This is a genomic window from Pedobacter rhizosphaerae, assembly GCF_900111155.1.
Lineage (GTDB): Bacteria > Bacteroidota > Bacteroidia > Sphingobacteriales > Sphingobacteriaceae > Pedobacter > Pedobacter rhizosphaerae.
Map to the genome: position 1 here is coordinate 1 of NZ_FOGG01000009.1, position 47394 is coordinate 47394.

Below are 47394 nucleotides of genomic sequence, written 5' to 3' on the forward strand. Positions count from 1 at the left end.
CCATCTCACCAGCTTACCCCCCTAAACCGCTCTTCCAGGATATTGTTGCAAGGCAATCTCTAAACAATCCATAGCAGCATTTAAATCAGCTACATTTAAAACGTAAGCCATACGGACTTCATTTTTTCCAGAACCTGGTGTAGAATAAAACCCTGTAGCAGGAGCCATCATAACTGTTTGATTATGGCGTTCAAACGATTCGAGTATCCACTGGCAAAATTTGTCTGCATCATCAATTGGAAATTTAGCCACTACATAAAATGCACCTCCCGGATTTGGACAAAATACACCCTCAATGTTATTTAAACGATTCACTAAGGTGTCGCGACGTAAAGTATATTCGGTATTTACCTGCTCAAAGTAGCTGTCAGGAGTGTCTACGGCAGCAGCCCCGGCAATTTGTTCAACCATTCCTGGGCTCAGTCTGGCTTGTGCAAACTTCAATCCGGAGGCAATAACTTCCTTATTTTTGGTAATTAAACAGCCTAAACGAGCACCACACGCACTGTAGCGTTTAGAAACCGTATCCATGATAATTACGTTTTCATCCAGGCCATCTAAATGCATAGGCGAAATAAACTCGCGTCCATCGTAGCAGAACTCACGGTAAGCCTCATCAGAGAAAAGGAATAAATCATACTTTAAGCACAATAATTTTAAGGCCTCTAACTCTTCTCTCGAATATAAATATCCGGTTGGATTATTGGGGTTACAAATGATAATAGCTTTCGTTTTATCAGTAATCAGTTTTTCGAACTCCGCAATAGGAGGTAGGGCAAAACCATTTTCGATATAAGAGAGAATGGGTTTAACTACCACATTGCTCATGCAGGCAAAACCGTTATAGTTGGCGTAAAAAGGCTCAGGGATAATAATTTCATCACCTTCATTTACACAGGTTTGCATAGCAATCGTGATGGCTTCCGAGCCACCAACAGTTACAAGAATGTTTTCTGGTGTAATGTTATACCCAAGCTTATTATAATACTCGGTTAGTTTCTGGCGATATGCTAGTGTACCTTCAGAGGGTGTGTAGGCCCAAACATTAAAATCAATGTTTTTAATGGCATTCAACATCCCTTCGGGAGTTTCTATATCGGGCTGACCAATATTGAGATGGAAAACTTTTTTACCATCTTTTTTGGCCTGGTCGGCAAATGGGGTTAATTTTCTGATTGGCGATGCAGGCATCTGCAATCCCTTTTGTGAAATTTTTGGCATGGTACAAAAATAAAAAAGTCCCGATCAAAATCGGGACTTTTCATTATTATAGAAAAAAAATTACTTTGATGCTGGAGCAGTTACTGTTTCGCCTTTAATGTAAAGCACTTTAACAGGTGTTTTAGCATTTGAACTAACGGTTATTGTTTTAGAAAATGGCGATGGGCCAGCTGCTGCATTAAAAGTTACTGAAATAACACCGGTTTCACCTTTTTTCAATGGTGTAGAAGTGTACTTAGGAACTGTGCAACCACAACTTCCTTCTGCTTTAGTGATGATTAATGGTTGTTCACCTACGTTTGTATATTTAAACTCATAAGTAACAGGCTTGCCCATAGGGATTTTTCCGAAATCGTGAGTTTCAGCTTCAAATTTAAATTCGGCAGGTTTAGCTTGTGCATTTGCAGCAATACCAAAACCCAAAACAAAAGCGAATAATACTAAGATCTTTTTCATGTTATAGTTTTGAAAATTGTTTTAAACTTTTATAAAAACAAATTTATACGTTTATTCAATAAAACAAAAACTATTCCAATTATAAATTCTTAATCCATATATAATTTTACATAGCAGGATAAAGGCAAACTTTTTATTTTGCATATATTTGCCACAACCAATATTTGATTATATGCAGAATGAAAAACTTATAACCAACGCTATTGATACTTCCGAATTGAGTTTTAACGACTTTAAGTCAATTGTGATAAACGATTACAAGATTGCTTGTGAAAGCAGGCAGGCCAGCATTTTAGGCCGTAGAGAGGTGTTAACAGGCAAGGCTAAGTTTGGCATTTTTGGTGATGGAAAAGAAATTCCCCAAATCGCAATGGCTAAAGCCTTTAAAAATGGCGATTGGAGATCGGGGTATTATCGCGATCAAACCTTCGCTTTTGCGACAGGAATATCGACCCTCAAAGCTTTTTTTGCTCAATTATATGCAAATCCAACGGCAGGAGCAGATCCTTTTTCGAGTGGCCGACAAATGAACAGCCATTTTGCTACCAAATCCATCAATAATGACGGTAGCTGGAATGATTTAACTCAAATTAAAAATACTTCTTCTGATATTTCGCCTACTGGCGGACAAATGGCCAGACTTGTCGGCTTAGCGTATGCATCAAAGCTTTACAGGCAAAATAAAGAATTAGAATATCTTAAAAACTTCTCCGTAAAAGGAAATGAAGTAGCTTTTGGTACAATAGGCAATGCATCCACTTCTGAAGGTGTATTTTTTGAATCCATAAATGCAGCCGGTGTGCTCCAGATACCAATGGCCATTTCTATTTGGGACGATGCTTATGGGATTTCTGTGCCTGCAAAGTATCAAACCACTAAGGAAGACATTTCTGAGGTGCTGAAAGGCTTCCAGCGTGATGCCAAAGTTGCAGGATATGAAATTTATAAAGTAAAGGGATGGGATTATCCGGCTTTATGTGAAGTTTACGAAAAAGCCATACAGGTTTGCAGAGATGAGCATGTTCCTGTGTTAATTCATGTAACCGAGCTTACCCAGCCTCAGGGACATTCCTCTTCTGGTTCTCATGAGCGCTATAAATCTAAAGAAAGACTACAATGGGAAAATGATCACGACTGTATTAAAAAAATGCGGGAATGGATGTTGGAGTCGGCAATAGCAACAGAAGATGAAATTCTTGAAATAGAAAAAGGGGCAAAAACTGTCGTTCGCGAAGCACAAAAAGAAGCCTGGTACGAATTTTTAGAAGGGATTAAGCCTGAACAAAAGCAAGCCATAGATCACATTACTGCGTTAGCAAAATATCAACCAGAATTGGCGAAAATCGCTGGTCAACTGGCTTCCATTGCAGATGCCCAACGTAGAGAGGTATATTCTGCAGTTAGAAAGGCTTTAAGGCTTTCTGCCAAATTTGAATCTGAAGAGCGCAACGCCTTTTTGAGCTGGTATAAAAAACAACAGGATTTAAATTTCGAACGTTACAGTGCCAAACTTCATTCAGATACCATGGAAAGTCCTGATATGATTGAAGTTGTCCCTGCACATTACGATGATTTATCGAAGATGGTAGATGGGCGTGAGGTATTAAATGCTTGCTTTAACGAAAATTTTGCCAGAGATCAGCGTTTAGTTGCTTTTGGTGAGGATTTAGGGAATATAGGTGACGTAAATCAGGGTTTTGCTGGCTTACAGGCAAAATATGGTGAATTGCGTGTTACAGATACCGGAATTCGCGAGATGACCATCATGGGCCAGGGAATCGGTTTGGCACTTCGGGGCCTTAAACCCATTGCTGAAATCCAGTATCTCGATTATCTAATTTTCGCCCTAAATGTACTTAGTGATGATTTAGCCTCATTATCTTACCGCACAAACGGGATTCAAAAGGCACCGATGATTGTACGAACCAGAGGCCACAGATTGGAGGGGATATGGCATTCAGGATCGCCTATCAGTATGCTTTTAGGCTCTTTAAGAGGAATGCATCTTTGTGTTCCCCGAAATATGACCCAGGCTGCCGGAATGTATAATACCCTTTTTAGGGCGGATGAACCTGCATTGGTAATTGAATGCCTGAATGGTTATCGCCTCAAAGAAAAATTACCAACAAATGTTGGCGACTTTACCGTTCCACTGGGCAAAGCAGAGGTTTTGGAGGAAGGATCAGACCTCACAGTAGTCTCTTATGGATCGACATTAAGAATCGTTCAGGAAGCCGCCGAAGAGTTGGCCGCCTTTGGCATATCTGTAGAGATTATCGATCCGCAAACTTTGTTGCCTTTTGATACCGGCCACATTTGTGTGAATTCCTTAAAGAAAACCAACAAGCTCCTGGTGGTAGATGAAGATGTACCAGGTGGCGCTTCAGCTTATATTTTGCAAAAGGTACTAGAAGAACAAAAGGGTTATTTTCATCTGGATGCACAACCTAAAACACTATCTGCAAAAGCGCATCGCCCACCTTTTGGTTCTGATGGAGATTATTTTAGTAAACCATCAGTTGACGATGTAGTGGAAGTGATTTACCAAATGATGCACGAGGCTAATCCTCAGAGATTTCCAGCTTTATTTTAGCCGATAATTTAAATTCATATCACAAATAAAGTTCGGATTCATAACAGATTCGGGCTTTCTCCTTATACTTGATTTTAGTCCCCATTAAAATTACCTTGTTCTTTTTAGGTAAAAATACGGTTCTATGTTTTATAGATTTATCTTATCTTTATCGATCATCCCCCAAACGACGATCCTATGATTAGAATTTTACCACATGTAAAAATCTATAAATTGCCATTCCGATACAGCGATGTAAATTATTCGGTTACGTAACACTATGGATAAACGCTTCAAAAAACAGTTTTTCCTAAGTAAACGCAGTCAAATATTAGTCATTGTAGTTTTGATGCTGCTTATTTCTGCTCGGGGATTTTGTCAAAATCTTAGCCCGCAAATGAGGCTGGATAGTCTGCTGGCATTAAACCAGAAAAACCTTCGCACAGATTCTACCAAGGTTAAAATTCTACTGCAGCTTTCCCGCCAGTATAGTAATATGGACAACGCCGATAAAGTGGAAGAATACACAGATCAGGCAGTAGATCTTGCACATAAAATTGATCAGAAAAAATTCTCTGCTATAGCTTATTACAGGAGAGGATTGTTTTATCACAACCATAACAATCACCAAAAAGCAGAAGAGAATTATTTAATGGCCATAAATGAATATGCCAGTATTAATAATTTGAACAGAATTGGAAGCACCTATCTTGATTTGGGTAACTTGTATGCTTCCATACCTGATTATGCCAAAGCTCTGGAAGTTAATCAGAAAGCCCTTGCTATTTTTGAAAAGGCAAACAATGAGGCAGATATGGCCAGATGTTATACCAATATTTCAGATATCTACCAGGATCTTGGACAGCAGAGCCAGGCCCTTGTGTATTTGAAGCTGGCCCTGAAATTATTAAAGAAAAAGAACGAAAATAGCAGGGAAGTAGCTGTAGTATACCACATGATCGGAAGAAATTACCTGGAAGCGAATGCTGCAGAGCTTGCTAAAATGAGTGTAAAACCGAATCAAAAATTAAAGCTTGCGCTTGATCATTTCAATAAATCACTAAAAGTAGCAGAAACATTAGAAGATAATGGAATAGTGGCCTCTAATATGAGAAGCATTGGAAATGTGTATAACGAACTGGGGTCGAAGGAATACGCTTTAAACGCTTATTTGAAATCGGTAGACCTGAGTAAAAAGGAAGATGATAAAGGTGCTTATGCGGCCAGTTTATATGCCTTGGGAAATTTTTATAGGCAGGAGGGCGATTTTGGGAATGCTACGGTTTTGCTCAATAATAGTTTGAAGGTTGCTCAGGAAGATAATGTATTAGATTTAGAAAAAAACTCAGCACTGGCACTAAGTGATGTTTATGAGAAAGAAAGAGATTACAATAAATCACTGATTTTTTATAAGCAATACATAAATGTAAGAGACCGCATCTTTAACGAAGACAAAGAAAAGGAGATTACGCGCAGACAAATGCAGCTTGATTTTGGGGTAAAGGAACGCGATTTCTTATTGCATCAAAAAATAACGGATGGAGAATTACAGCGCCAGGTTTTGCTTGCCCAGAAGCAACAGCAAGAACTGATCTTAAAAAAACAACAACTTGCACTTAGCGATAAGGAGAGAAGTCTTCAGCGCTTAACATTTTTAAAAAAACAAGCTGATTTGGAGATTGAAAGGGAAATTCAGGCAAGTAAATTTGAAAGAGCGAAAATGCAGGCCAGGTATGAAACCTCTTTGCGCGATAAACAAATCAGTAAACAGGAACAACAGATCAAATTCGATTGGAAGATCAAAATCTTTCTGTCAGTAGCTATAACATTAATTCTCCTGGCAGCATTGGTTATCTTTTTTAATCAACGTAAAACTAATCGGTTAAACAAAATCATCAACCATCAAAAACGTGAATTGGAGCAGTTAAGCAGGGTAAAGGATCGTATTTTTAGCGTAGTGAGTCACGATATGCGCGTACCCATCAACTCCTTAATTTCATTTATACAGTTGTTGGAAGCTGGAAACATTGAACAGGAGAAATTAAGTCGTTATGCAGCTTCTTTAAAGCACAATTTGGCCTATACCTCAACCATGATGGAGAACCTGTTAAACTGGGCCGCCAGTCAGATGCAGGGATTTAATCCTTACCTGGAACAAATAGACGTTTCTGCGTTACTTCAGGAAACGCAGCAGGCATTGCAAAGCGCAGCTGATCAAAAGGGCGTAGAGATACTGAATTACATGCCCGCAGGGATACAAGGCAAAACAGATAGCAACATGCTTTCATTGGTTTTACGCAACCTGGTTAGCAATGCCATTAAATTTACACCACAAGGTGGAAGTATTAGTATATTCTCTGGCGAGCTGAACAATCACTTACAAATTAAAATTGTGGATACAGGCGTTGGCTTAACACCGAAGCAGATTAATCACTTTAATAAAATGGGGCATTTGGGGGCCGGTGTAACAACTTTAGGTACCAATAAAGAAAAAGGTACCGGCCTGGGTTTATTACTTTGCAGAACTTTTGTAGGTTTAATGGATGGTAAAATAACCGTTGAATCCAATACCCCTCAAGGCTCCGTTTTTACGATAGAACTGAATAAGGAAGTTTAATTATTCGGTTAATTTTTGGTAAACCTGGATAGTATTTTTTTATCAATAGACTTTTCCATTAATTCTTGCCTGTTCCCTGCACTGATGGGCACCGTGAAGTTGTGTTCCAGGTGGATTTCGTGATTGGTAATGGTAGAAATATGGTTAATATTGATAATATATTGTTTATGCACCCTGGCGAAAATACCTGGAGGAAGTTGCTTTTCTAAGTTCTTAAGGCTTACCAGGATAATATGTTTATCATCAATGGTAAATAGTTTAGAAAAATCGCCCATGCTTTCAATATAAATTACATCATCATATTTAAGCTTGGTAATACCTTTGGTTTCTCTAAAGTAAAAGAAGTCATCCTCTTGTTCTTTAGTGATTTTTTGATCCTGCTCTAAAAAATTTTTCGAGTTTCTTTTCAGTTCAATGTATTCTGTTGCCTTGTTTACGGCTTTAAGCAGCCTCTCAAATGTAGCTGGCTTAACCAGGAAATCTATAGCATCTAAGTCAAAACTTTCAACAGCATAATGACTGTGGGAGGTGACAAAAATAAAGGTTGGCTGATTTTTTAAGCTCTTAAGCAGGCTTGTTCCAGACAATTCGGGCATGTCAATATCCGAAAAAACAATGTCAATGTGGTTTTCTGAAAGTACTTTTAAAGCCTCAATGCCGCTCGAGCAAACCGACACAATATCCAGCAAAGGGATTTTTTTAAGATGCATTTCTATCGCATCTCTTTCAATCTCATTGTCGTCAACAATTAAACAACTATACATAATTTGAAGAAAATAGAATTATTTATAGTACAGGTATAAATGAATAGTTATAATATTATTCAATATTACCCTTTTTGAATGGGAATAAAAATAAAATACCTAAAAAATGTATAAGTTATACTACGATTTATGTTTTTTCTCTCCAGTGTATTTCTTTTCGCCTGCCTTTATCGCTATAGAAAGGTCATTTTCTGCTGGTGGAACCGGGCATCGGTACCCATCGCTATAGGCACAGTAGGGGTTGTAAGCCTTATTGAAATCAACCTCCATCACTCCATCTTTCATATCTTTTAAATCAAGATCAATGTATCTGCCTCCACCATAGCTTTCTTTACCATTGCTTTCATCCGTAAAGGGAAGAAAAAGATGATCCTTGTATTTGGGATTACTTGACAGGACCTTGCTTTTGAAAATAGTCATTTGAATATCCTTTCCTTTTAGCACGAAAGTAATTTTTGCGTAACGATAATATTCCTGACTGCTGCCATCTACCGTTGGCATTTTGAAAACTTTTTCATGCTTTAAAACTTCTACCTTAGCCATTACGCGGTACAAGCTGTCTGGCTCAAAAAAATGAAGATCTTTCAGGTCATTTTCCTTTAATGGCGAATGGCCGTTCTCAACAAAATCTTGTTTATAAGCTTCGCGATGGACTGCAATTTTTGTCTGGTAATCCTGTGCACTTGCACCCAGGCTAATGAAGAGGAAAAGAATAAAAAAGTTTTTCATAAGCTATTAAACTATACTTAGTTTATTACGGAGAAATTGATCTGCTAAAACCAATGCGGCCATCGCTTCAACAATAACAACAGCTCTTGGTACTACACATGGATCGTGGCGGCCTTTACCTTTAATCTCTGCAGCTTCTCCTGCGGCATTAATGGTTTGCTGATTGTGCATAATTGTGGCTACTGGTTTGAAAGCAACTTTAAAGGTAATATCCATTCCGTTTGAAATCCCTCCCAATATGCCTCCTGCATGATTGGTAATGGTTTTGAATACCTTGGCATCGGCAGCTTTGGGCTGTGGAATATCATTGTGTTCTGATCCACGCAATTCGCTTCCTTCAAAACCCGAACCATATTCAAAGCCGTGAACTGCGTTGATGCTCAGCATAGCTTTTCCTAAATCTGCATGAAGTTTATCAAAAACAGGCTCTCCCAAACCTGCCGGACAACCTTTAATTACACAGCTTATTTTTCCACCTACTGTATCTCCATCTTTTCTCACAGCATCAATAAATTCAATCATCTCATGGGCGGTAGCAGGATCTGCACAACGTACAATATTCTCTTCTCTGATTTGCAAAAGTGCCGATAGGTCGTTACTTTCCAAATTCGGTGCATTTATCTTACCTACCGCTGTTACGTGAGCAAAAACTTCAATACCCTGTTGCTGTAAAAATAGCTTGGCTATTGCACCTGCAGCAACTCTCGCTGCGGTTTCTCTGGCTGATGAACGGCCACCACCACGATGATCTCTAATGCCATATTTTGCATCATAAACATAATCGGCATGACTAGGACGATACACATCAATGTTGTGACCGTAATCTTTAGATCGTTGATCTTCATTCGGAATCAATAAAGCAATGGGTGTACCTGTGCTTTTTCCTTCGAAAACACCAGATAAGATCTGCACTGTATCGCTTTCTTTTCTTTGTGTCGTAATTTTAGATTGGCCCGGACGACGCTTATCTAATTCTGATTGAATAAATTCTAAATCAATATCTAACTGCGCCGGGCAACCGTCGATAATTACACCAATAGCTACACCATGAGATTCGCCAAAGGTTGTGATACGGAAAAGCTGACCAAAAGAATTACCTGCCATGTATTATGAGAATTATAGAATGTTGAATGAGTGGTTGATTGAATAAATAATTATTGAATGACTGGGGGATGGAATTATTGAATGACTGAATGCTGTAGGGTGGTAACTTCAAATCCAGCTTTCTTTAAATCATCCCAAAAATAAGGATAAGATTTTTCTACTACCTGCATTTCTTCGATTTCTACTTCTTTAACTAAAAGTGCCAAAGGAGCAAAAGCCATAGCCATGCGATGATCTTCATACGTCGCAATGGTGATTTTATCGGGGAAATGAAGCTTGTCGCAGTTTAGAGTGTATACCAGATTGGTTTCTGTAAGTGTTACACCGATTTTAGCCAATTCGTTCTGCAAAGCTGCAATACGATCAGTTTCTTTAATTTTAAGCGTTTCCAGGCCCGTAAATGCCATGTTTTTTCCTAATGCAGCAGCAATTACCACAATGGTTTGTGCTAAATCAGGACAAGTTTTTAAATCTAAGATCTCAGGAGCATCAGTTGCTTTTTCATTGGATTGAATTGAAATTCCAGTTTCCGTTTTGCTGGTTTGAATACCGAAGATTTCCATAATCCTTTGGATTTGACTATCTCCCTGAAGGCTTTTTTCTTTTAAGGCTGGTAAACTGATGGTTGCTTCATCGGCCAGGGCAGCAATGCTGTACCAATAAGAAGCAGCACTCCAATCTGGTTCAACCACTAAAGTTCCTGCTTTGAAGGTTTGTGGTTTAATGCTGATTGAATTTCCTTGCCACTGGTGTTCAATACCCACTGCGCTTAACATATCCAAAGTCATATCTACATAAGGCTTTGATGTTAATTCTCCTTCAATTTCCAGTGTTAAACCTTGCGGAAGTACAGGAGCAATCATCAATAAAGCAGAAATATATTGACTGCTTACATCACCTTTGATCTTAACTTTTTCTGTTTTTTGATTTAAAGGCCCAACAATATTCAGTGGGGGAAAACCCTCATTTTCTGCATAAGAAATGTCGGCACCTAAAGTTTTTAAGGCCTCTGCTAAGATGCCAATCGGACGTTGTTTCATCCGTTCGGTTCCTGTTAATAAAAAGTTGCCATTCTTGGCAGATAAGTAAGCCGACAAAAACCGCATAGCCGTTCCTGCAGGGCCAACATCTACCAGTTCAGAGTTGTTCGTTTGAGGTTTCGATGCTCCTCCCTGTTCATTGCTTTCTACTCCTAATTTATTGAGGATGCCATTTAAGGTTACGGTATCGGCAGCGTTGGAAAGGTTTTCTACTTGAACCAGTTTTTTGCTTAAAGCACTGATAATTAATGCTCTGTTGCATTCGCTTTTCGATCCTGTTAACTGGATTTCCGTATTAATATTCTTATTTCCCTGGAAAGAAACTAAGGCGTTTTTCGACATTTTATGCTGTTTTATTCTTTAATGTGTAGTGCCGGATATCGTATCTGGCACTACACTATAATTTGTATAGACCTTAAGTGGTTCTGGTCTTAGGCTTACGCTTTTACTTCTGTATGTTGTTCTGCAGCGATACCTTTTGCTGCTTTACCGGCATTCATAATTTCAGTTTGTTTACGGATAGATTCGCCGTGAACTAATTCTAAGAATTTTTCAGTAAAGTTTAAATCCAATTTCAATGCTTTAGCAAAAGCATGTCCTTTTTGGATAATGGCATCCCAACGGTTAACCTGAAGAATTGTTACCTGGTTATCACGTTTGTACTCACCAATTTTTTCAACTATTGACATACGTTCACCTAGTTTTTGCAATAATACGTCATCAATTTTGTCAATTTGCTTACGTAAATCTGCTAATTTATCGGCGAAAGCTGCATTTGGAGCTTCTGGCTCACGTACAGTTAAGCGATCAACCAATTCTGCTAGGGCAGCTGGAGTAACTTGTTGCTTAGCGTCTGTCCATGCAACTGAAGGATCAACGTGAGATTCGATCATTAATCCTTGCATATCTAAGTCTAACGCTTTTTGAGAGATGTAAGGGATTAATTCACGGTTACCGCAGATGTGACTTGGGTCGTTGATGATTGGTAAATCAGGACATAATGTTTTTAACTGGATAGCCATTTCCCACATTGGCTCGTTACGGAAAGAACTCTTTTCGAAAGAAGAGAAACCTCTGTGAATAGCACCAATTTTAGTAATGCCTGCACCATTAATCCGCTCGATAGCACCAATCCATAATTGAAGATCAGGGTTAACCGGGTTTTTGATCAATACAGGAATATCATGACCTTTTAAAGCATCTGCAATTTCTTGAACCGTGAATGGATTTACTGTAGAACGAGCACCAATCCAAAGGATATCTACACCAGCAGCTAAAGCTTCTTCTACGTGTTTAGCATTGGCCACTTCAACAGCTGTTGGTAAGCCTGTTTCTGCTTTCGCACGTTTTAACCACTCTAAACCAATACTTCCGATACCTTCAAATTCTCCCGGACGGGTACGTGGCTTCCAGATACCTGCTCTTAAAACAGATACTTTACCTGTTTTAGCTAATAAATGAGCTGTAGTTAATAATTGCTCTTCAGTTTCTGCACTGCAAGGTCCAGAAATTAACAACGGTTCGTTGTTTGTGTTTAACCAGGTGTTTAGTGGTTGGATGTTTAAATTAAGTTTCATGATATTGGGGGGTGTAATATTTTATTGTTAATGTTCAGTTTACTGTTCTATTGTTGTTGAGGCAAGGCCTTGGTTGTTTAACTGTCTGATTGACTAACTGTTTAATTGTTTCGGTCAAGGAGCTTATTTGGTTTAACTGTCTAATCGTTTAACTGCTTAATTGTTTTGCCGGAGCGCCTGTTTTGTTTAATTGTTTGTTGCTTTGTGTATTAATCGTTTTGTACCAGTTAAACAATTAAGCAATTCAACAATTAACCAATATATCTTTTCCATATTTTAATCGTTTTGGGTCAGTTAAACAATTAAGCAATTCAACAATTTATACCTTATCATTCTTCTGATACTCACCCAGAATATTGAAATTCGAAGTATATTTCAGTGCTTTTCTTACAGCTTTATCATATTTTTCAGTGCTAGGCCATTCTAAGTCTACGTAGAAATAATATTCATTTCTTTTGCCTAACACAGGCATAGACTGGATTTTGGTTAAGCTAACTTCTTGCTCAGCAAACACATTTAATACGGTAGCCAATGAACCAGCCCTATGGCCAACCTGGAAACAGATAGAGGCTTTATTGATTTTCTTGCCCTCGTCTGTTTTGTCTTTTTTAAGGATTAAGAAGCGCGTGTAATTCTTCTTGTTCGATTCCACTCTGCGTTCTAAAATATTTAGTCCGTAAAGTTCTGCAGCTAAAGTATTTGCAATAGCCATGGTATCTGTTAGTTTTTCCTCCTGGATACGTTTTGCACAAGCCGCAGTATCGTTACTTTCTACAATTTTAATGTGTGGATAATCATAGAAAAAATCGATGCATTGACGGATTGCGATAGGATGGGAGGTTACCACTTTAATGTCTTCGAATTTAACTCCGGGTAATGCCATTAAGTGCAATTGAATGGGTAGGTAAACTTCGCCAACTACTGCAAAACCATAATCACGAATAAGCGTATAGTTGGGTAAAAGGCTACCTGCAATAGAATTTTCAATGGCCATTACCACAAAATCGGCTTCGTTTTTTTCCAATTTGTCGCAGGTTTCTTTGAAAGAATTGCACTCAATTGTTTCAATCTCCTTGCCAAAGAATTTGTATGCTGCTTCTTCATGAAAAGAGGCCTTAATACCTTGAATCGCTACTCGTTTTGTTGTTTCCATTTTTGGTGTAAAAACAAAAAAGTCCCGGCTGTTTGGCCGGGACTTTTTTATACATTTTAATATTGTTATATATCTTTTTGCATATTAGCCCCGGCTCTCACTAAAATAGTAAAAGTAACCAAAGTAATATGTGTTGAATTGTTTCATTTCTTTTTTGAATTGACCAAATGTACTAACAAAATTTTATTTGTCAATAGGGAATTGAATTTTTTTTAAACAAAATTTAATTTTTTTTCAAATCAACCGTTTGCGTATTGGGTTTAAATATAGAACAGGTTGCTTTTAAATTGTGTTTTTGTAATTAATTAGATGGAAATATTTTTATCAAAAAGGTGTTGGCTATTAAAAAACAAATCCCCTGAAGCTTTTCTCTCCAGAGGATTTTCATTAATTTTTAAACTGCAGAACTTAATTTGGTCTGTTCTTCGTTAAAGTTTTCTGCTTTATTCTTTTGTTCTGATTCCAGGAGTTCTTGCTGCATGATTTTTGCCACTTTTGTACTTCCATCATGGCTCCAGCCAGGTGGATTGAAAATATATTTCAGTTTATCCATAAAGGTAGGCGCTTTTTTAACATCTGCTTTTAGCGCAATAAACTCATGAAAGATAATATTAATGGGTCCGGTATCTTTTGGCTGGGTAGTTAAGCCGTATTTTATGGCGTCTTCTGGTAGTTCTTCCTGGAAAGTTCCAAACCATCTATCCCAAAGGATTAAAACCATCCCCATGTTTTTATCTAAATAGCGCACATTACTGGCGTGGTGAACGCGGTGATGGGACGGCGTAACAAAGATATACTCGAACCAGGGATGCAATTTCCCTATCTCCTGTGTGTGAACGAGGTTGCCATAAATCTGCGTAATTAAATAGGCAAAAAGGATATCCATGGCGCTAAATCCCATAAATGCCAATGGCAAGTAGAAAAATACACGGTAGAGTGGCTCAAAAACCGTAGAACGGAAGCCTGTTGTTAAGTTAAAATGCTCTGATGAGTGGTGGGTAACGTGCATGGCCCAGAAAAAGCGAACATAATGGCCCACAGTATGCAAAAACCAATAAAGGAAGTCCTGAGCCAAAACTAAAACTATCCAGTAGATCCAGATATTCTGAATCTGAAACAACCTAAACTGGTAACAGTAATCTAAAAGGAAGAAGGTAGCGGTTTTCATTCCGAGATTAATGATTACCGCACAAGTCATGAGGTAAATGTTGGTCCAGGTATCTTTTTTGGTGTATAGGTTTTTATCGTGTTGGTAACTGAAATACATCTCCACGATGGTAAGCACAATTACAAAGCCAAACAAGGCACCAACAGAAATGTCGCTACTTGAGAAACTAAGATTCATTTTTTTATAAACTGTTATAATACTCCAAACTGCTTAAAATATCAGCGGTTGCTACACGGCAGTTAAACGTGCATTTACCTGTGCTTTCTAAAAGTGAAAATAATATGTTCCCATCCTCATTCTTTTTATCGCTCTTCATTAATTCTAAAAGACTATCAAAGCTTTCTTTCCGAATGTGGTATTTAGGATATAAGGATAAGATGTATTCACTAATATCTTTAAGTTCTGGTTGAGTTAGCGTACTGTTCTTAATAGATAAAGCCGCTTCGCAAACAAAACCAATGGCTATGGCTTCACCATGCGTTAAAGGGTTTTCGTCATTAGCCAGAGAGTAGCTTTCTACGGCATGGCCGATGGTATGACCGAAATTTAAAATCTTACGTAGATTTTTCTCGTGCGGATCTATGGTTACTACTTCATTTTTAATCTCTACAGAACGATAAATATCAATTGCAGCAGGATTAAGGTAGTCTGTAGTTTTTAATCGCTCATAATAAGCTTTATCAGCGATTAAACCATGTTTAATCATTTCTGCAAAGCCTGATAGCAGTTCTCTTGGAGGAAGTGTTTTTAAGAACTCGGTTTCAATGAATACCATTTGTGGAAGGGTAAAAGTACCCACCATATTTTTTACGGTATCTACATCAATTCCTGTTTTTCCGCCCACAGAGGCATCAACCTGAGAGAGCAGGGTAGTAGGCACGTTAATAAAATCGATGCCACGCTTATAGGTTGAAGCAATGAAACCTCCCATATCGGTGATTACACCACCGCCCAGATTGATCATTAAGCTCTTACGGTCGGCTTCAAAATCCAGAAGTGTTTTCCAGATGCCAATGCAAAAGTCGATATTCTTGTTTTCTTCTCCTGCAGCGGTTTCAATGAGGTCGAACTCCTGAAAATCTTCCAGGAAAGATTGGAAAACAGGAAGACAAACTTCGCTGGTATGCTCGTCTGTAAGTACAAATACTTTACTGTATTGATGGCTTTCTATTAAGTTTTTTAAGGCTACTAAACCGCTTTCGAAATAAAGCGTATGGCCTGCGCTGGTTAGGGGCTCCATTAAATGATCTCGATTTTATGTTCGGCAAAAGTAATAATATCTCCAACACGAACCTTCAAACGTTTGCGATAATCTACTTCGCCATTATATTTTACCAATCCTTCGGTTACTACCGTTTGGGCATCGCCACCACTGCCAACCAATCCAGTAGCTTTTAGTAACTGGATTAATGGGATAAATTCGCCTTCAAGTTTAAATTGTATCATTAGTGATGCAAAAATACAATTAATTTAAACGATTAGGCTTTTAACAATCAATGCTTTTTATAATTTTGCACCAATCTGACTTATTCATATATAAAAATGGACTTATCCCCCAATAAACAACCTAATTTCGATAATACCGAAGTCGCTTTTCGTCAAAAAAGTAATGCAGAATTAAAGAAAGCTTATTGGCTTTTCAAAATGATAGGAAGCAATTTCCTTACCAAGGTTGGGCCTCCAATTACTAACTTCTTTTTGAACATTGGGCTTCCGATTCAGGGCGCAATAAAAGCAACTATTTTCCAGCAGTTTTGTGGTGGAGAAACCATTGCCGAGTGTGATAAAGCTATTGTTCAATTAGATAAGGGTGGCGTAGGAACCATTTTAGATTACTCTGTTGAGGGAGAGGATGAAGAGCAGGTTTTTGATGAGACTTGTGCGGAAATTATCCGGACTATTCTACGTGCGGATGGCGACGTTAAAATTCCAATCACAGTGTTTAAAATTACCGGAATTGGCCGTTTTGCCTTGTTGCAGAAGCTAGATGCTAAAGAAGCATTATCTGATGCCGAACAGGTAGAGTTTGACAAGGTGAAGGCACGTTGTGAGAAAATTTGTAGAACGGCTTTTGAAAAGCGTGTTCCGATTATGATAGATGCGGAAGAGACCTGGATTCAGGATACTATTGATGAGTTGGCTTTGGATATGATGCGTAAATTTAATCAGGAACGCATTATAGTTTACAATACTTATCAATTGTACCGTCATGATAAACTGGCGGATATGAAAGCTGATCACCTGATTGCCAAAGCTGCTGGCTTTATTTTAGGCGTTAAAATGGTTAGGGGCGCTTATATGGAAAAAGAGCGTAAGCGTGCTGAAGAAATGGGCTATCCTTCTCCTATACAGCCTGATAAAGCTGCGTCAGATCGTGATTACAATGATTCTTTGCGCTATTGCGTTGATCATATTGAGGAGATTGCCATTGTTGCAGGAACACATAATGAGGAGAGCAGCCGTCTATTAACCTATCTTTTAGAGGAGAAGAATATTCCCCATAATCACCCGCATGTTTATTTCGCTCAATTATTAGGGATGAGTGATAATTTAAGCTTCAATTTGGCAGATTCTAATTATAATGTTGCCAAATACGTGCCCTACGGACCGATAAAAGCGGTAATGCCTTATTTATTCAGACGGGCGCAAGAAAATACTTCTGTTGCCGGACAAACGGGAAGAGAGTTAGGTTTGATTCAAAGAGAATTAAAAAGAAGAGCGATTTAATCAGTTTGGAGTTGGGTGTTTGGAGTTGGGAGTTTTCTGGTAGAGCGCTTAAACAGTTTGCAGTTTGCAGTTTTCAGTTGGAATTTTTTCCACTCAACAGTTATTTCATAATAGTTAAACCTTGAAAGATTGTTTGCCGCTTAATAAATCGTAAAACAAGATAAAATCGCTTGCTAAGCTATAGCCCGGATACTTAAAAGTAGCGGGCTTATTTTTTTCAAAGAAGAAATGACCTACCCATGCGAAGCCATAACCTAACACAGGCATGGCCAGGAAGAAACGCCAATCGTGAAATAAAAATCCGGTAAAGAAAGCCAGCACTACCAAGCCTGTTCCAATGAAATGTAGCACTCTGGAGGTGGTGTTGGTATGTTCGCTTAAGTAATACGGATAAAACTCTTTCAATGATTTGTATTTCTTCTCTTGCATAACCTAAATTTAAATAATTCCGTTCGATTTTAAGAAACTTTCCAGTTGAGCGGGTTTCTCTGTCATTAATAAGGTATTTAATCCAACTTTTTTAGCACCTTCAATGTGTTGAGGACTATCATCAATAAAAAGTGTTTCTGCAGGATCAAGCTGATTGTCTTTTAATACCTGCTCGAAGATATTGGTATTGGGTTTACGCAATTTCATGTGTTGAGAAAAATAGGCTTTCTCGAAATAATCGTCGTAATTGTTGATTTTGAAGGTTGTTTTTAGATAATCAATGATCCAGTTGTAGTGGATTTCATTATTGTTGCTGAGTAAAAATGTACGGTATTTATCCTTAACCTTTAATAAGAGGTCGTGGTTTTCTTGCATGGTGCCAATCAGTAAGCTGTTCCAGGCATTATCAATTTGTTCATCGGTCAGTTCGGGTTTATCGGCGGCAGTTCTAATCCCTTCCCTAAATTGAGCAGGACTAATTGCACCGGTTTCAAAATCATCGAATAATTGATTATGCCCTTTGTGGGCAAAGAAATTTTCGATATCGGTAATGCCTAACTGCGCAAAGGCATTTTGGGTAATTTTAAAATCAATTTCGAAGATAACATTGCCGTAATCGAAGATGATATTTTTAATGTGCTGCATGTAAAATTTGAATTTGCTGCAAAGATATTATTTTTTATTTGCTGGTTTGTGTGCCAGCGTTCTATCTCTAGTTCGTTACCCTGGATTTATTTCAGGGTCTTTCGATATCTGGTCTGTGTGTCACATATATCTGGCCTGGGTGTCACCTGTAACCGGTCTGTGTGTCAAGTATTTCCGGTCTGTGCGTCACAGATCGGGGAGTTAAACCCTTCGGGAATTCCCATTTCCAATCGTCACCCTGAATTTATTTCAGGGTCTTTCGATATCTGGTCTGTGCGCCACATATGTCTGGCCTGGGTGTCACCTGTAACCGGTCTGTGTGTCACATATATCCGGTCTGTGCGCCACAGACCGGGGGGTCATTTAGATACAACCGTTAAAGATTTAATTACTGGCCAACTCTTATTATCCTTGGTTTTAACGGATTTAAAAACAAAATACAGGGAATGTAGTTTACCATCTATAATGAGGTTAATCGGGCTACTTGTTCTTAGTGTCGATTTACTGATTATTGCTCCATCCAAACTGTCCAATCGGATTTCCATGTCTCCGTCTGTTCCTTCTTCCAGGCTTGCATAAGAGAATATAAAACTAGAAATTCCTGTTAAATCAATGTTTTTGAGCGCTATCCAGCCATTTTCCTTTTTTAATATCAATTTCTCTCCGCCAAATAAATCCTTTTTCTCAAATCCAGAGAAGTGCTTGATGTCCGCTGCTTGAATTTCGTTATTTTGTAAATTGATTAAGTTTGTTGTGGTTAAAGGTCTCAAACCTGTTGAGCCTGCATCAGTATAGCTTGCCTTTAAAGTTAAAACGTTTTTCTTTTTATCTGCACTGGCAGGAGGAACAATCTTCCCTACACTCGGAAGCGAGGCTGGCAACGATTCTTTATTGCTCAAAGTCATGATCCATTCGGTGATTTTTTTTGCATCTGCTTCTTTCATTGTCGCGTGAGCAGGCATCGGTATTTCTCCCCAAATACGCTGACTACCATTGATCACTTTTGAGGCCAGATAGTCAACCGCTTTACCATCGCTTTTGTACTTTATAGCAATTTTATCAAAAGCTGGCCCGATAGAAACTGCAGATTCTTTATGGCAGGTGCTGCAATCAGATTTAAGCATTAACGTTTTGCCAATCATGGTTTGTGTAGCCTGCTGGTGGCCCATCTGAGCCCCCGCTAAATCTGCCCCCTCGGTATAGTTACTGGAAATATAAACACGACTGTTATTTACTTTAGCCCCCTTGTCGCTAATTAATACCTTATAGTCAACAGGCTTACCGGGAAAATAAAAGCTCTTGTTGCCTGATAATAAAATATCTATGGATGGATGTTCATTACCTGCAAATACCGGGATCACCGTGCTTTTAGTTGCGGCTTTATCTTTATCCATTACGGTAACGCTTATTGGATATTCTCCTGCCTTGTTGAAGGTATATTGTAAAATAGGAGATGTGCTTGTTTTTGTAATCCCTTTCCCCAGGTTCCATACATAGGTTAAGGCATCGCCATCAGGATCTTTAGCTATAACCTTAGCCATCATTTTATATGGGAGCAGGCCACTGGTTTTAGCTATCTCTAAACCCTGAATTGAGGGAGGACGATTACCTTTTAAATAATCGATTCTCGTAATCGCGGCATCTGGATTTTTAGTAAACCAGCCCTTTCCATATTCAAGAATGTATATTTTTCCATCGGGTCCTTCTTCCATATCGATAGGAGCAGCCAGGTCAACTTTAGATAAAAACGGCTCCATGCTCAAGTAATCGCCTTCTGGCGACATGGTGACCGCCTTAACCCAACCCCGTACCCATTCATAAATAATCAGCTTGCCATTATAATAGGTGGGGTAGGGTTGTTTATTTCCCTTAGGATAATATACTGGGCCCGCCATTGCAGTTCTTCCTCCTGCGCCAACCTGTGGAAATTCTTTAGATTCTCCGTAAGGATACCAAATGAAGGCTGGTTGAGCAGGTGGTAACGTGGTTTGACCGGTGTTGTTGGGTGAGTTGTTGTTTGCCGCTGCTGGCGAAAAGGCTTCTCCACTTTGTCCGTTTGTATAATCATATGCCCGGTATGGGTAGTTATTTCCAATAAAATAAGGCCAGCCATAATTTCCTGCTTTTCGGGCCTGATTTACTTCGTCGTATCCCCGGGGGCCTCTCATTGGATCATCATTACTGGCATCCGGGCCAACTTCTCCCCAATAGAGGAAGTTGTTTTTCTGATCAACAGCGATTCGATAAGGATTGCGGTTTCCCATGATATATATTTCAGGGCGACTTTTAGGATCATTCTTACTAAAAAGGTTTCCCTCAGGAATGCTATAGGTTCCATCTTCATTTACTTTTATCCGAAGAATTTTGCCCCTTAAGTCATTCGTATTTCCTGCCGATCTACGCGCATCATACTGCTGCAGGCCTTCTCTGTTATCTAACGGGGCATAACCCTTATTCACAAATTGTTTTTTAGGCACATCGAAAGGAGTGGAGTTGTCTCCTGTAGAAACATATAGGAGGTTGTCAGAACCAAAGGCAATAGATCCACCTGTATGACAGCAGATTTCCCTTTGAGAATAAAATTCCAGAATAATTTTTTCAGAACTGGGTATCAACTGGTTATTTACCAATTTGAAACGTGAAAGCCGATTAACTGATTTGTCAAAAGGGCTATAGAAAAGATATAGGTATTGATTAACCGCAAATTTAGGATCTGCCGCCATACCTAGCAGGCCTTCCTCAGCATTCACATCCGGGTTATTGGTTTTAAAATAAACATTAAGTTTCCCCGCCTGGATTAATTTTTTCGTTTGATTTTTATAAATCAAAACCTCGCCCCGGCGTTGCGCCACAAGAATATCTAAATTGGGCAATATTGTCATTTCTGTGGGCTCCGTAAATTCACCCTGCATTAGCGTTGTTTTTACAAAACGGTCTTGATCAGGGGTATCAATTAGATATTTGGAAACACGTTTGATGCCACGTTTTTCGTATTTTTTAGGGGAAATGGTGGCGGCAGATAGCAAAATGATGGCTGCAAAAGCAGTAAAGATCGTAAATTTAATATTCATCGGTTAGATAGGTATGGGTTGATAAATATAAAATTTTGTTTAAAGTGTTTACGTAATATCTTGATTATAATAGTAGTTTGATGAAATTTACATTTAACCGCAAAGCCTACAGAGACAAGGCAATCCTGTCCGTCGAGTTCCGCAGGAGTTCTACGGATTGTTTAATAGAGGAGAGTCTTGGACTCGGTTTAAGTAATTTTGAGTTATGAAACTCAACGATATGTTGTAATCCGTAGAGGCGCTGCGCTTAACTCTACGGACAGGGCAGGTGTAGGCATCCCGGCCCGTAACTCATAACACACAACTCATAACCCATTTAACCGCGGAGCCCACAAGGACAAGGCACAAAGGACGCAGAGTTGGATGTATCAACCAGATGTTAGGATTGACAGACTTGATACCTGATACTCGCTACTTGATACTATTTAATTACCAATATAGTTCCATCATCCTTGAGTTTATAGTAAAATTGTTTCTCTTTACATCGGTTAAGGATTTCAATGTGTTCAACTTCACCTTTTTTTCCGGTGTCATCCTGAATTTGATCTCCTTCATTAACATTCTCCAATTCGGCGTTAGGACTATTTTTGGTTATTCTTTTCATAGTAGGGATAGGTTACTAATGAATAACAAGCGCTGCTCGGGATGGTTTTATAGTTTTTTAGCAAATGAATCCAATAAAGCCTGATTTGTAGTTACATCAGTTATTCCCTGTAGCAAATCTATTAATTGTTGCGCAACATCTACTTTAGTCTTAGAAGTAATATTAATGTTATAGCTTTATTCCAAGATTTAATGTTCTAAACGGCTCTATATGAATGGTGTAATTACAGCTTATAATAAGCAAAGGGGTTTTGGGTTAATTTCTCAGTATTTGGTTCCTGAAAGTATTTATTTTGATATTTCGGATTGCAAAGCAAAGGGACTATACATTGGCAGTTCTGTTCAGTTTGAAATTGCCATTACTAAAAGAGGAAGGGTTGCCAAAAATATCATGGGTATGTCGAGGTTGAGGAGTAATGCTAAAACACCTGTACTAGTATAGATTTAGTTAATTTCTAAGTCGAAGCTAATTGCATCATAAATCAAACGAGAGAGTTTACTGGCCTGGAATTTAAGTTCTATAATTTCCATCACCACATCGCGCAAGTCGCTCATAAAGGAAATTTCAAAAGGCTCCAGTATTCTGGGTTGGCGATCCATAATACAAAAGGTTCCTAAATTGTAACCCTCTTTAGTTCTGAGTGGGAATGCAGCATAGAATTCTAAGCCAAAATGACTGGCTATAAGTGGGTTTGCTAAGGCTTTGGGGTCTTTTTTGATGTCTTCTATGGAGAAATATCCATCGAATAATATGGCTGAAGCACAGAGTCCCGGGGCTTTACTGGTTTCTTCTATAGGTAAGCCCTGTACAGATTTAAACCAGATTCTATCCTCATCAACTAATGAAACGATGGCTATTGGAACATTTAAAAATTGAGATGCAATTCTAGTAATGCTATCAAAAGCACCATCTTTTGGTGTATCAAGGATATCGTAGTCGTGTAATGTTTTTAAACGCAACGATTCCCAGGCACTCCTCTGGTTTGTTTTCATGTAATAAATTAGGGATAGTAAACAGCATTAAAATTATAGATAAGAGGAGTATTTACAATAAATGTCAACAACTATCGTACAACCTTTAGTGATAATGTAGGTTTGTTGAGCTATTTGCGTGTTTTAAGCATATAGAAAGTGGGTTGGCAGATTGGCTTTCTATTCTTTTGGCATGGTTATTTATGAAGCTTGTCAAATTTGATTAATGCCATCCAACATATGATTGAGCAAAGAGGAATAGTGAGGAACTATAATAAAGCAGAAACACTGGGGTATATTGAAAATGAAAGTGGTGCTTGTATACTTTTCTTTAGGGGAAGTATATGTGAAAGTAATCTTTTAGATGAAGGTAGGCGGGTAACTTTTCGTTTTCATCAGTTTCTGCAAATAGCAGTACTGATATCGTTAATAGATTAATTGCCTAATAATTATGGGTTTAAATTTGGAATAATGTAGATTAACTTATACGTTGTAGAGCGATATTTGTGTAATAATTGTAGATTTTTACAGGTGTTTCCAATTAGTTTTTATAACATTGCAGGTCTAAATCTCGCTGGCTTATTCTAATATGATATTGAATGGATAAAGGACATGGTAGAATTAGAGCTACTTAAGGGTACATACACAAAAGGGGTTGCTTTGCAGGCAGGTTATCCAATGCGCATTCTGGTGATTAAAGAGGGGAATGGAATTTTGAGCATGAATTCTGGTGACTATGCGCTTTTTGGGGGGAGGATTTTCTTTATTCCGGAAGAGGGATTGGTGAGATTAGAAGGCAAAATTGAATTTGGATACTGGCTCAGCTTTAGCAGTGCTATATATGCAGAATTTCTGCTTCAACATTTGGATCCAGCTGCGAAAAATCTTTTCTTAAGCCTTACTTTCAGGGATTTAGGTAAAGAAGAATCTGTTAAGACCTATAGTTTACTGGAGCAATTGAAAAGGGAGATCGCCAATAAAAAAGATGTTCAGTTTTTATCGCAATACATTTCATTATTTTTAGGTTACTCAGCAGGTCTCGATGGTTATTTGACCGCACTTACATTAGACCAGCTACAGCAGGTAATGCGTTTTAGAGCCATTTTAGAACAATATTACAAAACGGAGAAGAATACTGCATTTTATGCTAAAGGCATGGGGTTAAGTCTTCATAAATTCAATACATTTTTAAGTGAGGTAATGAATAAGACCTTTTCTAACCTAATTAAAGACCGGGTAATGCGCGAAGCTGAAGAACTCCTGATAAATAGTGAATATTCTATAGATGAGATTGCTGAAATTCTGGGTTTTACTAAGGCAGAGAATTTTAATAATACCTTCAAACGGTATAAAGGCGTTTCAGCGATTAAGTTTAGCAAACTGGCCTACCAGGTATAAACGAAAATCGATGTGGGTGCTAAAGAAATAATTCATATGAATTTATCCCTTCCAGACAACAACTTTACTTGGCCTCACCACATTCATCACAACGCTCCGAACGCGTAAGGCTTTGTTTGCTGAGCCTGATCTCAGCCACATCGATTTTACGTAGCTAATGTATAAAAACTAGGATAAAACCTCAACAATGTTTTTTAATTGTGACAAACCTGTGCAATCAGTTTTACACTCTTTTCATAAAAATAATTTGCAAGTATTTATTTAACATACTGAATATCTGTGTTTTGTGATTTTTTCAGCTTTTTTACAATCCATGGAAGCGTTAAACCCTGGCCAATTAATGTAAAGAGAACTACGGCTACAGAAATGAAGATGATGGCGTTGCGTTGGGGAAAGGGCTGGCCGTTTGCTAAATTGGCAGGTAGACCTATTGCAATGGCTAATGATACTATTCCTCGCATACCAGACCAGCTGATAATTAAACTACTTTTCCAGTCCAGCAGTGCTTCTTCTGATATTTTCCGCTTACCTTTTTTGAAAGCTTCCTGCAAGTTGAATTTTTGCATCACTACCCTAATCATTCTCAGTAATAGCGCTACCACAGTAATAATGGCTGCATACCCAATGTAAGGAAGGATGTCTGCTTTATTTATACTTTCGTAGATATAAGGGAATTGTAAGCCTATTAAGATGAAAATTAATCCATTCAGGAGGAAAATAATCATATCCCAAATGGATTTAGATTCGATCCTGAGTTTTTCCGGGAGAACCTTATTGCTGAAACGGGCAATGCCCAAACCTAAAATAACAACTGCAATAACACCAGAAACATGAAGTTCTTCGGCAATTAAATAAGTTACAAAAGGGCTAAGCAGCATAAGGCTAATGGTAACCAGGCTATTTTGCTGAATTCTTTTGATGATGAGTGCCAGTATTTTCCCCATAACAATACCGATTAAGATACCACCAGCCATTAAACCCAAAAACTGTAGCGATGCTTTCCAGAAAATAAATGCTGATCCGGTTACTGCCGCCACAGCAAATCTATAAGCTACCAATGCAGAGGCATCGTTAACCAAACTTTCGCCTTCTAAAATGGTATTCGTTTTATGGGAAAGTCCTAATCCTTTAGTAATACTCATGGCAGCCACGGCATCTGTTGCCGATAAAATGGAACCAAGTACAAAGGATAATGGCCAGCTCATGTTAGGGATAAGATAATGGGCCACTACTGCAATGCCACAGGCGGTAATAAATACAAGCGAAATGGCGAGTGTTGAAATGGTGTTTATGTTGGTTTTAAAGTCTTTGAAAGAGATATTGAATGCTGCATCATAGAGCAATGGTGGTAGAAAGAGCAGGAAAATGATTTCAGGATTAATGTCTACCTGAGGCAGATTCGGGATGAATCCGATAGAAATTCCTGCAATAATCAATAATATGGGGTAGGGCAATTTAATTTTATCGGCAATGGCAGATAGTCCGATCATAATGGCGAGAATAAAAATGATAACGCTATAATTCTCCATTCAAATGTATTTAAGGCTCGATGAAAGCGATAAAGTTAATTGCTGTAGCTCAAAAACCAAATTTTTAATCTCTTGAAAATGAGTTTATATTAAAAAAAATGAAATTTAGCGTCAAAAGTTTTTCTTAAATTGAATGCAAATTTGTAACATTGCACTCGCAAAAAACAAGAATGTTTTTTCGGGGCCTATAGCTCAGTTGGTTAGAGTAGAAGACTCATAATCTTTTGGTCGCTGGTTCGAGCCCAGCTGGGCCCACAAACCCTTCGGTATTGCTGAAGGGTTTTTTTATGCACTAAAATGACGTTATAAGCTATTTTAGGGCTATTTTATTGGTCTTATACAACTGAAAGCTTATTAAGGGTAGCCATTAATTTGTGAAGTTAATAACTCGTAGTCTGTATTTTGTTTCGATGCATATAGTCTCGCGCCAAATCATATCCCATCCTCATCGCATAATAAATAGAATTTAAGTATCTTCAAATCAAAAGTATTGCCAGCGCTGATGACAGTTTTAAAAAGTATGCTTATTAATTTAATGTGCTGATGTGACAAAATTAGATATCATCATCCGTATTTAAAGGAAGCAGCAAGTCTGAATCATTATTAGGCTTCTTCAAAGTTGAAACAGCATTAACACGTTTGCTAACTTTAACACGTTTCATCAGTTCCTGAGGAAAGGTATCTAGTACACTCATTTTGGTATCTAACGGTAATTTCTTACTCAACCATATATTTTCCTCAGGCTTAGTCAGTATTACTGGCATACGTTTTTTAGAATGGATTTCAGCTACCAGTGCATTAGCCTCAGTAGTCAATATACCGTAAGTACGAAACTTCTCTTTCGTTTCTGGATCAACCCATTGCGACCATAAGCCCGCGAAGCAGAAAAGCTTTCTGTCTTTGAGGGTAAAGCGGTATGGTTGCTTATCACCTTTGTCAAGCTCTTTCCATTCGTAGAAACTGTCAGCCATCACCAAACAGGTTTTATGGTTTACAAGAAGTGGTCTCCACAATTTACTTTCCATCGCTGTTTCACTTTTAATGTTCCAGGTATCACGAGTGAGTTTCAAGTTGTCAGCAAAGTATGGTACAATACCAAATGACATCTGCTGAATGATGTCTGGTTCATCTGCGGTTATTACTAGTCCTTTCTGTGTAATGGCGAGGTTATAGTTGGGTGTCCACTCGCCTTGAATCTGGTGTGGATGGGTTTTGAGTATTTCTTTTTCCTCTGCAGTTAATGTATATCTAGCGCACATTCTTCAATTTAAAAGTGATAACACACTAATTAACAGGAAGGTTTTAATTCTTGCGTTTTGCTTTTGGCTTGTCAGTAATCTGGTTTAGTGTTGCTGCCTCTTTCAATAAATAGCGTTTAAGTAGCTTTAATATTTCTTTCATCTTATTTAACTTTTATAATATCATTCCAGTTTGTGGTGTAATGCGGACGTAGAAACTCACGTTTCATTGACCACTTTTGATTCTTGCCTTCGCCAGCCATTCGTAAGGTACCTGCACCATAGTGGAGGTTGAGCTTGTCTAAAACCTTTGATACTTTATCATATTTGACACCCTTGAAGTCAGTGAAGATGTTTAGCTGTACTTCTGATTCAGGGATCAAACCTGTAGCATTCACTTCAACCTTTTGGTACATGTAGCCTCTTAAATACACTTTTTTCAAGCCCCATACCGCTACCTTTATGAGCTCAACTGTATTATTGATAGGGTGTTCAAGCGGTATCGTGATTGCCGGATAAACCTGCAATTCTTCTGCGATAAACTTATTCGTTAACAATCTAACTGACAATACTGTAGCGCATAATTTGTTGCTGCGAAGCTTGCTTGCAAGTCTGGCTGCGTAGTTAGCTGTTGCTTCTATCAATTGGTTATAATCGCCTGTAAGCTTTCCAAATGCCCTACTGGTACACATCCCTTTTTTTGGGTCAAGTACTGTTTTTAATGGAAGGCAACTTTTACCCCAAAGCTCATACCACATTCTCACACCAACAATGGTCATGTATTTTTGTACCCAATCAATCGGTAAGGATCGAAACTGTGCTGCCGTTTCGATTCCATCTTTAATCAGCTTGTGGGCGAATTGTCTCCCAACCCCCCATAAATCTTCAACAGGATAGTCAGCAAGTGCATCAGTTATTTGCTGTTCAGTTTCCAGTACCATCACTCCATTGTGTTTCTTTGACGTTTTGTTTGCAACCTTGGCCAATACCTTTGTAGGTGCGATACCTATACTAATAGGAATGCCAGTGTTATAAATCACTGTTTCTCTAATTTCTATACCATAATCCTGAAGGTTATCAAACCCATTCAAGCCTAAAAAACACTCATCAATACTGTAAACCTCAACCTCTGGTGTAAACCTTGCGAGGTTGGTCATAACCCTTGCGCTAATGTCTCCATATAAAGTATAGTGGCTGCTGAACACTGCTATATTATGCTTTTTTATATCTGCTCTTATCTTAAAAAAAGGAGCACCCATAGCAATACCACAAGCTTTCGCTTCATTGCTGCGAGCGATAACACAGCCATCATTGTTGCTTAATACAATTACTGGAACACCATTGTATTGAGGTTCAAATAGCCTGTGGCAGCTAGCATAAAAGTTATTACAGTCTGCCAGTGCGAACATTGTTCCGTTTTGAATGTGGTAAGCAAGTCCATGTAACCGCACCAAATACACTGATGTTTTTACCTGTGATATTCATGCAGGCATCCAAACCATCATTGATGCATAGATAGGTATTGTCTCCACTTATAAGAAGTTTACGGGTAAGCCATTCATCATCAACACAGCAAACGATCAACATGCCAGAGGTAACCTTAATTGATTTATCAACTATTATGATACTACCTTTCATGATACCAAAGTATCTCATGTGATCATCATCAGCCTCGAAATAGAATGTGTTAGTTGGATCATTAACGATCTTTTGAGCGATGTGTAGCCTTCTCTGCTTGTAATCCTCCGCAGGAGATATGAAGCCCGAAACACGACTTGGATCATCCAGTGTATCAAGCACATTGTTCTTTTGTATCTCTATTTCTCTTATCATTACAACTTGCTTTATAGATCAAAATTACTAAAAATATTAGTAAACGCAAGTAGTTGTGGATAGATTACTTACAACCGCTCGTAAGGTGCTGTTATCATTGAGGTTAACTTCTTACATATTTTGTGTATAACTTGGGGTTAATTACAGATTATAAGATATAAATTTAGCGTATGAGCATTTGCCTATATTTTATAAGTGCTGACCTTTGCTGAATGAATATATCACTAAATTCTCGGCCAGTTGTAAGATTTCTATTTACTGATTTATAATCCAATCATAACAAAAAAGAGCCACATTGCTGCGACTCCTTCCTACATATAAACACCTGTTGAATACCTTCTTAACTACTATTAAAATTCGAATATTGCACCTATAGAAGGGATAACATTTCCCGAATCTGTGTTGAGGATAGTTGGGATTCCGTTGGTACCATCAGTTCTTAAAGGTTGTCCATCTGTTGTGGCAAAGGCCGAATTATCTGCATTTCGCTTAAAGGTATATTTTGGAAGACTGGCATTTTTTCTCATCAGGATATTCTGAATATCAATGTAAAAATTGAAGGAAGTCCGTTTGAAATTTACCCGTTTATCTACCCGGAAATCTAACTGGCTAAATGCTGCAAGCCTTTCGGTATTTAGGTTTTGGTAATCAAGTGTGCCCGTGCCTAAGGTTACGTAGTTTTGTTGAGATGCCTGTAGATCAAACGGTGTATAAGGAGATCCTCCTGCGTAGCGATATTTTAAACCGAGGTCCCAGTTGGCCTTAAGCTTATATCCCAGGGCTAAGGAGAGTAAATGTTGGCTATCCCATGACGAGGGGATTAGCACTCCATTCAGTCCTGAAAATTTACTTCTTAACCACGAATAGCTGGCCACATAAAAGAATTTGCTAATCAGTTTTTGTTGCATGAAAACCTCAAAACCGAAAGTTTCACCTTTCCCGATGCTTAATAGTTGCTCACTTCCCACAGATCCGTATTCTGCCCCCTGATTAGCAAGGGAAATACCACTTGTGGTGGATACCGGATAATTGCTATATCTTTTATAGAAGCTTTCCAGGGTAAACCTCAAATCATTTCTCGGTAAGAACTGGGTACCAATAACGTAATGATCAGAGCGAATATAGTCCATAGTTTGATTAACCAGTGCTCTGTTTTGGTCTACATATCCTAATGCCGTGTATGTTGGGATTTTAAAATAAGAGCCTACAGAACCACTAATATCCCATTTAGCATTGATATGATAGGCCAGAGAAAGACGCGGAGATAATGTTTTTAATGGATTATTTCCATTATCAGTGAAGGTATTTACATCAGATCTGATGCCGCCAGAAACCAATAATTTGTCGTTAAATAGATTTTTGGATGCCTGCATAAACAAGCCAAACTTCCAGAAATTAATGTCGCTGTTAAAATTAATTACCTGCTCCGGGCTGATCAGGTTTCCATTGGCATCATTAATCTGAGCCGAAAGTTTGTTGTATAGATTGCTGGTGTACCCAACCTCCTGTGCCATTAGGCCGGTAGATAATTTCCAGCCGTTAACAAACTTATTAATGTCGAACCTGAACTTATTCTCCACTTCCTGCGAGGCCACGGAAAGGGTTCTCGTAGATTCATTTTGACGTTCATCTTCGTATTTATCAAGGCTATTATCAAAAACATTTCTGCTTACCGTAAAATTCATAAAACCATTCTCAATTTTACGGTTGAGCGTAAAGCCTGCGGTGTAACTCCATTGATTAATGTATGGGGTAGAACGCAGGGTATAGATATTTTCAGGGGTAGATTCTTTTGTTGCGGCAAAATTAAAGCGGTCTATCGCGCCCAAGCCAATAGCGGTAAGCGTGGTTTTATCGTTAAATTTGTGGACTACCTTATATTGAAAATCATAAAAATTTGGTCTGATGGGTAAGTCAATTAAGCCGAACAGCAAGCCCAGATAGGATTTTCTTCCTGAGGCCAGAAATGTTGTTTTATTGGATATCGGCCCTTCCAGTGTTAATACCGATTCTGTTAAGCTTACCCTTGCATTTCCTGCAATTCGCTCTGCATTGCCCTCTCTTTGCTTAATTACAAACGTAGAAGCTAAGGGATTATCGTACCGCGCATCAAAAGCAGAGGAAGTCAGTTTTAAACTTTCTATAAACGAAACATTCAATATTCCCTGTGCGCCTCCCGAACTTCCCTGAGTTTGAAAGTGATTGAGCAAGGGGATTTCAATTCCATCTAAATAATACACATTCTCGTTTGGAGCACCCCCACGTACAATTACATCATTGCGCTCGCCAACTCCATTGCTTATTCCTACGCCGGGAAGGGTTTGTATTACCTTCGAAACATCAAAATTACCGCCTGGGTTGCTTTTTATCTCCTCAGTTGTAAGCTGTTGAACGGAAAGTGGGGTAACCATATCGGTAGCAATAGCTGATTTTTTCCTGTTGAAACTGATTACCACATCGCCGAGGTTGTTCGCCAAAGGCTGAAGATCAAAGCTGAGCACCTGTGGGTTGCCAGATCCTACAACAATATTGTATTTGGTTATGCCTGAATAGCCGACATAGTTGGCCGAAACTTTATAGCTTCCTACGGGTACAGAAATCCTGAATTTACCAGATGAATCAGTTTGTGTCCTGATCAGTGAATCATTAATACTGATGTTAACATTAGATAGTAGTTCGCTGGTATTTGCATTTTGAACAGTTCCGGTGATAATGCCATTATTTTGTGCGAAAAGATTTGAGCTGAAAAGGATAAAAAGAAGAATGAAGATGTTTTTATATCTCACGTCAAAGGGTTTAGTTGTATAATTGGTATCTGAATTCCGAGCAAATTACCATTGATTTTTAGAAGTTTACCGCCCTATTATACCAAATCACATCCCCATTATATCAAACACGCTAATTGATATACAAATTTATTTCGCTAATCTTAATTTCGATCAAAAAGGAAAACTACCTCGCAAATCTTCATTTCGTATAATAGATGCCTCATTTGATATAAAAGTTGGTTTACGCAGTCATAATATTAATACTTTTGTATAAGTAGAATGCAGCATGTTCAATAAGGAAAACCATTTAAACCAGATTTCTTCACGCCTGGATCTGTTTACCCATAAGAAGTATCGCTATTACAGACACATCAGTTTATGGCTAACTTATTGGGTCATTTTTATCATCAGCTATAAAAATCCCGGGTCTATTGAGCCGTATGCTACTTACCTTAAAATAGGGATTTCCTTTACGCTTTTTATTCAAGCCTATGTTAATATGTACTGGCTGGTTCCAAAATATTTGTTAAACAATAAGTTTCAGAAGTATCTGTTGGGTTTAGTAGCCATGCTGGTCGTATTCAGTATACTCATTGGCATGGTCACGTACATGATGAGGGGGATTGAGGTAAAGTACGCCCCTAAGCAATTGTTTGATCCAAAACCTGCTATGTACTTTGCGTTTGCACTGGTCTTTGTAGCGGCCTCATCGGCGATAAAGCTGTTTCAACGATGGATAGAGGATACCCGGGCCATTACGGAGCTTACACAAATTAACATCAGGTCAGAGCTGGAGCAGCTCAAAAACCAGGTTAATCCACATTTTCTGTTTAATATGCTTAATAATGCTAATGTACTGATTAATTAGGATCCCAATAAAGCTTCGCAAGTGTTGATGAGCCTGAGCGATCTGTTGCGGTATCAGCTTTATGACAGCGCCAGGCCAGAAGTATTATTAACTTCAGACATCCACTTTCTTAATGATTGTCTGAACCTCGAGAAAATCCGCAGAGACCATTTTGATTTTACTATTTCGAAAGAAGGGCAGATCAGTGGCATCCAGGTTCCGCCATTTTTGTTTATTACCTTTGTTGAAAATGCAATAAAGCACAGCTTGGATCCTGACCATATTTCTTATGTGCAGGTTTATTTTCATATCATTGGTTCAATCCTGATCTTTACCTGCATCAACTCAAAACCCGTAAAGGAGATGCGCGCTGATAATCCCGGTGGCCTTGGTCTTATAAATGTTAAAAGGCGTTTGGAGCTGCTGTTCGGTACCAAACATGAGCTATTGATAAACGAGACGGAGGATTTGTATACTGTAAAATTGACTATAAAATTATGAACTGCATTGTAGTAGATGATGAGCCACTGGCAAGAGAGGCCATAAAAATGTTGATTAGTCAGATCCCCGCACTTGTGTTCGAGGAAGAGTTCAGTCATGCAGACACTGCCGCTGCCTACCTGAGAGAACACCCTGTGGGGCTGGTATTTCTGGATATTCAGATGCCAGGAACCGATGGGATAACATTTGCCCGTTCAATTGGTAAGGATACCCATGTCATATTTACCACTGCCTTTAGTCAATATGCACTGGAAAGTTATGATCTTGATGCAATTGATTATCTACTTAAGCCCATCAAGCCAGCCAGATTTCAGAAAGCCGTAGAGAAAGCAATATCCTATCAGGAACTTTTATCTGGAGCAACAGCAACCATGAATGAGGTTAGTCAGGATTACTGTTTTATAAAGGCCGATAAAAAGATCATGAAGGTGTTCTTTGAAGAAATTCTGTTCATCGAGGGATTAAAAGATTATGTAATTCTGCATACCAAAGAACAGAAAATCATTACCGCAATGAACATCAAGACGATCCAATCCCAGCTGCCGCAGCAACTGTTTATCAGGGTGAGTAAGTCTTATCTCATCAACAAATCAAACATCGATTATTTTGATAACAATATGGTTTGTATTAATCAGCATGAGGTTCCAATTGGCAACTCCTATCGCAGTGCCTTTTTTGAATTTGTAAACAAGAATCTTTTAAGCAGGTAAGTATAAATCTAGCTTTGGCTATAGTTTGTTTAACGCATAGCGAAGTTGTGCCTTCATCATAAAGCCGAGTTTTGCCCAGTTGCTAATCCTTGATCTATTGGATAAAACCTGATTCGGGTTACGCTTCTGGATTTTCCTGAAAAGTTGTTGATAATAAGTGTAAGCCAGATAAACTCCCTTGCCCGACGATTTTGGTAACTGCCTGATTCCTGAAAGCGCTTGCGAGAATTCCGCCGAAATCTCCTTTTCGATGTTTAATTTATCACTGGCTGAGAATTGTGAAGGATCTATTGAAGGAAAGTAGGATCTTCCCAGATGTAAATAATCAGCGCCAAGATCGCGAAGAAAGTTGACCTTCTGAAATGCGGAACCTAGCTGCATAGCCGGGAACTTAAGCCTTTCGTATGCCATCTTATCGCCCTTTACAAAAACATGCAGGCACATTAATCCAACAACCTGCGCTGAACCTAAAATGTATTCCTGGTATTGTGTTTGGCCAAATTTTACTGGCGAAAGATCCATTTCCATACTGGCCAGAAAAAGATGAATCAGCTCATGATCAATACTATAAGTATTTACGGTATCCTGAAAAGCATGTAATGCCGGATTGGTGCTGATGCCACGATCAATAGCTTTAAAGCAGTCGTGTTTAAATTCTGCCAGTAGGAGAGACCTGTCATAATCACCAAAACTATCTACAATCTCATCTGCAATTCTAACAAAACCATAAATGTTGTGTATGGGCTGTCGCAACGCTTGATCAATAAATTGGATGCCTAAGGAAAAACTGGTACTGTATGTTCTGGTTATATTTTTACTGCATAGTTTAGCTAACTGGTCGTATTTTTTCTTTGTTGAAGTCAGTAATGAGGATGGATTTTTTCTTGCCATAATATTCAGATTCATCTCAGCAAGCATTTAAATGCGGATAGATTGTTTCCTGCTTTAGCCAGATTAATTGGTAAAGGTATTTGAAGATGGCACTACTGCTTCGGCTTTTATACCAAGCTGGCAGGTAATTATATCAAAAGGGGAAATCGGTATATGAAAAAGATATGAGGATTTGGTAGTGAGGGAAATTTTCGCCCTTTTATCACTTCCAGGAATGGGGAATTTTTATTCTGGACCACAAAGTATGATGCTCCCCGCATAGAATTAAACGTTGGCTGCTGGCGGGTAAAGCCATGTTATTAATTCTCTACTGGTTGGTTTCCCCACCAATGCTGTTAAATTAAGGAGAAAACAAAAATGGATTGTCAATCCTGAGCCTGTCGAAGGACAATACATTTTTGTTTTCGACTGATCAAGAAGGTCTTCGACAGGCTCAACGTGACAATTTCTCTACTGGTTGGTGTCCCCACCTACCAGTCCTCCAATTATCTTTTGCAAACTTCTCCATTTCGGTTGGTGGGCACAACACCCGTATTATTAAGTTAAGCTAAATTTTGTCAGTCTGAGCATTGTAACTCATTACGCCAGTTGTAACTCCGCTTTTAGTTCAGCAATAAAATGGTCGATCTGTTCTATGCTAACATTAGGCATACAAATTAAATGAGAGATATCGTCCTCTACCGCCAATTGCCATTTTTTACTCAACTGTTCTGGTAGAGCAGGAATCACAACCGTTATAGAATCTGTATTTTTCCAGGCCTCTATTCCGATCTCCCTGAGCCTTTCGGTGGTGTATTGCGCAACATTTAGGCTATGTTCGGCTCTTTTTTTGAGGCCTTCGATTCCCAGTGTCTTTATGGCGTACCATAAGAATAAGGGGCTGTGTCCGTTCCTTGATCCGGTAATGGTGGTGTCTAAGCTTCCAATGTAGGATACTGCGCGCGCGATTCTATCTCTGTTAGCCTTTTTTACAACTACAACTCCGCTGGGGATTGGAGAGCCCAGGAATTTGTGACCACTGATGGCAATACTGTCACAGCCATCCTCAAAATCAAACGATGGTTTAGGGTTTAAAAGTGCGCTGTAAGTTCCTGAAAGTGCTGCATCGGCATGTATATAGTAGCTCTTAATGGCCGAGTTCCTGATGATCGTTTTTATTTTGGAAACATCGTCCCTGGCTTCGGTCATGGTAGTACCTATGTTAGCGAGTACAATCACCGGAAGATGACGATTCATACCAATGTTATGGTCCAGGTCGCTATAGTCTATTTCTCCTTTTTTGTCTGTCTTGATCACAATGCCAGACATATTTAACAGGTGGAGGTTTTTTTGCACACTGTAATGTGTTGCTTCCGAGTAATAAACCATGGCCTTTGGATGAAGCTCACGGGCAAGATAAAGTGCATAAAGATTTCCTTCAGAACCTCCATTGGTAACATAACCCCACCAATTTTCTTTTGGCGCACGAAAAAGTGCTGCAAAGAAAGCAACAACCTCCTTTTCCTGTTCACGCGAGTCGACTCCATATGTCGATTTTACAAAAGGGTCGCCCAGATTGTTCATTGGGTATTTGAGGAATTCTATCAATGCTTCGATGTTAAAATCTTTCGATACCGGATAGCCAAGAAAAGAATCTGTTTTTGCTTTGATGTTTTTCAGGAGATTGTTGAGTTCTTCCTGGCTTTTATCATCTAAAAGTATACTGTTCATTTGCTGTTGTTTGTGGAAGTAAAAATAGAAAAAACAGTATAATATTCTATTTTTTAGTGTTAATTGTTTATGTTATTCTTTTTAATTTTATTTTATTTGTATTAAATTTTGTTTGAGTTATTGATATCATTTGTTATCCATATTTTATTTTGACTTGCAAAAGTTCATGAACCATATTTAATGGCATTTAATAACGACTACCCGCTTTGAAAGGTGTAAGTTTTCAGATCACCGATTTGCTGGAGCAGTAAGTTTGGAATGGATTTGAATTTACCGAGGCCTGGAAAATATTCAGCCTGCAGAAAATTTCCACACTTTAAAAAAATAGTTTTGAGATCTGATGCTAAAATATATCTTTGCAGAGCAGGAGGTGAGAGCCCTGCATCACAATCATTATTGATTGAGAGCGTTAATTTAGATATAAGGCTGCAATGGGATCATTGTAGCCTTATTTTTTTAAATTTTTATGTTATTGGAATAAAAGCCAACTGTAATCGGATAGCTGTTAATGCTTGATTAAACAAAAAAGGCAATCCGTAAAACAGATCGCCCTAGCTAAAAGGATAATTTCTTTTTATTTGCTTAATAACGATAGTGCATTTTCAGCGCTGAAAGTAGTTTTAGTATTGGCCGCAGTAAATTTATCCATGGTAAGCTTTTGTCCGTTGCCCATTACCAACATGTGATCAACAGTTGATCCGCTCAAGTTCATGTCTGCTTTATCTTCGATAACAGTATACAGTCCTTCTGTATTGGAGTGAAGATTAAGGGAAGCGTTGTCGCTTAAGAATACCTGAAGATATTTAGTGTTAAGTTGTCCTTGTGTTTTCACTTTTGCATTATCCATTGCATGAATTCTGTAAAGATCGGTTACGTAAACCGTGATTTTTGCAGGAGCGTTTTCTACAGAAGTAATCTCCAGACCATCGCCGTTTTGAATCACTTTAACTTGTCCACTGTTTTCATCAGCGTAGCTGATTCCGGTATGTTTTCCCTGCACAATGGTTAGCTCAACATTTCCCTTTACCTTGATGCGTTTAAAGCTTAATGCTTTTTTAGCATGAACAGGTTTCACGTTTTCAGTTGCGGTAGCTGATAATACTGCCGAAGTAGATAATACTAATGCTAAAGAAGAAGCGAATAATGTTTTGAATAAAGTTTTCATATGCTTTGAGGTTTAATTTTTATAATTTTTTTTAATTGATTGTTCTGGTAATAAGACGTGCGTAAAGTGGAAACGTTTCAACGCAAACTGCAGCATTATACCAGCCCCGAAAGCTAATCGACGAACGCCGTAAATTCAAAGACGAAAAGGAAAGACAAAAAAATATTAACCATATAAACCACATAAGAAAAAATAAGCTAATCTTTCTGTGGTAGATCGTTAATTCCTTAGACCTTAATGTCCTTATATGGCTTACATGGTGAGAAATCAACATCAGAGTTTATAATTTTCAATAAGGCGAGAAAAAAATATTAACCATATAAGCCACATAAGAAAAAATAAGCTAATCTCTCAGGGGCAAAAAAATAATTATTTAAACTTTAATGCCCTTATATGGCTTACATGGTAAAGAAAACCACATCAGAGTTCATTATTTTCAATAAGGCGAGAAAAAAATATTAACCATATAAGCCACATAAGAAAAAATAAGCTAATCTCTCAGGGACAAAAAAATAATTATTTAAGCTTTAATGTCCTTATATGGCTTACATGGTAAGAAATCAACATCATCCAGTTTTATTTGCTAACGATAACTTTTGCCTTTTCAACGAGTCTTTTTGTCATTTCGGTGGATTGTAAATGGTCTCCTAATGCCTGAGCACTAGATTTACATCATTAAATAAAAAGAACCTTAAATTATCAATAACATGGAAATTCAACAAACACCCGAAAATGCATTATCTCACTCTACAGTAACTGCGATTATTAATGCGCCAATAGAAAAAGTAAACATTGCCGACTGGCTTTTAAATTTGCCAGATGCAGAATATCAACGTTGCTCTACACAACACATTGGTGCAGCTATAAGCAGTACCTTTGATGGCCAGCCAGTATCTTTAAATGTCGAAACCATCGGCGACGCGCTGATGGTGCAGCATTACGTTGCAGATGTTCACCGTCCAGACTATTGCCGTATGTTATCTATTTCAGACTCTATCACCAAGGGAGGTCGTACTAAGGTTCAGGTTTTATGGGAGCTTAAAGCAACCAAAATTGATGAGCATACCACGCTTTATACCAATGAGATCCACGCTACAGCTACCCCCGAGATGTTCGAATATATTAAAGCTAATGGGGTTAACCTTAAAGACGCTGCTGCAGCAAGACAAGCTGCTTCTGATGCACACAACCATGAGGAGACGCCTAACTTTGCAAAAAGTATCGAAAATAAAGCTTTGACTGGCCTATACAACCAACCATTTTAACCCTGTTTATACCTCATTGAAGTAAGCGTGATTGTATTGCGCTTACTTTTTTATTTAACTAATTTTTATGAAAGCAAGCTTATTTAATCAGCTTATTGGATCCTGGACTTTAGTGGATCTGATTGAGGTTCCTGTAGATGGTGGGAAAATTACTCATCCAATGGGGCCAGAGCCTAAAGGATTGATCATTTATAACGCGGATGGTTTTATGTCTGCGCAGATCATGAATCCGGACAGAAAGAACTTTGTTAAGGAACATTACACTGGAGCTACGCCCGAAGAATATACGCAGGAAGCTTCTACCTATCTGGCCTATTCGGGGCCATTTGAAGTAGATGAGATGAAACAAACTTTAAGCCACACCATGTATGTATCTCTTTTTCCAAACTGGACGGGTCAAACACAAAACCGGATTGTTCAATTTAAGGACGGATTATTGCTTCTGGAAAGCGGGAAGTCATTTATTTCGAACGGTTTGAGGGTAATCCATAAACTCAGCTGGAAGCGTGTGGGGCAATCAAATGTTAAATTTTAATTTTTTAAGAAGATGAAAGCAGTAGTAATCACACATTTCGGCAGTGCCGAGGTGCTGCAAGAGCGGGAGTATCCAAGACCTAAAATTGAGGGAGATCAGGTACTTATAGCCGTTAAGGCTGCGGGCCTCAACCGGTCTGATGTTTTTCAACGTGAAGGTAATTATGCAGCACCGGCTGGTGTTCCGGCAGACATCCCTGGATTGGAGGTTTCTGGTATCATTGCCGAATGCGGTCCTGAGGTAAAGGATTTCCAAATAGGGGATGAGGTATGTGCGCTTCTGGCGGGTGGTGGTTATGCCGAATATGTGGCTGTACGTGAAGCCAGTGTTTGCCAATTCCTTCAGGATTGAATTTTGCAGAGGCTGCAAGTTTACCAGAAACAATATATACCGTTTGGTCGAATGTTTTCCAAAGAGGAATGCTTAAGCCTGGAGAGCGGCTTTTGGTTCATGGTGGAAGTAGTGGTATTGGAATTACGGCTATTCAATTGGCACATGCCTTAGGTTCTTCAGTAGTGGTAACTGTTGGCGCTAACGAGAAAGGGGAGAACTGTATTGAACTGGGTGCTGATTTATATATTAATTACAAGAAACAGGATTTTGAGCTCGAACTGCAAGAAGAAGGTGTTGATGTGATTTTGGATATGGTAGGTGGAGCATATTTGAGCAAGAACATCAATATATTAAGGCCTGAAGGACGATTGGTTCATATCAATGCCATAGATGTTAGTAGTGTAGGCCTTGATATCTGGAAAGTCATGATTAAGCGACTAACCATAACCGGCAGTACACTCAGGAGCAGAGATTATGCTTTTAAGAAGCATTTATCTGCAGAGGTTAAGAGATATGTTTGGCCTTTAATCGAAGCTAAAAAGTTTAAACCTGTAATTTTTCAAACTTTTGCTTTTTCTGAAGCTGCCGCAGCCCATCGTCTACTTGAGCAGAACAAACACACAGGTAAGATCGTGTTGGTACGTTAAGTAAGGATATAAGATGGATTGATGTAAGACGGAATTCATGGGCGATATCCTAGCCATCTTCCATTTTTACATTTTCCATCAAAGGAATTTGGTTTTTATGTGAGCCCTTTAGATGTATGATGGATTGATGTAAGATGGACTTGATAGGCGATATGCAAACCATCGTCCATTTTTACATTTTACATTAAAGGGATTTGGTTTTTTATGTGCGCGCTTTGCGTTACATCTTTAATAATGTTTTTATTCCACTAAAGGCAATTTGGAGGCCTACGCAGAAAATCAGGAAAGAACTCATTTGGTTAATTATAATTTCACCCTTTTTTCCCAGGTAATTTAATATTGATCCTGTATTGAGGTAAAATATATAAATTAATACACACATGATCAGGATTGAAATAAAAATAGCCAGGGTGTTTACCATGTAGCCATTAAAATCTATTCCGGCACTATGTGCACTCAAGGTGAACAATACCGACATTGTTCCTGGCCCGGTAGTAATTGGGAAAGAAATTGGGTAGAATAATTTGTTTTCCAGCGAAGTGTCTTTGTTGCTCACCTCACTCATTTTGATTTTATCCTGCGATTGCTCTTGCTTGCTTAACAACTCCCAACCCATCTTACAGATCATGATTCCTCCGGCCAATTGTATATTTGGAATAGAAAGACCGAAGAGTTCAAGGATATATCGGCCGGAAAAAAGAGAAACCGAACAAATAGAGAATGCATAGAATACTACTTTTTTAACCGCGTTTCTTTTTTCTTCCCTATCTAATCCCTTAAAGTAATGTTCGATTATAAAAGCAGACCCCAGTGGGTTAACTACTGGAAACAGGGCAATTAATCCTATAAATAGTAAATGGATAAAATCGTTTGACATGTTGGGGGTAAGTTTGTTTATTGATTGAATTCCTAATAGTCTGTGAGTATAGTACCTGGCAAGAAACTATCAGCATGGTGGTGATAGCATCAAAAAGACTATCGATTTTATTCTGGTTACTCATTTAAGGGGGGTGGATTTATGCCAGCCTTTTTTTATTATAGCAGTCGCAACCTTGATTTAGTTGGAACGACTTTTACATGGTCCTGATCTTTATTTTTGAGGTTATCGTGATCATTGTAAAACTCGATGGAAAAAATTTGTATGCCGAGCGTAATTACAAGTAGAATAACCACTCCGCAAAGCGTATTAATTAATAAATCCAATATAGTTTTTTGACGAAGTTCTTTTTTCATAGTTGTTATTTTATGATTTAAAAATAGGCGTAAAGGATAAATATCTTTGTTCTGTTTCGTTAAAGTGGCAATATTGATCGGTGAATTGGGGATTTGCAATAAATGTTCTTCAACTGATCTTTATTGGAAGCGCAATTGAATCAGCTTAGGTCAATTCATAGCCCCTCAATTCGGAAAGTGTTTGCCTTAGCATTTTCTTAGCAGAATGAATCCTGGTTTTTACTGTTCCGATAGGGATGTTGTAAAGTGCTGCAAGCTCTTTGTAACTGTGTCCTTCAAAATGTAAAATGAATGGTTCTGATAAGCTTTTGGGAAGGTTGGAGAGCGCCTTACGAATCTCGTCGTTAGCCATTTTTCCTATCGCCAGGTTGGAAGCCACATTTTCCTGTTTGAGCAGATTCAGCTCTGAATGGTCAACAAAGCTCATTTTTTTACTGGCCATATTGTTACATTTATTAAGAAAGGTATTTTTCATTATGGTGAAAAGCCATCCGCTCAGGTTGGTACCCTCTGTATAGGTTGCTAGATATTTGAATGCCTTTAGAAAAGTATCCTGCACCAGATCATTCGCATCTTCGTGGTTTCCTGTAAACCTAATGGCATGGGCCATAAGTATTTCGGACTGATTTTCTATTCCTAAACTGATTTTGTTTGAGATCATAATGGTTTGGTTTTAAGCTGAGCTTTGGTTTTCATCAGCCCTGGTTTATTTATCTTCAAAATTATTCTGATGGGCAGAAAATGGATATCTAATTCGGTGAATTGGGGTTTGTTATCGTCGAAATTGAAAATATCGCAGCCGAGAAAAAAGATAAAAGTCCATGTTGATCATTAGTAGAGCACATGGACTTTGTTAATTGATTATTACTGTGTTTAAATGGATTTTAAGTAGCTGAGAAAGGGTTCAAATTCCCAATCACCATCATATCTTTGTCCATTGATAAAGAACGTTGGCGTACCATTTACGCCGGAGCGTATACCACTCTCAAAATCTGAAGAGATTCGGTTTTCAATATCCAGGTCGATCATGTCTTTTTTGAACTGAAGCATATCTAATCCAAGTTTCGCTGCATAACGATCAAGGCTTGCCGGATAAAGTTGCTGTTGGTTTTCGTACAGCATATCGTGCATTTCCCAGAACTTTCCCTGTTTTGCTGCAGCTTCTGCAGCCCTGGCCGCATTCAGTGCATTTTCATGCATGTCTGATAAGGGGAAATTCCTAAATACAAGTCTTAACTTTTCTCCAAGTGCTTTTTGAATCTGTTTAATAATGGGATAAGCCATTCCACAATATGGACATTGATAATCGCCATATTCTACTATTTCCAATGGAGCCGATAGTGCGCCGGATATGTGGTCTCTTTTTGCTGTTGGGATACTTAATTTACCTTCCATAATCTTTTAGTTTTATAGTTTTATTTCATACGATCATTGCTCTTATCTATCTGGGTCAGAAGAGTGGAGCAAGCAATTTATTCTGGCCGAATCAGCCTGTTATGCTCAGAAGCTTTTGGACTTCTTTAACCCTATCAGGTTGTTACCTTATTATTGCCCTTGTTATTAAAACAAAATTATCCTTTGTGCAGGGTTTACCTGATCGTATTCGGTAGATGGGCAAAATCGATAGTTGGAATAGCTTTATTTCCTGTTTCATAGCACAATGAAGATTTGCACAACAGGAGATTATGCGCTTGGATAAGCTGGAAAATAAAATGGTCAAAAGCTTTAAAACTTCTGACCAATACTAAATGGATGATGCAGTATTAAGCTGCTCCCTGTTGTGGTGAGTGGGGGTACTTGCTAATGAAACCTATATTTTGAGTCCGCCAAATGTGCTGGCTAAAATTATGCTCAATACAATCAGGGTGATAAATACATATAAGCGATCTCTTTCTACAGCAAATGCAACAAGGGAAAATAATATTCTCAATATGGGGGTTAAGATCAACAGGAGTACACCAAACTGGATAACTCCCGTTGGTTTTCCCGAAAAAAGTCCCATAAATATCCCGTCAAAAGTAATTAAACTTGATCCCTCACCTTTAAATAAATGATAGTCAGGTCGGGGTAAGCCACCAAAGTTAAAGAGGTATAGGGAGCCACCGATGAGTACAATGATACTGGCTATGATTACTCCGGCCCGCAGTAGCATACCCACTGTTTTCTCTACATCTTTTTCTTCTAATGATGCCGTATGTTTATTGTTTTTCATTTTCTGTCTGCTTAAAAATTATGCTGTAATCCGTTGTAAATCATTTCAATCGCTACAAAAGTAATGGCAATGCAAAATATCCATCGTAATGTGGTAGGATTGATTTTAGTTAATAGTTTTGCCCCTGTAAAAGCACCTCCTAATACGCCCAAAACAACAGGGAAAGCAATGCCCGGATCCATGTAACCTCGTTGCAGGTACACTACAGCGCTGGCAGCTGCAGTAACGCCAATCATAAAATTACTTGTTGTTGTACTTACTTTGAATGGTATTTTCATGGTTGTATCCATCGCTAAAACCTTCAAAGCGCCAGAGCCTATTCCCAATAAGCCAGACATTACTCCGGCAAGTGTCATGATGGAAAAGCCACCACCAATGTTCTTTAATTTATATTTTACCAGTCCGTTTGGCGTGGGGTAACTGTTGTCGAGCTTTAGCGTGGCCGACCACTTACTTCCTTCGGTCAATGCCTCCTGATTTTTCTTTCTTAAAGTCATTGCTGCTGAGAAGAGGAGTACGGCACCAAATAGAATGGCTATGGTATTGGTTGGCGTATACACGGCAATTAATGCGCCAGTCACTGCTCCAACGGTTGTTGCAATCTCCAGAAACATACCCAGCCTAATATTGGTAATTCCTTCTTTGATGTAGGCACTTGCTGCGCCTGAAGAATTGGCAATCGAAGCCAGTAAGGCCGCCCCAATGGCATAGCGGATATCTACATGAAAAACCAGGGTAAGTAATGGAATCACTACCACACCTCCACCTAAGCCGGTTAATGATCCGACCAGGCCAGCGAGATAGGCACCTAAAATTAATATGATGGTAAAAGTTAAAATTGACATCTTTAAAAGATTAATGATTATTATTGAGTATAGAATTAATGGTAGAAATGGCCTGCTCCGGGTTCTTATCCCTTATGGCAAGCATCAACGTTTCATGCAGGTGGTGGCTCATGGCAAACTTAGTTATGCCCGAAGGTTCCCGCCGGGTAAAGAAGTCGCGAATAATGTTGGTGAAACTTTTATATAAATCCTGAAGAACCTTGTTCCCGGATGCCTGGGCAATAGAAATGTGAAATGTAATATCTGCATTGATGCAATTTTCATGGTTACCAGCCTCTATTGCAGCTTTTCTCCATGTTAAAGCTTCATTCATAGCGCTAAGATCAGGCTCAGTTCTGTTGTGCACTGCCAGTGCAACAATTTCTCGTTCTAGAAGCCCCCTTACGTAGTTTATTTCAGAAAAATCGGAGTTTCGTAAACGATCTTCAATCGGTTCTGCCGAAAAATTATTAACCACAGTTCCAAAGCCTTGTCTCACTGATAATACACCTGAATGACTCAGGGACTTTATGGCCTCTCTGATCGTTGATCGGCCAACGCCATAAAGCCTCATTAAATCGGGTTCAGCAGGTATCTTAGATCCTGCTTTGAAGTTGCCATCTGTTATATCTTTTCTTATCGCGGCAGAAATTTTTTGCGATAAGCTGATTTGATCATTTGTTTTTGACATACACAAACATATGATGTTTAAATTAAACATCATATGTTTGTCTGTCATTTTTAAGTTTGTTTTTGAAAGTTAGTTAAAAAATGGGGATAGTATTGAGCTAAGAGAGGTGTTTTATTGTGGTCCGAACGGTTTGATTAAGGTGAGCATGTTATTACTAAAAGTCGGTTTTGTATAAAAAAAAGTCTTATCTATATAAAGATTCATTTTACATCTATGATAAATTTGTTTTTATAAAAAGCTACCCTAACCAAATATAATATGAACCGTAGAAAACTTCTCCAAAGCCTTGCCATTGGTTTACCTACACTATTGCTTTCCAATAAAATCTCTGCATTTTCAATGATTGATGACGCCACAAAAGAATTTGTTGAACAGATTTTAGCTGGTCCTTTTTCTCCAACATGGGAATCTCTCTCTAATTACAAAACACCAGAATGGTTTAGAGATGCGAAGTTTGGCATATGGGCGCATTGGGGACCCCAGTGTCAGCCAGAGGCAGGTGATTGGTATGCGCGCAATATGTATATGGAGGGTAACTGGAAGTACAAGTACCACATAGAAAAGTATGGTCATCCATCGCAGTTTGGTTTTAAAGATGTAATAAATACCTGGAAGGCAGAGAAATGGGATCCGGAAGCATTGGTTTCTTTGTATAAAAGCGCCGGAGCCAAATATTTTATGGCGCTGGCCAATCACCACGATAACCTGGATCTTTATGATAGTAAATATCAGAAAAACTGGAATTCGGTAAAGCAGGGGCCTAAGAAAGATATTGTGAAAGGATGGGCAGATGCGGCTAAAAAGCATGGGCTCCCATTTGCTGTAAGTGTTCATGCGGCTCATACCTGGAGCTGGTTTGAAACTGCTCAACGATCAGACAAAACCGGACCATTGGCTGGGGTACCCTATGACGGGAAGTTAACGAAAAAGGATGGTAAGGGTAAATGGTGGGATGGGCTCGATCCGCAGGAACTTTATGCTCAAAATCATCCGCTGAGTGAAAACAGTGGGGATGATGGCTCAATTCATAAACAATGGAATTGGGGAAATGGGGTTAATCCACCTACAAAGGCTTACATCGACAAATTCTTTAACCGGACAATTGATCTGATCGATAAGTACCATCCCGATATGATTTATTTTGATGATTCGCAATTTCCATTGTGGCCCATTAGTGATGCAGGTTTGCGCATTGCCGCACACCTTTACAATAAAATTATTAAAGAAAAGGGGAAGCTGAATGCGGTAATTACGGGTAAGATATTAACGGAAGAACAGCGTAAAGCTATGGTATGGGATATTGAGCGCGGACAGAGTAATAGTATTGAGCCACTTCCCTGGCAAACAGATACCTGCATTGGCGACTGGCATTACGATCGTGGTATATACAATAGAAAGGCATACAAGAGCCCAAAAACAATTATACATACACTAATTGATGTGGTGAGCAAAAATGGAAACCTGATGCTTAATATTCCCGTTCGTGGTGATGGCTCAATTGACGGGCTCGAACGCAAAATAGTTGAAGATATTGGTATCTGGATGAACGCTAATGGAGATAGTATATACGCTACCCGGCCATGGAAGATTTTTGGAGAAGGGCCGGCGCAGCAGCAGGCAGCAGCATTAACCGCACAGGGTTTTAATGAAGGTAAAGGGAAGCCCTTCAGCCATGAAGATATACGTTTTACCACAAAAGGGAATACCCTTTTTGCAACAGTGATGGCCTGGCCAACAGCGGGATCTGTGCTCATTAAGAGTTTAGGCACTGGAAGCAGCCATTATCCTGAAAAAATAAACGGTGTTCAGCTGGTTGCTACTGGACAAGAACTGAAGTTTGAAAGAATAGCTGAAGGATTAAAAGTATATTTTCCTGATGTGATGCCAGCAGCATCTTATGCTAACCCATTGAGGATTGTTTAATTAACTTACTCGATATAGTTGATGTTAAGATTGAATGTAAGATGTGAATATGGAAGATGGAGAATTTCAGGGAGGCTAGCGCAATGTCATTTTACTACTGGTTGGTGTCCTCACCGACCTTATCATGGAGTTAATCTGAGGAATAATTTATGGGGTATAAGAATCACTATGACTGACATTTTACCTCCTCCTACACAGCCTTTCCCCGGCTCGCCGCCGCCGGAGAGCTCTTTCTTTTTGTTGGCAAAAAGAAACAAAAACCACTGGCTGAAAATTTTTCTTTTGAAGCCAGT

General features: G+C 38.7%; 42 protein-coding genes, 1 tRNA gene and 1 pseudogene. 14 read left to right on the top strand and 30 right to left on the bottom strand.

From position 1 onward, the window contains the following. Positions 1-21: 21 nt before the first annotated feature. Positions 22-1221, bottom strand: a complete 1200-nt coding sequence (locus tag BMX11_RS09015; RefSeq protein WP_090883660.1) for a pyridoxal phosphate-dependent aminotransferase — start codon at positions 1219-1221, stop codon at positions 22-24. A 60-nt stretch (positions 1222-1281) separates the two neighbouring features. Then, positions 1282-1677, bottom strand: coding sequence for a DUF1573 domain-containing protein (locus tag BMX11_RS09020; protein ID WP_090883662.1), 396 nt, complete (start codon positions 1675-1677; stop codon positions 1282-1284). Positions 1678-1849: 172 nt separating this feature from the next. Here BMX11_RS09020 and BMX11_RS09025 point away from each other — a divergent pair, with 172 nt between their 5' ends. Continuing rightward, a complete protein-coding gene (locus BMX11_RS09025; protein WP_090883664.1) occupies positions 1850-4270 on the top strand; it encodes an alpha-ketoacid dehydrogenase subunit alpha/beta in 2421 nt (806 codons plus the stop codon). Positions 4271-4646: 376 nt separating this feature from the next. Beyond that, the gene (locus BMX11_RS09030) at positions 4647-6866 is read left to right on the top strand and encodes a tetratricopeptide repeat-containing sensor histidine kinase (protein WP_175474518.1); all 2220 of its coding nucleotides are present in this window, start codon (positions 4647-4649) and stop codon (positions 6864-6866) included. An 8-nt stretch (positions 6867-6874) separates the two neighbouring features. Here BMX11_RS09030 and BMX11_RS09035 read toward each other — a convergent pair whose 3' ends face one another. The 9 genes from BMX11_RS09035 to BMX11_RS09075 all read right to left on the bottom strand — a co-directional run bounded on the left by BMX11_RS09035 (position 6875) and on the right by BMX11_RS09075 (position 15847). Continuing rightward, positions 6875-7630 carry a LytR/AlgR family response regulator transcription factor gene (locus BMX11_RS09035; protein WP_090883668.1) on the bottom strand — a complete coding sequence of 252 codons (756 nt, stop codon included), beginning with the start codon at positions 7628-7630 and terminating at the stop codon, positions 6875-6877. A gap of 120 nt (positions 7631-7750) precedes the next feature. Beyond that, positions 7751-8359, bottom strand: coding sequence for a DUF1684 domain-containing protein (locus BMX11_RS09040; protein WP_090883671.1), 609 nt, complete (start codon positions 8357-8359; stop codon positions 7751-7753). Between the two features lie 6 nt (positions 8360-8365). Then, positions 8366-9463 (bottom strand): chorismate synthase, encoded by a 1098-nt coding sequence (aroC, locus tag BMX11_RS09045; protein ID WP_090883673.1) that lies wholly within the window; start codon positions 9461-9463, stop codon positions 8366-8368. Between the two features lie 74 nt (positions 9464-9537). Then, positions 9538-10845: a 3-phosphoshikimate 1-carboxyvinyltransferase gene (aroA, locus tag BMX11_RS09050; RefSeq protein ID WP_090883675.1), complete on the bottom strand. Its 1308-nt coding sequence runs from the start codon at positions 10843-10845 to the stop codon at positions 9538-9540. 95 nt (positions 10846-10940) lie between these two features. Next, positions 10941-12080 (bottom strand): chorismate mutase, encoded by a 1140-nt coding sequence (locus BMX11_RS09055; RefSeq protein ID WP_090883677.1) that lies wholly within the window; start codon positions 12078-12080, stop codon positions 10941-10943. Between the two features lie 319 nt (positions 12081-12399). Then, positions 12400-13233, bottom strand: coding sequence for a prephenate dehydratase (locus tag BMX11_RS09060; RefSeq protein ID WP_090883680.1), 834 nt, complete (start codon positions 13231-13233; stop codon positions 12400-12402). Between the two features lie 394 nt (positions 13234-13627). After that, positions 13628-14578: a sterol desaturase family protein gene (locus BMX11_RS09065; protein ID WP_090883682.1), complete on the bottom strand. Its 951-nt coding sequence runs from the start codon at positions 14576-14578 to the stop codon at positions 13628-13630. Positions 14579-14582: 4 nt separating this feature from the next. Beyond that, on the bottom strand, positions 14583-15641 hold the full coding sequence (aroB, locus tag BMX11_RS09070; protein WP_090883684.1) for a 3-dehydroquinate synthase: 1059 nt from the start codon (positions 15639-15641) through the stop codon (positions 14583-14585). Further along, entirely contained in the window at positions 15641-15847 is a 207-nt protein-coding gene (locus BMX11_RS09075) for an RNA-binding S4 domain-containing protein (protein ID WP_090883686.1), read from the bottom strand. Before BMX11_RS09075 ends, aroB begins: the two co-directional genes overlap by 1 nt. 96 nt (positions 15848-15943) lie before the next feature. Between BMX11_RS09075 and BMX11_RS09080 the strand changes: the two genes are divergently transcribed. Further along, complete coding sequence (locus tag BMX11_RS09080) at positions 15944-17128, top strand: proline dehydrogenase family protein (protein ID WP_090883688.1); 1185 nt, start codon at positions 15944-15946, stop codon at positions 17126-17128. Between the two features lie 114 nt (positions 17129-17242). Here the strand turns inward: BMX11_RS09080 and BMX11_RS09085 are convergent, their stop codons facing one another. The 4 genes from BMX11_RS09085 to BMX11_RS09100 all read right to left on the bottom strand — a co-directional run bounded on the left by BMX11_RS09085 (position 17243) and on the right by BMX11_RS09100 (position 21877). Beyond that, on the bottom strand, positions 17243-17557 hold the full coding sequence (locus tag BMX11_RS09085) for an Mpo1-like protein (RefSeq protein WP_090883690.1): 315 nt from the start codon (positions 17555-17557) through the stop codon (positions 17243-17245). A gap of 9 nt (positions 17558-17566) precedes the next feature. Beyond that, entirely contained in the window at positions 17567-18202 is a 636-nt protein-coding gene (locus BMX11_RS09090; protein WP_090883692.1) for an HAD family hydrolase, read from the bottom strand. Between the two features lie 359 nt (positions 18203-18561). Next, positions 18562-21273, bottom strand: coding sequence for a PQQ-dependent sugar dehydrogenase (locus BMX11_RS09095; protein WP_090883694.1), 2712 nt, complete (start codon positions 21271-21273; stop codon positions 18562-18564). A 421-nt stretch (positions 21274-21694) separates the two neighbouring features. Continuing rightward, on the bottom strand, positions 21695-21877 hold the full coding sequence (locus BMX11_RS09100) for a hypothetical protein (RefSeq protein WP_090883696.1): 183 nt from the start codon (positions 21875-21877) through the stop codon (positions 21695-21697). Between the two features lie 210 nt (positions 21878-22087). On the opposite strand from BMX11_RS09100, the gene BMX11_RS09105 reads away from it, so the two are divergent. Next, positions 22088-22318, top strand: a complete 231-nt coding sequence (locus BMX11_RS09105) for a cold shock domain-containing protein (protein WP_090883698.1) — start codon at positions 22088-22090, stop codon at positions 22316-22318. A gap of 2 nt (positions 22319-22320) precedes the next feature. Here BMX11_RS09105 and BMX11_RS09110 read toward each other — a convergent pair whose 3' ends face one another. Beyond that, positions 22321-22869, bottom strand: coding sequence for a GAF domain-containing protein (locus BMX11_RS09110; protein WP_090883700.1), 549 nt, complete (start codon positions 22867-22869; stop codon positions 22321-22323). 219 nt (positions 22870-23088) lie between these two features. Between BMX11_RS09110 and BMX11_RS09115 the strand changes: the two genes are divergently transcribed. Both BMX11_RS09115 and BMX11_RS09120 read left to right on the top strand, forming a co-directional pair. Beyond that, on the top strand, positions 23089-23286 hold the full coding sequence (locus BMX11_RS09115; protein ID WP_090883701.1) for a hypothetical protein: 198 nt from the start codon (positions 23089-23091) through the stop codon (positions 23284-23286). A gap of 174 nt (positions 23287-23460) precedes the next feature. Continuing rightward, positions 23461-24246: a helix-turn-helix domain-containing protein gene (locus BMX11_RS09120; protein WP_090883702.1), complete on the top strand. Its 786-nt coding sequence runs from the start codon at positions 23461-23463 to the stop codon at positions 24244-24246. Between the two features lie 257 nt (positions 24247-24503). Here the strand turns inward: BMX11_RS09120 and BMX11_RS09125 are convergent, their stop codons facing one another. Continuing rightward, complete coding sequence (locus BMX11_RS09125) at positions 24504-25775, bottom strand: Na+/H+ antiporter (protein ID WP_090883705.1); 1272 nt, start codon at positions 25773-25775, stop codon at positions 24504-24506. Positions 25776-25956: 181 nt separating this feature from the next. Between BMX11_RS09125 and BMX11_RS09130 the strand changes: the two genes are divergently transcribed. Then, a tRNA-Ile gene (locus tag BMX11_RS09130) sits at positions 25957-26030 on the top strand. 299 nt (positions 26031-26329) lie between these two features. On the opposite strand, the gene BMX11_RS09135 is transcribed toward BMX11_RS09130, so the two are convergent. The 4 genes from BMX11_RS09135 to BMX11_RS09150 all read right to left on the bottom strand — a co-directional run bounded on the left by BMX11_RS09135 (position 26330) and on the right by BMX11_RS09150 (position 31632). Further along, entirely contained in the window at positions 26330-27034 is a 705-nt protein-coding gene (locus tag BMX11_RS09135) for an SOS response-associated peptidase (RefSeq protein WP_090883707.1), read from the bottom strand. Between the two features lie 143 nt (positions 27035-27177). Continuing rightward, the gene (locus BMX11_RS09140; RefSeq protein ID WP_090883708.1) at positions 27178-28422 is read right to left on the bottom strand and encodes a Y-family DNA polymerase; all 1245 of its coding nucleotides are present in this window, start codon (positions 28420-28422) and stop codon (positions 27178-27180) included. Next, the gene (locus tag BMX11_RS09145; RefSeq protein WP_090883710.1) at positions 28400-28846 is read right to left on the bottom strand and encodes a LexA family protein; all 447 of its coding nucleotides are present in this window, start codon (positions 28844-28846) and stop codon (positions 28400-28402) included. Before BMX11_RS09145 ends, BMX11_RS09140 begins: the two co-directional genes overlap by 23 nt. Before the next feature lie 350 nt (positions 28847-29196). Then, a complete protein-coding gene (locus BMX11_RS09150; RefSeq protein ID WP_217643817.1) occupies positions 29197-31632 on the bottom strand; it encodes a TonB-dependent receptor in 2436 nt (811 codons plus the stop codon). Positions 31633-32113: 481 nt separating this feature from the next. Between BMX11_RS09150 and BMX11_RS24815 the strand changes: the two are divergent. Continuing rightward, positions 32114-32962 (top strand): annotated as a pseudogene (locus BMX11_RS24815) (sensor histidine kinase). Beyond that, positions 32959-33672 carry a LytR/AlgR family response regulator transcription factor gene (locus tag BMX11_RS09165; protein WP_090883716.1) on the top strand — a complete coding sequence of 238 codons (714 nt, stop codon included), beginning with the start codon at positions 32959-32961 and terminating at the stop codon, positions 33670-33672. Before BMX11_RS24815 ends, BMX11_RS09165 begins: the two are co-directional and overlap by 4 nt. An 18-nt stretch (positions 33673-33690) precedes the next feature. On the opposite strand, the gene BMX11_RS09170 is transcribed toward BMX11_RS09165, so the two are convergent. The 3 genes from BMX11_RS09170 to BMX11_RS09185 all read right to left on the bottom strand — a co-directional run bounded on the left by BMX11_RS09170 (position 33691) and on the right by BMX11_RS09185 (position 37438). Then, positions 33691-34578 (bottom strand): phytoene/squalene synthase family protein, encoded by an 888-nt coding sequence (locus tag BMX11_RS09170; RefSeq protein WP_245738621.1) that lies wholly within the window; start codon positions 34576-34578, stop codon positions 33691-33693. A gap of 564 nt (positions 34579-35142) precedes the next feature. After that, the gene (locus BMX11_RS09175; protein ID WP_090883720.1) at positions 35143-36273 is read right to left on the bottom strand and encodes a histidine decarboxylase; all 1131 of its coding nucleotides are present in this window, start codon (positions 36271-36273) and stop codon (positions 35143-35145) included. Between the two features lie 574 nt (positions 36274-36847). Continuing rightward, the gene (locus BMX11_RS09185) at positions 36848-37438 is read right to left on the bottom strand and encodes a GIN domain-containing protein (protein WP_090883724.1); all 591 of its coding nucleotides are present in this window, start codon (positions 37436-37438) and stop codon (positions 36848-36850) included. Positions 37439-38145: 707 nt separating this feature from the next. Between BMX11_RS09185 and BMX11_RS09190 the strand changes: the two genes are divergently transcribed. The 4 genes from BMX11_RS09190 (at position 38146) to BMX11_RS09200 (ending at position 40218) form a co-directional block, all read left to right on the top strand. After that, the gene (locus BMX11_RS09190) at positions 38146-38703 is read left to right on the top strand and encodes a hypothetical protein (RefSeq protein ID WP_090883726.1); all 558 of its coding nucleotides are present in this window, start codon (positions 38146-38148) and stop codon (positions 38701-38703) included. A 67-nt stretch (positions 38704-38770) separates the two neighbouring features. Next, on the top strand, positions 38771-39238 hold the full coding sequence (locus BMX11_RS09195; RefSeq protein ID WP_090883728.1) for a lipocalin-like domain-containing protein: 468 nt from the start codon (positions 38771-38773) through the stop codon (positions 39236-39238). Positions 39239-39250: 12 nt separating this feature from the next. Further along, entirely contained in the window at positions 39251-39589 is a 339-nt protein-coding gene (locus BMX11_RS24640) for an alcohol dehydrogenase catalytic domain-containing protein (RefSeq protein WP_245738622.1), read from the top strand. Continuing rightward, positions 39586-40218: a zinc-binding dehydrogenase gene (locus BMX11_RS09200; RefSeq protein ID WP_245738623.1), complete on the top strand. Its 633-nt coding sequence runs from the start codon at positions 39586-39588 to the stop codon at positions 40216-40218. Before BMX11_RS24640 ends, BMX11_RS09200 begins: the two co-directional genes overlap by 4 nt. Positions 40219-40438: 220 nt before the next feature. Here BMX11_RS09200 and BMX11_RS09205 read toward each other — a convergent pair whose 3' ends face one another. From BMX11_RS09205 to BMX11_RS09235, 6 genes are all read right to left on the bottom strand, one after another. Next, positions 40439-41095 (bottom strand): MarC family protein, encoded by a 657-nt coding sequence (locus tag BMX11_RS09205; protein WP_090883730.1) that lies wholly within the window; start codon positions 41093-41095, stop codon positions 40439-40441. Positions 41096-41596: 501 nt separating this feature from the next. Further along, the gene (locus BMX11_RS09215) at positions 41597-42112 is read right to left on the bottom strand and encodes an RNA polymerase sigma factor (protein WP_090883732.1); all 516 of its coding nucleotides are present in this window, start codon (positions 42110-42112) and stop codon (positions 41597-41599) included. 212 nt (positions 42113-42324) lie between these two features. Then, positions 42325-42846 carry a DsbA family protein gene (locus BMX11_RS09220; protein WP_090883733.1) on the bottom strand — a complete coding sequence of 174 codons (522 nt, stop codon included), beginning with the start codon at positions 42844-42846 and terminating at the stop codon, positions 42325-42327. A 415-nt stretch (positions 42847-43261) separates the two neighbouring features. Further along, the gene (locus BMX11_RS09225; RefSeq protein ID WP_090883734.1) at positions 43262-43663 is read right to left on the bottom strand and encodes a DUF1634 domain-containing protein; all 402 of its coding nucleotides are present in this window, start codon (positions 43661-43663) and stop codon (positions 43262-43264) included. 11 nt (positions 43664-43674) lie between these two features. Next, positions 43675-44508: a sulfite exporter TauE/SafE family protein gene (locus BMX11_RS09230; RefSeq protein WP_090883735.1), complete on the bottom strand. Its 834-nt coding sequence runs from the start codon at positions 44506-44508 to the stop codon at positions 43675-43677. A 10-nt stretch (positions 44509-44518) separates the two neighbouring features. Further along, positions 44519-45178: a FadR/GntR family transcriptional regulator gene (locus BMX11_RS09235; protein WP_090883736.1), complete on the bottom strand. Its 660-nt coding sequence runs from the start codon at positions 45176-45178 to the stop codon at positions 44519-44521. Positions 45179-45436: 258 nt separating this feature from the next. Here BMX11_RS09235 and BMX11_RS09240 point away from each other — a divergent pair, with 258 nt between their 5' ends. After that, positions 45437-47101 (top strand): alpha-L-fucosidase, encoded by a 1665-nt coding sequence (locus tag BMX11_RS09240; protein ID WP_090883737.1) that lies wholly within the window; start codon positions 45437-45439, stop codon positions 47099-47101. Positions 47102-47394: the final 293 nt, after the last annotated feature.

Bases quoted from the DNA above. Each gene is read 5' to 3' on its own strand.
- BMX11_RS09015 (WP_090883660.1), bottom strand. From the start codon at position 1,221: ATGCCAAAAATTTCACAAAAGGGATTGCAGATGCCTGCATCGCCAATC.
- BMX11_RS09020 (WP_090883662.1), bottom strand. From the start codon at position 1,677: ATGAAAAAGATCTTAGTATTATTCGCTTTTGTTTTGGGTTTTGGTATT.
- BMX11_RS09025 (WP_090883664.1), top strand. From the start codon at position 1,850: ATGCAGAATGAAAAACTTATAACCAACGCTATTGATACTTCCGAATTG.
- BMX11_RS09030 (WP_175474518.1), top strand. From the start codon at position 4,647: ATGAGGCTGGATAGTCTGCTGGCATTAAACCAGAAAAACCTTCGCACA.
- BMX11_RS09035 (WP_090883668.1), bottom strand. From the start codon at position 7,630: ATGTATAGTTGTTTAATTGTTGACGACAATGAGATTGAAAGAGATGCG.
- BMX11_RS09040 (WP_090883671.1), bottom strand. From the start codon at position 8,359: ATGAAAAACTTTTTTATTCTTTTCCTCTTCATTAGCCTGGGTGCAAGT.
- aroC (WP_090883673.1), bottom strand. From the start codon at position 9,463: ATGGCAGGTAATTCTTTTGGTCAGCTTTTCCGTATCACAACCTTTGGC.
- aroA (WP_090883675.1), bottom strand. From the start codon at position 10,845: ATGTCGAAAAACGCCTTAGTTTCTTTCCAGGGAAATAAGAATATTAAT.
- BMX11_RS09055 (WP_090883677.1), bottom strand. From the start codon at position 12,080: ATGAAACTTAATTTAAACATCCAACCACTAAACACCTGGTTAAACACA.
- BMX11_RS09060 (WP_090883680.1), bottom strand. From the start codon at position 13,233: ATGGAAACAACAAAACGAGTAGCGATTCAAGGTATTAAGGCCTCTTTT.
- BMX11_RS09065 (WP_090883682.1), bottom strand. From the start codon at position 14,578: ATGAATCTTAGTTTCTCAAGTAGCGACATTTCTGTTGGTGCCTTGTTT.
- aroB (WP_090883684.1), bottom strand. From the start codon at position 15,641: ATGGAGCCCCTAACCAGCGCAGGCCATACGCTTTATTTCGAAAGCGGT.
- BMX11_RS09075 (WP_090883686.1), bottom strand. From the start codon at position 15,847: ATGATACAATTTAAACTTGAAGGCGAATTTATCCCATTAATCCAGTTA.
- BMX11_RS09080 (WP_090883688.1), top strand. From the start codon at position 15,944: ATGGACTTATCCCCCAATAAACAACCTAATTTCGATAATACCGAAGTC.
- BMX11_RS09085 (WP_090883690.1), bottom strand. From the start codon at position 17,557: ATGCAAGAGAAGAAATACAAATCATTGAAAGAGTTTTATCCGTATTAC.
- BMX11_RS09090 (WP_090883692.1), bottom strand. From the start codon at position 18,202: ATGCAGCACATTAAAAATATCATCTTCGATTACGGCAATGTTATCTTC.
- BMX11_RS09095 (WP_090883694.1), bottom strand. From the start codon at position 21,273: ATGAATATTAAATTTACGATCTTTACTGCTTTTGCAGCCATCATTTTG.
- BMX11_RS09100 (WP_090883696.1), bottom strand. From the start codon at position 21,877: ATGAAAAGAATAACCAAAAATAGTCCTAACGCCGAATTGGAGAATGTT.
- BMX11_RS09105 (WP_090883698.1), top strand. From the start codon at position 22,088: ATGAATGGTGTAATTACAGCTTATAATAAGCAAAGGGGTTTTGGGTTA.
- BMX11_RS09110 (WP_090883700.1), bottom strand. From the start codon at position 22,869: ATGAAAACAAACCAGAGGAGTGCCTGGGAATCGTTGCGTTTAAAAACA.
- BMX11_RS09115 (WP_090883701.1), top strand. From the start codon at position 23,089: ATGATTGAGCAAAGAGGAATAGTGAGGAACTATAATAAAGCAGAAACA.
- BMX11_RS09120 (WP_090883702.1), top strand. From the start codon at position 23,461: ATGGTAGAATTAGAGCTACTTAAGGGTACATACACAAAAGGGGTTGCT.
- BMX11_RS09125 (WP_090883705.1), bottom strand. From the start codon at position 25,775: ATGGAGAATTATAGCGTTATCATTTTTATTCTCGCCATTATGATCGGA.
- BMX11_RS09135 (WP_090883707.1), bottom strand. From the start codon at position 27,034: ATGTGCGCTAGATATACATTAACTGCAGAGGAAAAAGAAATACTCAAA.
- BMX11_RS09140 (WP_090883708.1), bottom strand. From the start codon at position 28,422: ATGTTCGCACTGGCAGACTGTAATAACTTTTATGCTAGCTGCCACAGG.
- BMX11_RS09145 (WP_090883710.1), bottom strand. From the start codon at position 28,846: ATGATAAGAGAAATAGAGATACAAAAGAACAATGTGCTTGATACACTG.
- BMX11_RS09165 (WP_090883716.1), top strand. From the start codon at position 32,959: ATGAACTGCATTGTAGTAGATGATGAGCCACTGGCAAGAGAGGCCATA.
- BMX11_RS09170 (WP_245738621.1), bottom strand. From the start codon at position 34,578: ATGAATCTGAATATTATGGCAAGAAAAAATCCATCCTCATTACTGACT.
- BMX11_RS09175 (WP_090883720.1), bottom strand. From the start codon at position 36,273: ATGAACAGTATACTTTTAGATGATAAAAGCCAGGAAGAACTCAACAAT.
- BMX11_RS09185 (WP_090883724.1), bottom strand. From the start codon at position 37,438: ATGAAAACTTTATTCAAAACATTATTCGCTTCTTCTTTAGCATTAGTA.
- BMX11_RS09190 (WP_090883726.1), top strand. From the start codon at position 38,146: ATGGAAATTCAACAAACACCCGAAAATGCATTATCTCACTCTACAGTA.
- BMX11_RS09195 (WP_090883728.1), top strand. From the start codon at position 38,771: ATGAAAGCAAGCTTATTTAATCAGCTTATTGGATCCTGGACTTTAGTG.
- BMX11_RS24640 (WP_245738622.1), top strand. From the start codon at position 39,251: ATGAAAGCAGTAGTAATCACACATTTCGGCAGTGCCGAGGTGCTGCAA.
- BMX11_RS09205 (WP_090883730.1), bottom strand. From the start codon at position 41,095: ATGTCAAACGATTTTATCCATTTACTATTTATAGGATTAATTGCCCTG.
- BMX11_RS09215 (WP_090883732.1), bottom strand. From the start codon at position 42,112: ATGATCTCAAACAAAATCAGTTTAGGAATAGAAAATCAGTCCGAAATA.
- BMX11_RS09220 (WP_090883733.1), bottom strand. From the start codon at position 42,846: ATGGAAGGTAAATTAAGTATCCCAACAGCAAAAAGAGACCACATATCC.
- BMX11_RS09225 (WP_090883734.1), bottom strand. From the start codon at position 43,663: ATGAAAAACAATAAACATACGGCATCATTAGAAGAAAAAGATGTAGAG.
- BMX11_RS09230 (WP_090883735.1), bottom strand. From the start codon at position 44,508: ATGTCAATTTTAACTTTTACCATCATATTAATTTTAGGTGCCTATCTC.
- BMX11_RS09235 (WP_090883736.1), bottom strand. From the start codon at position 45,178: ATGTCAAAAACAAATGATCAAATCAGCTTATCGCAAAAAATTTCTGCC.
- BMX11_RS09240 (WP_090883737.1), top strand. From the start codon at position 45,437: ATGAACCGTAGAAAACTTCTCCAAAGCCTTGCCATTGGTTTACCTACA.